Origin of the sequence: Streptomyces sp. NBC_01006 (genome assembly GCF_045162725.1) — a bacterium.
Lineage (GTDB): Bacteria > Actinomycetota > Actinomycetes > Streptomycetales > Streptomycetaceae > Streptomyces.
Genome location: NZ_CP108700.1, coordinates 6956856 through 7014526 on the forward strand (window position 1 = coordinate 6956856; position 57671 = coordinate 7014526).

A 57671-nucleotide genomic window follows, 5' to 3' on the forward strand; every position below is an offset into this window, starting at 1 on the left:
CGGCGCCTTCCACGACTGGGTACGCGAACGCCTCGGCACCCGGCAGCCGGAGTAACGGCGGGCCCGAGCGCCCAGGGTGCCAGGCGTGCGGTCAGCCCAGGTAGCCCATCCGGTGGCTGATCTCCTGTGCGCCCTTGACCAGTACCGGTGCGAGCTCGTGCATCCGCTCCTCGGTGAAGCGGTAGGAGGGTCCGGAGGCGCTGACCGCGGCGATCACCTCGCCGTCCCGGGAGCGGACCGGAGAGGCCATGGCATGCAGGCCGATCTCCAGCTCCTCCAACGTCCAGGCATAGCCGCGTTCCCTGGCCTCGGCGAGGTTCTTCTCGAGCTTCGTCTTCGAAGTCAGGGTGTGTGGCGTGAGCTTCTCCAGGCCCGCGTCCGCGAGGAGTTCGGCGCGCTGCTTCGCGGGGAGGTGGGCCAGCAGGATCTTGCCGCTGGAGGTGGCGTGCAACGGGGTGAGCTGGCCGACCCAGTTGTGCGCGGTGATGGCGCCGGGGCCGCGCACCTGGCAGAGGTTGATCGCGAACTGCTTCTCCATGATGGCGATGTTCACGGTCTCGCCGATTTCCTCGGCGAGTCGCTCGCAGACCGGGCGGCCCTGCTGTGTGATGTCGATACGACCGGTGACCGCACCGGCCAACCGTACGATGCCGAAGCCGAGGCAGTACTTGCCGCGCTCGCCCGCCTGTTCCACCAGCCCGCGTGCCTCCAGGGCGCCGAGCAGCCGGAAGGCGGTGGACTTGTGGACGTCGAGCTCCGCGGCCACTTCGCTGACGCCGGCCTCGCCGCGCTGGGCCAGGATCTCCAGCACACTGATGGCGCGGTCGACGGACTGCACGCCGCCGCCCTGCGGTCCCGCCGTCTCGCTATCTGCGGTGAAGTTGCTCATGGTGCAACTATACGCACGGTAAACAACGGCGCGGTCGGAGGTGAGAAGGAACTCAAGCGAATCAAGTTGCGCGGCTTGCAACCTAGTGCGTATAGCGCTACCCGTACTACCATGCCGCGCATATCGACGACGCGAGCGAGACGAGGCAGACCATGGCCCCCTTGCAGTATGACTTCGTCATCGTCGGCGGCGGTTCGGCCGGCAGTGCCCTGGCCAACCGGCTCTCCGCCGAGCCGGGCAACCGCGTGCTGGTGCTGGAGGCCGGCCGGTCCGACTACCCCTGGGATGTCTTCATACACATGCCCGCGGCGCTGACCTTCCCCATCGGCAGTCGCTTCTACGACTGGAAGTACGAATCCGAGCCCGAGCCCCACATGGGCGGTCGGCGCGTCTACCATGCCCGCGGCAAGGTGCTCGGCGGTTCCAGCAGCATCAACGGCATGATCTTCCAGCGCGGCAACCCGATGGACTACGAGCGGTGGGCGGCCGACCCGGGTATGGAAACCTGGGACTACGCCCACTGTCTGCCGTACTTCAAGCGGATGGAGAACTGCCTGGCGGCGGACCCCGACGACGAGTTCCGCGGCCACGAGGGCCCCCTCGTCCTCGAACGCGGCCCGGCCTCCAGCCCGCTCTTCCCCGCCTTCCTCCAGGCCGTCCAGGAGGCCGGCCACCCCCGCACCGACGACGTCAACGGCTATCGGCAGGAAGGCTTCGCGCCTTTCGACCGCAACGTCCACCGCGGCCGCCGCCTGTCGGCCTCGAAAGCGTACCTGGGGCCCGTCAAGCGGCGGCCGAACCTTGACGTCAGGACACGTGCCCTGGCCACTCGCGTGCTCTTCGAGGGCAAGCGCGCAGTCGGCGTCGAGTACCGGCGCGGCCGCGGCAAGGTCCAGCAGGTGCGCGGCCGCGAGGTCATCCTGTGCGGCGGTGCGATCAACTCCCCGCAGCTGCTGCAGCTCTCCGGCGTCGGAAACGCCGAGGAACTCGAGCCGCTCGGCATCGACGTCGTCCACCACCTGCCGGGGGTGGGTGAGAACCTGCAGGACCACCTGGAGGTCTATGTCCAGCACGCCTGCAAGCAGCCGGTGTCCATGCAGCCGTACCTCGCCAAGTGGCGCGCTCCTTTCATCGGCCTCCAGTGGCTCTTGCGCAAGGGCCCGGCCGCGACCAATCACTTCGAGGCGGGGGGCTTCGTCCGCAGCAACGAGGATGTGGACTACCCCAACCTGATGTTCCACTTCCTGCCCATCGCGGTCCGCTACGACGGGTCCTCGCCCGCCGGCGGGCACGGCTACCAGGTGCACGTCGGACCCATGTACTCAGACGCCCTCGGCTCCGTGAAGATCAAGAGCAAGGACCCGCGCGAGCATCCGGCGCTGCGCTTCAACTACTTGTCCACCGAACAGGACCGACGTGAGTGGGTCGAGGCGATCCGGGTGACCCGCAAGCTCCTCAACCAGCCCGCGCTCGCCCCGTACAACGACGGGGAGATCTCGCCCGGACCATCCGTGCAGAGCGACGAGGAGATCCTCGCCTGGGTCGCGAAGGAGGGTGAGACCGCCCTGCACCCCTCCTGTACCTGCAGGATGGGCACGGACGAGATGGCCGTCGTAGACCCGGAGAGCATGCGGGTGCACGGCGTGGAGGGGCTGCGCGTCGTGGATGCCTCCGTGATGCCGTACGTCACCAACGGCAACATCTACGCACCCGTGATGATGATCGCGGAGAAGGCCGCCGACCTCATCCTCGGCAAGGAGCCGCTGCCGCCCTCCAAGGCCTCGTACTACCGGCACCGCAACCCGCGGTGAGAGGGCTGCTGAAGAACGTCCGCTACGAGGTCCTGCCGGCGAAGTCCACGCAGGACAAGGTTCTCGCCCATGTGCCGCGCGATGTGGTGGTGACGGTCACGGCGTCGCCGGTGAAGGGCCTGGAGCCGACGCTGGATCTCGCGACCCGGCTGGCGGCGGAGGGGTACGGCGTCGTACCGCATGTGCCCGCCCGGCTCCTCAGGGACGGCGCCCATGTGGCGGAGGTCGTCGCACGGCTGCGGGAAGCGGGCGTGGACGACGTCTTCGTACCGGCAGGGGACGCGGATCCGCCCGCCGGACCGTACGAGGGGGCGCTGCCCGTGCTGCGGCGGCTGGGCGAGCTGGGCAGCCCCTTCAGCAGGGTCGGCATCACCGGCTACCCGGAGAGCCATCCGCTCATCGACGACGACACCACCATCCAGGCGATGTGGGACAAGCGTGCCCACGCCACGTACATCGTGAGCAACCTGTGCTTCGACCCCCGCGTGCTGGGCGAGTGGGTGACGCGGGTCCGCCGCCGGGATGTCACCCTCCCGGTTCACGTGGGCGTGGCCGGGCCCGTCGAACGTACGAAGCTCCTGGCGATGGCGGCGAAGATCGGTGTGGGGGAGTCGACGCGCTTCCTGGCCCGGCACGCTTCCTGGTTCGTGCGCTTCGCGGCGCCGGGCGGCTATACGCCGGAGCGGCTGCTGCGGCGCGGCGCGCCCGTGCTGACAGCGCCCTCGGCGGCGGTCGCGGGCCTGCACCTGTTCACCTTCAACCAGATCGCCGAGACCGAGCGCTGGCGACGCGGCATGCTGGAGCGCCTCGACGGTTGCTAGCACCTGCCGGACGGGCTCCCATGGAGCTCGTCCGGGCCGGACCCGGGGCGTAGCCCCAGTCGGGACAGGGGCGGGGTGGGGGAAACAATCCCGTCCGGCGATCGCGTACCGTTCAGCGGAAGACCACCGTGCGGTTTCCGTCCACCATGACGCGGCTCTCGCTGTGCCACTTGACCGCGTGCGCCAGCACCTGCGCCTCCACGTCCCGCCCGACCGTGACCAGCTCGTCCGGGTCGAGCGAATGATCCACACGGACCACGTCCTGCTCGATGATCTGCCCTTCGTCCAGGTCCGGCGTCACATAGTGCGCCGTGGCGCCGACCAGTTTCACGCCGCGCTCGTACGCCTGCTGATACGGGCGTGCGCCCTTGAAACTGGGCAGGAAGGAATGGTGGATGTTGATGGCCCGGCCCCCGAGTTGCTTGCACAGGTCGTCGGAGAGGATCTGCATGTAGCGGGCGAGCACCACCAGGTCGATGTCCAGATCGCGGACCAGCTCCATGAGGCGTGCCTCGGCGTCGGCCTTGGTGTCCTTGGCCACCGGGATGTGGTGGAACGGGATGCCGTAGGTCCCGGCCAGTTCCTCGAACTCCTGGTGGTTGGAGACGATGGCCGGGATTTCTATGTTGAGCGCGCCGGTGCGCCGGCGGAAGAGCAGGTCGTTCAGGCAGTGGCCGAACTTCGAGACCATGATGAGCGTACGGGTCGGGGTAGAGGCGTCCCGAAGAGTCCACGAGATCCGAAATGCCTCGGCGACGGGGCCGAATCGGTCACGCAGATTCTTCACGTCGGTGTCCGGGTCCGACACATCGAAGTGGACCCTCATGAAGAAACGGCCCTGAAGCCGCTCCTCGAACTGCTGGCTCTCCAGGATGTTGCCGGAGTTCCTGACCAGATAGCCGCTCACGGCGTGAACCAGTCCGGCCTGGTCCGGGCACGAGAGCGTGAGGACGTATTCACGGCCAGGTTGCGGTCGAGGGGACATGCACGGCCTCCGTTGGTGCGTATTGCACAACAGGGTGAGTGATGCGCAACATGGTCGGCCTGTCGTGGCCCTTGGTCAAGGGAGCCGGGGCAACGGGCCCAGGGGGCGGATCCGCCCGCCGCACCCTCTTGACGAAGGTCACACGTTCGGCCAGGGTGTTCCATCACAAGCAATGCGGTGCATCATGCGCAACGGAACTTCGCTCGAAGGGCTGCGCTCGTGGCAGATCTGTATCTGGACGGAGAATGGTGCGATCCGGTTGCCGGAGGCCACCGGGAGATCCGCTGCCCCGCAGACGGCACGCTGGCCGCGGTCGTGTCCGAAGGGACGCGGTCCGACAGCGGGGCCGCGATCGCCGCAGCCCGCCGGGCATTCGACGACGGCCCCTGGCCGCGCACCCCCGAGCGGGAGCGCGGTGCGCTGCTGCTGCGCACCGCCGATCTGATCGCGCGCGACGCCAAGGAGTTCGCCCGCGCCGAATCGCTGGACACCGGCAAGCGGCTGGTGGAGAGCGAGTACGACATCGCCGATGTGGTCTCCTGTTTCCGCTACTACGGCGGGATCGCGGGCACCAGCGCCGGCCGGGTGATCGACACCGGGCGCGACGACGCCGTCAGCCGCGTCACCTACGAGCCGGTCGGTGTCTGTGGGTTGATCACTCCGTGGAACTACCCGCTGCTCCAGGCGTCGTGGAAGGTCGCCCCCGCGCTTCTGGCCGGAAACACGATCGTTCTCAAGCCGAGTGAACTCACTCCCTCCACATCGATCCTGCTGATGCGGGTACTTGAGGAGGCCGGCCTGCCGGCCGGCGCCGCCAACCTCCTGCTGGGCACCGGCCCCGAGGTGGGCGCATCGCTGTCCGAAGACCCCGCCGTCGACATGATCTCCTTCACCGGCGGCCTGGACACCGGCCGAAGGATCATGGCCACGGCCGCCGCGACCGTAAAGAAGGTCGCCCTCGAACTGGGCGGCAAGAACCCCAATGTCGTCTTCGCCGACGCCGATTTCGATACCGCGGTGGACTTCGCTCTCACGGCCGTCTTTCTGCATTCCGGGCAGGTCTGCTCAGCCGGTGCCCGCCTGATCGTGGAGGACTCGCTGCACGACGCCTTCGTCGACGAGGTCGTGCGCCGCGCCGGGCGCATCCGTCTGGGCGGTCCCTTCGATCCCGAGGCCGATACGGGACCGCTGATCTCCGCACAGCACCGGGAGAGGGTCGAGGCGTATGTCGCGGCCGGCCTCGTCGAGGGCGCCGTACTGCGATGCGGCGGCAGCCGCCCGGAGGACCCCGCGCTCGCGGAAGGCTACTACTACCCGCCGACCGTGCTCGACGAGTGCCGGCAGGACATGCGCGTGGTGCACGAGGAGTCCTTCGGACCCGTGCTGACCGTGGAGCGCTTCAGCGGCGAGGACGACGCCGTACGCATCGCCAACGACACCGAGTACGGACTCGCCGGAGCCGTATGGACGCAGGACGCGGGCAAGGCCCAGCGGGTCGCGCGACGGCTGCGCCACGGCACGGTGTGGATCAACGACTACCACCCCTATGTGCCGCAAGCGGAATGGGGTGGCTTCGGGCACTCGGGCGTGGGCCGGGAACTGGGACCGACCGGTCTGGACGAATACCGCGAGCCCAAGCACATCTGGCAGAACATCCAACCCCGGCCGCAGCACTGGTTCCGCGGCTGAACGCCGAAGAGAGGTCGATCGTGGCCCCATCGCAGACTGAACTGCCACAGCGGCGCGGCACGTCCAAGGACCAGGACGCAGCCCCGGTCATTTCCGTGCGCGGGTTGTGGAAGGTGTTCGGGCCCAAAGCCGACCAGGTGCCGGATTCCGAGGAGCTGTGCGGGCTCACGCGCCGCGAGCTCATGGACCGTACGGGATGCACCGCCGCCGTACGGGATGTGAACTTCGAGGTGTCGCCCGGCGAGGTCTTCGTCGTCATGGGCCTGTCCGGCTCCGGCAAGTCCACGCTGGTGCGATGTCTCACCCGACTGATCGAACCCACCGCGGGGGAAGTCACCTTCGAGGGTGAGGACATTCGTGGCGCCGACGCCAGACGGCTGCGTGAGCTGCGACGCCGCAAGTTCTCCATGGTCTTCCAGCACTTCGGGCTGCTGCCCCACCGCCGGGTCCTCGACAACGTCGCGTACGGACTGGAGATACGCGGCATGGGCAGGGCCGAGCGCAACCGGCGCGCCCAAGAGGTGGTCGAACTCGTCGGCCTGGCCGGATATGAGAACTCCTACCCCGAGCAGCTCTCCGGCGGAATGCAGCAGCGAGTCGGTCTCGCCCGGGCGCTCGCCGGCGATCCGGACGTGCTCTTCTTCGACGAGCCGTTCTCGGCGCTCGACCCGCTGATCCGCCGCGACATGCAGAACGAGGTCATCCGGCTGCACCACGAGGTCGGCAAGACCATGGTGTTCATCACCCATGACCTGTCCGAGGCGCTCAAGCTCGGCGACCGCATCCTCATCATGCGCGACGGCAAGATGGTCCAGTGCGGCACGGGTGACGAACTGGTCGGCGCGCCCGCCGACGACTACGTCCGGGAATTCGTCCGGGACGTGCCCCGCGCCGAGGTCCTGACCTTGCGCTGGATCATGCGCGTCCCCGAGCCCGGCGACCCCCTCGACGGCCCGGAGCTGGGCCCGGACGTAGTGGTGCGCGAGGCGACGCGGGCGGTGCTCGCCGCCGACAAGCCGGTCAAGGTCGTCGAGGACGGGCGGCTGTTGGGCATCGTCGGTGACGAGGAGATCCTCGCGGTCGTGGCGGGGCAGGAAGGCGGCGCGTGATGGCCGTCATTGCCGAACCGGCCGTGCCGGTCGCGTCCGGACGCGGGGTCCGCCGCCGCACCGCGGTGGCCGCGATCCTGGTCGCCTGGCTGGTGCTGTTCGCCGTTCTGCGCGGGCGGCAGACCCTGGCGCTGGCGGCGGCCGACCTGACGGACCTGCACCGCTGGTTCAACTCGGTCAACGACACCATCGGGGCGAACCGCAACAGCAACCCGGTCTTCCTCTACTTCTTCAATGAGATCCGGCTGGTCATCGACACGCTCGTGACCTTCATCCAGTCACTGATCTCCCAGCCGTCGGGCGGGCGTCCGGTCCCTGCCATCGGCTGGCTGGGCGTCGTCGCCCTGGTCGGATACATCTCCTGGGCCTTCGGGAACATCCGCGTCGCTGCCCTGGCCGTGGCCGGGTTCGTCTTCTTCGGGCTGCAGGGACTGTGGCAGGAGAGCATGGACACCCTGGCCCTGACCCTGTCGGCGGTCGTCGTCTCCCTGCTCATCGGGATCCCGCTCGGTATCTGGGCGGGGATCTCCGACCGGGTGAACCGCGCCGTCACACCCTTCCTCGACTTCATGCAGACGATGCCGACCTTCGTCTACCTGGCCCCGCTGACGCTGTTCTTCCTCATCGGCCCGGCATCCGCCACGATCGCCACGCTCATCTACGCGGTGCCGCCCGCGATCCGCATCACCGCGCATGCCATCCGCGAGGTGCCCGCCACCACGGTCGAGGCCGCCGAGTCGCTGGGATCCACCCGGCGGCAGACGCTCACCAAGGTGCTGCTGCCCATGTCCAAGCGGACCGTCGTCATGGGTGTGAACCAGACCATCATGGCCGCGCTGTCCATGGTCACCATCGCCGCTCTGATCGACGCGCCCGGCCTGGGCAAGACCGTCGTCAAGGCGCTGCAGACCCTCGACGTGGGCGTCGCCTTCAACGCCGGCCTCGCCATCGTCGTCATGGCCATCGTGCTGGACCGGGTGACGACCGCGGCGGGCGACCGGGTGGAGGCCGCCAGGAAGCGCGGCGCCGGCCGCTTCGGGAAGTGGCGCCGGCCCCTGCTGCCGGCCGGCGGCGCGGCGACCGCGGTGTGCGTATGGCTGTCCCACACCTATGTGTGGGCGGCCGAGTTTCCCGGCGGCGCCGCGGCCGGCGGCGCCATCGCGCGTACGGCGGACTCGGTCAGCCTGTGGACGCAGGACACCTTCGGCGGACTGACCAACGGAGCCAGGGATCTGATCACCACGGGGCTGCTCAACCCTTTCGAGACGCTGCTCACCGAGTCCCCCTGGTGGCTGGTCGGCGCGGTCCTCGTCGCCGTCGGCGCCGTGCTCGGCGGGTGGCGCGCGGGTGTTACGGCCGTGGCCTGCGTAGCCCTGCTCGTCGCGACCGGCGTGTGGTCGGACAGCATGACGACGCTGGCCTCCACGGCGGTGGCGACCCTGATCGTCCTGCTGCTGGGTGTCGTAGTCGGCGTGTGGATGGGGCGCAGTTCCCTGGCCGACCGGCTGATCAGACCCAGCCTCGACGCGGGCCAGACCATGCCCTCGTTCGTGTATCTGGTGCCGTTCCTGGCGCTGTTCGGCGCCACGCGCTTCACGGCGATCACCGCCGCGGTCGTCTTCGCCGCCCCGGTGACGATCAAGATCATCGCAGACGGTGTGCGAGCGGTGCCGCAGACCACGGTGGAGGCCGCCACCGCAGCCGGCTCGAGTACCTGGCAGATCATCACCAAGGTCCAGCTCCCCATGTCACGCAGCGCCCTGACGCTCGCGACCAACCAGGGTCTGATCTATGTCCTGTCCATGGTGGTCGTGGGCGGACTGGTCGGTGCGGGCGCCCTGGGCTACGACGTCGTAGCCGGTTTCTCCCAGGGCGAGTTGTACGGCAAGGGCCTGGCGGCAGGCCTGGCCATCGTTCTGCTCGGGGTCATGTTCGACCGCATCACCCAGGCAGCGGCACGGCGGAGGGCGAGGACGCCCGGCGCCCGCTAGGCCGCCCACATCCCGGCGCTCACAGGAACAAGCACAGGAGGCAGCACAAGATGGGCAACTTCAGGACGCCATCGCGTCCCGCGGGACGGCGGGCCGCCATGGCCGGTCTCGCGGCGCTGGGCCTGGCCGTCGTCACCGGTTGCGGCGGCGCCAAGGTGGGCGAGTCGGGATCGGGTGCTTCGGGCGGTGTTTCCGGCAAGTGCGGCACGTTCAACCTCGCGGTCAACCCCTGGGTCGGATACGAGGCCAACGCGGCGGTCATCGCGTATGTCGCAGAGAAGGACCTCGGGTGCCAGGTCACCAAGAAGGACCTCAAGGAAGAGGTCGCCTGGCAGGGGTTCGGCACCGGCGAGGTGGACGCCGTCGTCGAGAACTGGGGCCACGACGATCTGAAGAAGAAGTACATCACCGACCAGAAGACCGCTGTGACGGCCGGCACGACCGGCAACAAGGGAGTCATCGGCTGGTTCGTGCCGCCGTGGCTGGCCAAGGAACACCCGGACATCACCGACTGGAAGAACCTCAACAAATACGCCGCCGACTTCAAGACGTCGGAGTCGGGCGACAAGGGCCAGTTCCTCGACGGCGACCCGTCGTTCGTCACGAACGACGCCGCACTGGTGAAGAACCTGGGGCTCGACTACAAGGTTGTCTACGGCGGCAGCGAGGCGGCGCTCATCCAGGCGTTCCGGCAGGCCGAGGCCAAGAAGACCTGGGTGATCGGGTACTTCTACGAACCGCAGTGGTTCCTCTCGGAGATCGATCTGGTCAAGGTGAATCTGCCGGAGTACACGGACGGCTGTGACGCCGTGGCGGAGAAGATCGCCTGCGACTATCCCGAATACCGGCTGGACAAGATTGTCGGCAAGAAGTTCGCCGACTCGGGGAGCCCCGCCTACGACCTCGTGAAGAACTTCACCTGGACCAACGAGGACCAGAACCTCGTGGCGAAGTACATCGCCGAGGACAAGATGTCGCCGGAGGCGGCGGCCAAGAAGTGGGTGGACGCCAACCGCGACAAGGTCGACGCCTGGCTCAAGAAGAGCTGATCCCCGGGACAGCCGACAAGCCCGTCTGCGGGACGGGCGAACAAGCACAGCCGTGCCCGGCGGGCTGCCATGGCAGCCCGCCGGGCACGGCTGTTTTCCGCCCCGGTCACGGCCGTTCAGGACCCCTTGACACCCATCTCGGCGACCGGCATCGTGAGTTGCGCAACCTGAAGCTTGTTGCGCTGAAAGCAACTGAACTGCTTGAAGGTGGAGGTGCGGCGATGGCGGGACCCCGAGTGGTCATCATCGGAGCGGGCGTCGTGGGAGCGGCGCTCGCCGACGAACTGTCCTTCGCGGGCTGGACCGACATCACGGTCGTCGACCAGGGGCCCCTCCCCGCCACCGGCGGGTCCTCGTCCCATGCGCCGGGGCTGGTCTTCCAGACGAACTCCTCGAAGACCATGACCGAGCTCGCCCGCTACACCGTCGAGAAGTTCCGCAGCCTCGACGTGGACGGGCAGCCCTGCTTCCTGCAGGTCGGGGGTCTTGAGGTGGCCACCACCCCCGAACGGCTGACCGAGCTGCGCCGCCGCCATGGCTGGGCCACCGCCTGGGGCATCGAAGGGCGGCTGCTCGGCCCCGAAGAGTGCGTCGAGCTGCACCCGCTGGTGGACCGCCAGCGCGTCCTCGGCGGACTGCTGGTCCCCACCGACGGCCTGGCCAAGGCGGTGCTCGCCGTCGAGGCTCAGATCCGGCGGGCCACCGAGCGCGGCGTCCGCTTCCTCGCCCGCCACGAAGTCCTCGACGTCGTACACAGCGAGGGCAAGGTCGGTGCAGTCGTCACGGACCAGGGAGAGATCCCCGCCGACATCGTCGTGTGCTGCGCCGGCATCTGGGGCCCGAAGATCGCCCGCATGGTCGGCATGAACCTGCCGCTGACCCCGCTCGCCCACCAGCTCGCCTGGACCGGCCCCGTCCCCGCGCTGGAAGGCCAGGCCGAGGAGGCCGTCCGTCCCATCCTGCGCCACCAGGATGGGGACCTCTACTACCGCGACCGTTTCGACCGCATCGGCATCGGCTACTACGGTCACCGGCCCATGCCCATCGCCCCGGAGGACATCACCCCGGTGGACGAGGCCGAACAGATGCCCTCCGTGCTGGAGTTCACCGAGGACGACTTCGCCGACGCCTGGGCCGAGACGCGGGCGCTGCTGCCCGCGACACGCGATGCCAAGATCGAAGAGGGCATCAACGGCCTCTTCTCCTTCACCACCGACGGACTGCCGCTGCTCGGCGAATCACCTGAGGTCAAGGGCTTCTGGGTCGCCGAGGCGGTATGGGTCACCCACTCCGCGGGCGTAGCCCGCGCGGTGGCCGAATGGCTCGTGGACGGTCACTGCTCGTCCTTCGATCTGCACGAGTGCGACGTGAACCGCTTCGAGCCGCACCAGCTCTCCGCGGAGTACGTCCTGGCCCGCGACTGCCAGAACTTCGTCGAGGTCTACGACATCCTCCATCCCCTCCAGCCGGCCGGCGCGCCACGGCCCCTGCGCACCAGCCCCTTCTACGCCCGCCAGCAGGAACTCGGCGCCTTCTTCCTGGAGGCCACCGGCTGGGAGCGGCCCCAGTGGTACGAGGCCAACGCCGCGCTCGTCGAAGGTCGTTCCGTCCCCGTCCCCAACGAGTGGGCGGCGCGCTACTGGTCGCCCGTCGTGGGCGCCGAGGCCCAGACCACCCGCGAGACCGTCGCGATGTACGACATGACGGCACTCAAGCGCCTGGAAGTGACCGGTCGCGGCGCCGCCGCCTTCCTCCAGCGGCTGTCCACCGGCAACGTCGACAAGTCGGTGGGCTCGGTGACATACACGCTGCTCCTCGACGAGGACGGCGGCATCCGCAGTGACATCACCGTCGCTCGTCTCGGCCGCGACCACTTCCAGGTCGGCGCCAACGGCAGCCTCGACCTCGACTGGTTCGGCCGACACCTGCCGGCGGACGGATCGGTCGCCGTACGTGACATCACGGCCGGCACCTGCTGCATCGGCCTGTGGGGCCCGCTGGCCCGCGAGGTCCTCCAGCCGCTCGCCGACGCGGACTTCTCCAACGGCGGTCTGAAGTACTTCCGCGCCAAGCGCGCTCACATCGGCTCCGTACCCGTCACCGCGATGCGCCTGTCGTACGTCGGCGAACGAGGCTGGGAGCTTTACACCACCGCCGACATGGGGCTGAAACTGTGGGACACCCTGTGGCAGGCCGCGCAACCCCTCGGCGGCGTCGCGGCCGGCCGCGGCGCCTTCAACAGCCTCCGCCTGGAGAAGGGATACCGTTCCTTCGGCACCGACATGACCTATGAGCACGACCCCTACGAGGCGGGGCTCGGCTTCGCCGTCAAACTCGACAAGGAAGACTTCATCGGCAAGGCCGCGCTGGTGCGGCGCAAGGCGGACGTACGGCGCCGACTGACCTGTCTGACCATCGACGACCCGCTGGCCGTGGTCATGGGCAAGGAGCCGGTCTACGACGGCGACCGCCCCGTCGGCTACGTCACCAGCGCCACGTACGGCTACACGATCGGCAAGGGCATCGCGTACGCCTGGCTGCCCGCCGAGCTCGCCACGACCGGCCGCACCGTGCACATCGGCTACTTCGACCAGCGCGTGGCAGCGGTCGTCGCCGAAGAGCCCCTGTTCGACCCCTCCATGTCCCGCCTGCGCGGCTAGCGGTTGCGGGCGAACGTTCCGCTGGGGCCCTCTCAGGAGGAGCTCCGGGGGAGTAACAGGGTGGGCACAACCGCCCACCGGGCCGCACCCGGACGACAACGCTACGAGAGGAGCACATCGTGAGCGTCCTGACCGGCGGTACCGACGTCCACCTGGTCCTGGTCGACCTGCGCAACTCCGAACTGGACGGCAAGCAGGCCGAGGACCTGCTCCACGAGATCGGCATCACCGTCAACCGCAACACCGTCCCCTTCGATCCCCGCCCGCCCGTGGTCACCTCGGGGCTGCGCATCGGCACCCCGGCTCTGGCCACCCGCGGCTTCACCGACGAGGACTTCGCCGAGGTCGCCGACGTGATCGCGCTCGCTCTCCAGCCTGTGCCAGCCGTCGCCGCGCTCCGCGCCCGTACGGAGGCGCCGGCCGCCAAGCACCCGCTGTACCCACACCTTTCAGGAGACGCCCGATGACCCCCCGCACCCCGGGCGCCGACCTCCCCGAGCACCCCGACCGGCTGTGGCGCACACCCGAGCCGAAGCGGTCGTACGACGTGGTGATCGTGGGTGGCGGCGGCCACGGTCTCGCGACCGCCCACTACCTGGCGAAGAACCACGGCATCACCAACGTGGCCGTCCTGGAGAAGGGCTGGCTCGCGGGCGGCAACATGGCCCGCAACACCACGATCATCCGTTCCAACTACCTATGGGACGAGAGCGCCGGAATCTACGAGCACGCCCTCAAACTGTGGGAGGGGATGGCGGACGAACTCGACTACCCGATCCTCTTCTCCCAGCGCGGTGTGCTCAACCTCGCCCACAGCCTGCAGGACGTCCGCGAAAGCGTGCGCCGCGTCGAGGCCAACCGGCTCAACGGCGTCGACGCCGAATGGCTGGACCCGGATCAGGTCAAGGACGTCTGCCCGATCGTCAACATCTCGCCCGACGTGCGGTATCCGGTGATGGGCGGCACCTACCAGCCGCGGGCCGGAATCGCCAAGCACGATCACGTCGCGTGGGGGCTGGCCCGCTCCGCCGACGCCGCCGGCGTCGACATCATCCAGAACTGCGAAGTCACCGGCATCGACATCCAGGGCGGACGGGTCGTCGGCGTACAGACCACGCTCGGCCCCATCGCCGCCGGCAAGGTCGCGCTCTGCTCGGCCGGACACACCTCGGTGCTCGCGGCCATGGCGGGCTTCGAGCTGCCGCTGCAGAGCCACCCGCTGCAGGCCCTGGTCTCCGAGCTGCTGGAGCCGGTGCACCCCACCGTGGTCATGTCCAACGCCGTGCATGTGTACGTCAGCCAGGCCCACAAGGGCGAGCTGGTGATGGGCGCGGGCATCGACTCGTACAACGCCTACACGCAGCGCGGCGCCTTCCACGTCATCGAGCACCAGATGTCCGCCGCCCTGGAACTCTTCCCGGTCTTCGCCCGCGCCCATGTGCTGCGCACCTGGGGCGGCATCGTCGACGTCAGCCCCGACGCCTCGCCGATCACCGGGCTCACCCCGGTCGACAACCTGTACCTCAACTGCGGCTGGGGCACCGGCGGCTTCAAGGCCACCCCCGGCGTCGGCTGGGTCTACGCCCACACCATCGCCCACGACACCCCCCACCCCCTCAACGCCCCCTTCTCGCTCGACCGATTCGCCACCGGAGCGCTCGTCGACGAGCACGGCGCGGCCGCGGTCGCCCACTGAGGAGCCGAATCGATGCTGCTCATCCCATGCCCCTGGTGCGGGCCCCGTGACGAGGCCGAGTTCCACTACGGCGGTCAGGCCCACGTGCCCTATCCCGAGAACCCCGCCGCCCTGACCGACCAGGAGTGGTCCCGCTACCTCTTCTTCCGCGCCAACCCCAAGGGCCCGTTCGCGGAGCGCTGGAGCCACACCACCGGCTGCCGCCGGTGGTTCAACGCGGTGCGCGACACGGCGACGAACGAGATCCTGGCGGTGTACCGAACGGACGAACCACGCCCGGACCTGGGTCGTGGGCCGTCGTTCCGCGAGGGCGAGCGCAGCGACATGGGGGTGCCCCCACGCGGAGCTGTGGGGGTGGGTGGGCACAACCCGCCCACCGTGCCGCACCCGGCGAGGGAGCCCGAGGGGTCCGGGGTCAAGCCCCCGGTCCCGGGAAGGGGCGGGGTGACGGAGAACCCTGCGGCCACCGAGCCGCAGACGAGCACGTACCCCGAGCCCCAGCGCGGCCCCCAGCCGTTCCGCCTGAGCACCGGCGGCCGCATCCGCCGCGATCAGCGGCTCAGCTTCGTCTTCGACGGCACCGCATACGAGGGCTTTCGTGGCGACACCCTCGCCTCCGCCCTCCTCGCCAACGGCGTCATCCAGACCGGCACCGGCATCAAGCTCGGCCGCCCGCGCGGCATCTTCTCCGCCGGAGTCGAGGAACCCAACGCCGTCGTACAGATCGAGGAGCCCTTCCCGGAGCCCATGCTGCCGGCGACGGTCGTGGAGCTGTACGACGGGCTCGTCGCGAGCAGCCTGCCCGGGCAGGGACGGCTTGCCAGCGCGCCCGACCCCGCGCGCTACGACGCCGTCCACGCCCACTGCGACCTGCTCGTCGTCGGCGCGGGACCGGCCGGACTCGCGGCCGCGTCCGCCGCCGCAGGCAGCGGGGCGCGCGTCATCCTCGCCGACGACCAGCCCGAACCGGGCGGCAGTCTCCTGGGGACAGGACAGCTCCTGGACTGGGCAGGCGAGACAGCCGCGCGGCTCGCTGCCGAGCTCGAGGTGCGTGTACTGCGCCGCACCACCGTCTTCGGCTACTACGACGACAACCACGTCCTCGCCGTCGAGCGCCGCACCAACCACCTCGGCGGCGCAGCCCCCGGGCATGTCTCCCGCGAGCGTGTCTGGCGCATCCGCGCCCGTCGAGTCGTCCTGGCCACCGGAGCCCACGAGCGCTCGCTGGCGTTCGCCGACAACGACCGCCCCGGCGTGATGCTGGCGGCCTCGGCCCGTACGTACGCCCACCGCTACGGCGTCCTGCCCGGCCGCCGCGCCGTCGTCTTCACCACCAACGACAGCGCCTACGCGGCCGCGCTCGACCTGGCGGCGGTGGGCGTGGACATCGCGGCGGTCGTCGACACCCGCCCCGAGCCCGGGGAGTGGGTGCGCCGCACCCAGGACGCCGGGATCGAGGTGCTGACCGGCCACGCAGTGGTGGGCACCGAGGGCGGCACGCGCCTCACGGCGGTGACTGTCGCCCCGTACGGAGAAGTGGCGGGGCGCCGCGAATTCGCTGCCGACCTGCTGCTTGTCTCGGGCGGCTGGAACCCGGTGGCGCACCTGTTCAGCCAGGCGGGCGGCAAGCTGCGATACGACGAGGCACTCGGCTCGTTCGTGCCCGACAGCTGCCGCCAGGCCGTCGAGGTCGCAGGCTCGGCGAACGGTGTCCTGGACCTGCCCGGCGTCCTCGCCGAGGGCGCCGCCGCCGGTGGCCGCGCGATCGAGGCCGAGGGCTACGAGGCCGGCACGCCCCGACTCCCTGCCGCCGCCGACGGACCGCACTCCCCGCCCATGCAGGTCTTCGTCGTCCCCGGCGTCCTCGGCGCGCCCCGCTTCGTCGACCTCCAGCGTGATGTCACCGTCGAAGACCTCGCCCGTGCGACCGGTGCCGGTATGCGCTCGGTCGAGCACACCAAGCGCTACACCACCGCCGGCACCGCCAGCGACCAGGGCAAGACCTCCGGGGTCCTGGCCAGCGGCACCGTCGCCCACCTGCTGGGCGTGGACATCTCCGCCCTCGGCACGACGACCTTCCGCCCTCCCTACACCCCCGTCTCCTTCGCCGCGCTCGCCGGTCGTGACCGCGGCGCGCTCCACGACCCCGTCCGCGTCACCGCGCTGCACGACTGGCACGCCGACCACGGCGCCTTTTTCGAGAACGTCGGTCAGTGGAAGCGACCCTGGTACTACCCCCAGGACGGCGAGGACATGAAGGCCGCCGTGCTCCGTGAGTGCCGCGCCGCCCGCGAGGGTGTCGCGTTCATGGACGCCTCCACCCTGGGCAAGATCGACGTGCAGGGGCCGGACGCCTCCGTCTTCATCGACCGGCTCTACACCAACATGATGAGCACCCTCAAAGTCGGCATGATCCGCTACGGCGTCATGTGCCGCCTCGACGGCATGGTCTTCGACGACGGTACCGTCATCCGCCTTGCCGAGGAGCGTTTCCTGGTCACGACCACGACCGGCAACGCGGCCGCCGTACTGGACTGGATGGAGGAATGGCTGCAGACCGAGTGGCCCGATCTGCGCGTCCACTGCACCTCCGTTACGGAGCAGTGGGCCACAGTGGCCCTCGTCGGCCCCCGCTCCCGCGAGCTTCTGGCCTTCCTTGCTCCTGAACTGGCCGTCGCGAACGACGGCTTCCCCTTCATGGCGTGGCGAGACACGACTGTCGCGGACGCCCCGGCCCGGGTCTGCCGGATCAGCTTCTCCGGCGAACTGGCCTACGAGATCAACGTGTCGCCGTGGGACGCCCGCGCGCTGTGGGAGGCGCTGTACGAGGCAGGGGGCCCGTTGGGCATCACCCCGTACGGCACCGAGACCATGCACGTCCTGCGCGCCGAGAAGGGCTATCCGATCATCGGCCAGGACACCGACGGCACGGTCACCCCGCAGGATCTCGGCATGAGCTGGGCGGTGTCCAAGAAGAAGCCCGATTTCGTGGGCAAGCGCTCCCACGCACGCGCCGACACGACACGTCCCGACCGCAAGCACCTCGTCGGCCTGCTCCCCGAAGACCCGGACGCCTTCCTCCCCGAGGGCACCCACCTGGTCGCCGACAGTGTGCTTCCCGCGCCGCCGGTGCCGATGCTCGGCCACGTCACCTCCAGCTACCACAGCGCGGCGCTCGGCCGGAGCTTCGCGCTCGCCCTGATCAAAGGGGGCCGGGACCGCATCGGCGAGCGCCTGTACGCGCCGGTGGGCGACCGTCTTGTTCCGGTGACGGTCGCGAGTCCCGTCCTCTACGACCCCGAGGGAGCCCGCCGCGATGGCTGACACCGCAATCCGCCACAGTCCCCTGGGGCACGCCGCCGACCGCTTCGCCGCTGCCACCCGCGCCTCGGGCGGCGACCTGCGCCTGGCAGAACTGCCCTTCCTCGCCCAGGTGAACGTCCGGCTCGACCCCAAGGGCCCGGCTGCCGACGCCGTCGAGCTTGCTCTGGGGCTCCGACTGCCCCTCGCGCCCAACACCGTCGTGCACGCCGGTGACCGCTCCGCCCTCTGGCTCGGCCCCGACGAATGGCTCGTCGTGGGCCCGCCCGGCAGCCGCGCCGACCTGGCTCACCGGATCCGCGACGCCGCGGGCGAGGGGCCCGCCGCCGTCACGGACGTCTCCGCACAGCGCACCACCGTGCTCGTTACGGGCCGCCGCGCTCGCGACCTGCTGGCGCACGGCTGCCCGTTGGACCTGCACCCGCGTGCCTTCGGCCCCGGGCGCTGCGCCCAGACCACCCTGGCCCGCGCGCAGGTGGTGCTGGTCCCACGGGGCGAGCCCAGAGCGGGGTTCTGGCTGCTGGTCCGGTCGTCCTTCGCCGGATACCTGGCGGACTGGTTGCTGGACGCAGCGTCGGAGTACGTGTGACACGTAGCGTCCACTCATGGCCCCCGGGCAGATGGACCTCTTCAGCGATGAGGTGGGGGTTCCGGTCAGCGCGCGTTCGCCGGGCGCTGCTGCGCCGGGCGAACGACGACGCTCGGGCAGTGCGGCTTGAGCCGCTGGACCGGGCTGAAGGTGCGTCAGAAGAGTCAGCGTTCGGTCAGCATGAGTCCTGAAAGACCTGGGGAAAGCTGACCGAACATGCGAATCGTTGTAGTCTCCTGAAACCGCCCTTGACCTGCGGGAAGCAGGCAGGGAGCGGACATATCGGGAGTATTCGCATGCTTCGTACCATGTTCAAGTCCAACATCTGACATCTGGAAGTTTCCGCAGGTCAGCGGTGTGGCATCGGGGTTTTGGTCAGCAATCGGTCAGCATCAGCCGCTTGGGTTGTTCGCGGAGGCACACCAGCTGGCGGTCGTGCATGTTGCTGGCGCGGGGGCTTGTCGGCGCGCCGTGACGGCCTGTGACACGTGTAGCCCGACGTCCTTGAGGCCGCCGCCCGGCCCGAGGGCCAGGCTCTGACAGCCTGGCTTTGGCGCCTGGTTCCGAGAGTGCCTGTCACGACTGTGACAGGCATCACGGCACCGTGAACCAGCAGATGTCACCGGAGTCGGGCAACCGGGAATACGCGTCGACCTCTGCTGTGATTCGCGCCAAAGCCCCGGCCTTGTCCGAATTCCATGGCAGGAAGGGGTCCTGTTCCGACTCCGTCAGGTCTCCCGGTCGCGCCCCGGCGTCGTACAGATCGGCGACGATCCGCAGGAGCAACCCCAGCTGTTCCTCGAACGTGGCGCCCCGTCCGAGCAAACTCCCCACGGCTCCGCTGACGACCGAGAAACCGAGCCAGTCGTCGTGTGCGTACTGGCAGAGATAGTCCAGCTCTCGGCGGTACGCCTCGTCATTCACCATCGCTCAGTCCCCATGCTGTGGGATGTGGAATCGTTTCATGTCCAGCCCGTCCACGTCGTTGTAGTCAATGGTCGCTCCGCCGGACTTGCTGAACGGCCGATAGGTCACGGTCGATTTAGGGTCGTCCGACAACTGCCACACCTCGATATTGCCCTTCGGCGTGGGCTTGACCTCGGGATCGCCGAGTTTCGCGTGCAGGTCCAGGCGGATCCTCTCCAGCTCCACGTCGTCGACCATCCTGACGCCAGGGCTGTCCTCCTCACCCCTCATCTTGCCGTCGCTGTCGACGGCGGTCTCGCGTGCGGAATCATGCCGGACCTGGTCATCGGGGTCGAGGCACTTCAGTCCCAGCGGGTCCAACCAGACGAAGGGGTTGGGCACGAAGGTGTGGTGGTTGGGCGCGGCGCTCAAACCGAGTGGGTCGGGTGAGGCATAGCCGGCGAACTGGGGGTCGTAGTAGCGGAAGCAGTTGTAGTCGAGGCCTGTTTCCTGGTCGCGATACTGGCCCGGGAATCGAAGCGGGCAGACGACCGGTGTCGCGTCTGACGGCATTGGGAGGTCTGCGCCCCATACCGTCGTGCGGAACTGCCAGCCGATGCGGCCGTCGGGGGTCACCAGCTCCATCGGGGTGCCGACGAGGTCCGTGACGATCGCGTGGAAGCGGGCGTCGAACTCCTCCTGGGTGTGGTGGTCGGCCTGCGCCAGGGGACGGTGCGTGCCCGGTGCGTAGTCCCAGGTGGTGGTGTGACCGTCCAAAGTGGCCTGCTCGACCAGGCGGGTGCCGTCCCACGTGAAGGTGGTGCGTTCCACGACCGCGCCGCCGGGATCGAGGCGCGCCTTGGCGGTGCGCCGGCCGAGCGGATCGTAGGTGTACTGCCAGCGGTCACCGTCCGGAGTGGTCGCGTCGGTGAGACGGTCTTCCGCGTTCCAGGTGAAGGTCCACGTGCGTCGCTGTCCACTCAGGAGTTTGCGGACGCGGCGGACGAGCCGCCCCTGGCCGTCGTGCTCGTACAGCGTCCGGCCGACGCGCCGGATCAGGGTTCCGCTGAGCTCGTGGTCGCCGTTTGCGGGATGGTCTGGCACGGAGGTGTGCGCGAGGTTGCCGAGGTCGTCGTAGGCGTACCGCTCGGTCCAGCCGTACGCATGGACGGCCGTGACCCGGCCGATGGGATCGAGGTCGAAGCGCCGGGTCCCGTTGGTCAGCTCGCGGATCTCGGTGACGTGGTCGTCCGCCCGATAGGCGTACGAGCGGTGCTGGAGGAGGGTCTGGCCGGCGTCCGGGCGGCTGGTGAGCGACTGAGTCGTCAGACGGTCGACCGCATCCCAGGTCTGCGTGAGGACGACGTCGTCGCCGAAGGTGCGGGAGATCTCGCGCCCCACCGCGTTGTACCGGAAGTCCAGCTGGCTGCCGGCGGTCCTGAGGGCCATGGGCCGGCCTTCGGCGTCGTACGTCCATTCGGACAGCGCGCCGGCGGGCGTACGGCGCGAGGTACGGCGGCCCCGAACGTCGTGGGTGTAGGTGCTGGTGGCGCCGTTGGCCGACTCGCTGACGAGCCGCCCGAGGACGTCGTACGTCCTGTGGATCTCGACATCCGGGTTGGTAGCCATGACCAGGCGGCCCGCTGCATCGTAGGCGTGCACCGTCTCGGTGCCGTCGTCCGCGCGCCGGACCGTTGCCCGGCCGAGGGCGTCGCGGGTGAAGCGGAGTGTCTCGCCTGCCCCGTTGGTACGGGAGACGAGCCGTCCAGCTGGATCGTAGGCGTAGCTGAGGCTCCGGCCGTTGAAATCCGTCTCGGAGATCAGGCGGCCGGCGGCATCGTAGTCGTAGTTCCAGGTCAGGCCCTGGGGATTGGTGACCTGCTTCAGCCGTAGCTCAGTGTCGTAGGTGAAGGCGTACCGCGTGCCGTCCGGTTCGGTGCGGGTGGCGGGTAGGTCGAAGTGCGTGTGGGTGTGGCGCGTGGTGTTGCCGGCGAAGTCCGTGTGTTCGACGAGGTTGCCCTCGCCGTCCCATTGCCAGGTCTCGCGGGTACCGTCCGCCCGCTCCCTCCATGCGGGCTTGCCGTCGATGGTCCAGCCCTGCCTCGTGGTACGCCGCAGGGGATCGGTCACGGCGGTGACGCGCCCGTGGGGGCCGCGGCGGACGGACGTGGTGTAGCCGAGCGGATCTGTGACCGCCATGGGAAGACCGGCATCGTTGGTGGCGATGGCGGTGGTGTGGCCCAGCTCGTCCGTGACGCGGTTCAGGTGGCCGTGGACGTCGTACGCGTACTCGGTCCGGGCGCCCGCCGGGTCGACGGTAGACGTACGGTTGCCGCGCGCGTCGTAGGTGTGACGCCACAGCGCGCCGTCGGGCTCCCGTACTTCCACAGGCAGGCCCAGCTCGTTGTACGCGGCTGCTCCGGTTGTGCCGTCCGGGCGCTGCACACTCAACAGGCGTCCGCAGTCGTCGTACGTGTAGCGGGTGACGTGGCCGAGGGGGTCCGTCACGGCGAGCCGAAGCCGGTTGGTCTCGTCCCACTCGGTGCGCGTGGTGTTGCCCAGGGGGTCCGTCTCGGCGACGACCTTGTGCGCCTCGTTGTAGACGTAGGTGGTCCGGTTGCCGATGGAGTCGGTGTAGACCGTGGTGCGGGCCGCGTCGTCGTAGTGGAGGCGGCCGGTCATCATGCCGTCCGAGCCGACGGTCCGCAGCACACGCCCGTGCCGGTCGTAGACGTAGCCGAACTTCGTGCCGTTGCGGTCGGTCCAAGAGGTAATGCGGTGGTCGGCGTCGTACGCGTAGCGCAGCGACTCGCCCGTGGAGTTGACGACCTCGGTGAGGTCACCGGCCGCGCTGTAGCCGAAGGAAGCCAGGGTCACGCTGCGCTCGTCCGTGCCGGGGCTGAGCAGGCGCAGGGAGGTGACGCGCAGCTTGGCAGGGTCGGTGTCCACGGCGATGCGGTAGCCGCCGGAGTGGACGATGTGCTCGGGGTGGCCCTCCGCGGTGTACCCGATGGTGATGCGATGGTCGTTGCGGTCCGTGATGGCGTGGAGGGCGAGTTCGGTCGCGTCGGCCGCCGGCAGGGGCGCGAAATGCAGGGTCCGTCCGCGCTCCGGCAAATGGATGGTCATGACGCCGCCGGGCTTCCCGTCCCAGCGCAGTGGCCAGCGCGGGCCACTGACGGGCAGGGTGTCCGCTTCGGGGCGCGGAACCGGGTACCGCAGCAGCATCCCGTCGTCGGCGACGTAGACGATGCCCTTGGCGTCCATTTCCAGGCGTTGGTCGAGGGTTGCGGCCCACGTTCGGCCGAACCAGCCGCCGCAGGTGTGCCCGGAGACGAAGCTGCGTGCAAGGACGAGGGGGAGGGCTGCGGGAAGGGAGACGTCGGTGGCGGACGTGACCATCTCGCCCGTGGCCACGTCGATCGGTTCGCCGGTGGTGCACTTGTCGTCGCCGCACTTGTCGTACTTACCCGGCTGCCCGTCCACTCGGCCGCCGGCGCTGCCGTCGCGACGCAGGGCGCTGCCGCGGTCGGTCAGGCGCTTGAGAGCGGCCTTGGCCGCGCTGCCGCCGCGCACCAGTGCGCCGCCGCCCCCGGTGGCGAGGGCGAGCAGGAGGTCGGGGCTCAGCTGTCCGGCGGCACGCGCCGGGTTGCGCGACCATTCGTCCCAGTTGAGGACGGCCTTGGCGAACTCCGTCGGATGCTGTGCACCGTAGGCGACCCCGTCGGCCATTCCCGCGAGCTGCATGGCGAAGCCGTTCAGGTCCTTGTCGGCGAGCGGTTCGACGAGGTCCACGAGGCCGTCCACGCCGTCCTTGAAGCCACCCCAGTAGTCGCCGGCGGCGGCCTTCACCGCCGCCCAGCCCTTAGGTTTGTCCGGGGCCTCCTTGGCGCCGTTGTTGAGCTTGCGCTCGGAGGCGTCCACGACGGCCTGGAGCTCTTCGATGAGTTTGTCGAGCCGTCCGATGCAGCCGGTCATGGCGGCCGTGCCCGGGTCGCTTTCCGAGGGGCGTTCGGGGAGGGGGTCGTCGTGGCGCTCCACGGCGTCGTTGTACGTCTTGACGTCCTGCCAGTACTTCTTGGAGGCCGCCCTGGCCTCGTCCGCGTCTTCGATGATCGGCAGGCACAGCTTGTGCACCGCGCGGAGCTTGTCCGCGTAAGCGTCGAGGGCATCCGCGGCATCGAGGAAGTGCTTGTTGGCCGAGGTTAGCTCTTTGGGAAGTCGTTCGGTCGCCTGCTTGAAGGCGCTCGCACCCTCACCGGACCATTCCTCGAACTCCAGGACCTGGAGCTGACTGACGCCGTCGTGGAACGCCCCGGCGTATGCACGCAGTTCGATGACCAGATCGTCGACCTTGTCCGGATCGCCGTAGATGAGGTCCTTGGGCGTGCTGCCCGCGGGTATCCGCTCCGGGGCGGGCCTGTCGTCCAGCACTATGCACTCACCTCGGTGGGGTCCGGCGGCCACTCCTCCTGCAGGAGTGCCTTAGGCGGGTCGAACGTGGGCTTGCCGACGTGCTCCCAGGTCCACTTGCCGACGCTGCCGGCGGGCAGCTTGGCGATGTTGTCCGGGGTCGGGGAGAAGTTTTCGACGGCCAGCAGGTCGGCAAGGATGTAAGCGGCGATCACCTCTTGGAGGCGTGCCACCACCTCGTCGGCATGCTCGGCGACCTGGCCCATGCCGAAACCCCAGGCCGAAAGAAAGCCCTTTCCGGAGTTGAGGATTTCGAAGGTCGCATTCCCTTGGAGATGCGCCGCGAGTCTGTCCTTGTGGTCCTTCACCATGCGCGCGGCAACGACCGACTCCTCCAAGGGGTCGATCATCTTCCGCACGGCAGTGAACTGGATCGAGTAGCCGCCGCCGGGTGCTGTGCCGTCACCGCTCTGGCGTCCGTACATGGCGTCATGACTGGTCAACGCCCTGATCCTCCGTCGTCCCGCAGGTTCCTGCCCTCCGTGGTCTCCACTTCGCGCAGCGCCTCCACATTCAGCAGAAAGGGGCGCTCGCCGAGCGGGTCGACCAGGGCCCGCACCCCATCAGGCAGGAGTTCGACGATGTCTCCGACCGTGGTCGACGCCCAGGCGCACGCTCCTGCGAAGAGAGCCAATCCCTCCACCGAGGTGAACAGGGGTACCAGTGGCCCGGCCTCGGTCTCGGAGACCAGGAAGCCCGGCTGCTCGGGCCGTTGGAAGTACAGGCGCATCTCACGAGCGGCAGCGAGCTTCTCCGCTTCCGACATGCGCGCGACCGTTTCCTGGCGCACAAGGTCGGCCAAGGTCATCCGGCCACCGGGCTGTTCGACACCGCCCCCGTTCATGCTCATGTCATGCATGATCACATATTCGTGAGCTTTGTTCGGTGGGGGTCCGCCTGCCGGTCAGCTGATGGAATCGCAGACGCCATAGCGGCTATCGAAAACGTGTCAGAGATGCAGTCTGCCCCCGGTGAGCCCGCGTCGTAACGTCGACTAGAAGGCTTATGAAGATCTTGTTGAGGGGCTGCCCGGCCGGAGGCCGGGCAGCCCCTCGTGGTCATGTGCCGACTGGGGCGAGGCGCCAGGTGCCGTTCGTGTGGGTGAGTCCGAGGTTGATTAGTAGGCGGAGGTTGAGGGCGGCTGCTCGGGTGTGGAGCCAGGTGTCGTTCTTGAGGGTGCCGATGTAGCGGAGTCGGCGGTTGCCTCGGTGGACGATCCAGGCGACGGCGCGTTCGACGGGTGGTCTCCAGCGGCGGTAGTCGGCTTGCCAGTCGGGATCGGTGGCGGCCTGGTGGCGGGCGGCCGCCTGCTGGTCATGGTGGGGGCGGATGGTCAGGATCCGGCCTGCTTTGGCTTTGGTGCACCGCTCGCGCAGGGGACATCCGGTGCACAGGTCCTTGAAGGCTGCTTTGCGCTGGTGGTGCTGTCCGCCGGGGTCCGACAGCGGGACGGTGTGCCCTTGGGGGCAGGTCACGGTGGCGTTGGTCGTGTCGAGGGTGAAGCCGCTGGGAACGGCCGCCCGCAGCGGGGCGGGTTTGAGGAACAGCCGGTGCCCGGCCTGCTCCAGAACCTGGCGGGCCTCACCGGTGGAGTAGGCGGTGTCGCCGAAGGCGTGCACCGGCTGTTCTTCTCGGCGAGCAGGTCCAGGCCGACGGCTGCCTCGTGGTGCTCGGCCCCGGCGCCGGGACGCAGGGCGACGGCGGTGAACAGGCCGGTCTCGGGCTCGATGGCGAGGTGGGCCTTGTATCCGTCCTGCTGGTGGCTGCGGGTCTTGTGGACGTGGCGGGACTCAGGATCGGCGGTGGAGACCATGCGGCCCGGGACGGTGCCCTGGGTGATGCGCCAACGCCCGTCGCGGCCGTCGGAGCCGTCGGCGGGCTCGACGTCCTGGCCCGCGACCAGGGCAAGCAGGCCGACCGCGCCGGCTGCCTTCTCGCCGAGCTGCTGCTCGGGCAGGTGGCCCAGCAGTCGCAGTGCATCGCGGACGACGGCGTCCACCAGGTCGGCCCTCGCCTGGACGTCGTTCCATGCGATGCGGGGCTTGCCCGGGTCGGTGTAGTCGTGGGCCGTGCACTGCACGGCCGCGATCTGGTCGGCTCCCGGAACCTCCCGGATCACCGCCCGGATCGCGGAGATGATCTGGGTGACGGTGTCCTGGGTGGCGACCGCGTCGTCCAAAACGGTGGAGTCCAGCGCCCGGCGGTGCTTGCCCTTGAGTACTCCGGTGGCCTTCACGACCTCGCGGACCGCTTCGAAGACCCGGTTCGGGCAGGCTGAGCGAGCCAGCCGACGGCGGAAGTAGGCCAGCAGCGACGGATCGAACGCCATGTCATGCAGACCGAGCCCACATGCCGCTTTCCACCGCAGGTCACAGCTTCCCGGCCGGGCAAAGCGGCGCACGGCGTCCTGCGCGAGTACGAGGAATTCAATTTCGAGCGCCGCAGGGGGATCCCTCCGGTGCTGTGGCCGTTCTTCGCGCCGGACCCGGACCGGTACTACCGATGGCGGGTTCAGCTGGATTGCGCTTGCATCAAGGAGCTGCTGGCACCGGGTGACTGCCTCCCGCCGAGCGAGAGGCAGTGGCGTGGCGTCAGGGACGGTGAAGCATTGCCGCCGGGACAGGTGTACTGCCGGCACGATGATTCCGCTGATGCCCCCTACCGCGACATCATTGAGTGGGGAGACCGGCAAGAGGTGAGCTTTCCCGCGGACCCGGTGGAACCCCCCGAATGGGCCGATGGCGACGTGTGGGCCGTGATCCGCCACGATGAAGCACACACGTCGGCCTTCTGGAAGGTGACGCTGGCCTGCGGACGCGTCGAAGAGGTCGTAGGGCCAGCCCTCGACTGGAAGCCCGATGATGGGCCGCGCCTGGCCGAGGCCACGAAGGTGAAACAGATGATCGAGGAATTCGAGCAGGTCTGGGATTCAGACCCGATGCTTCAATCCGAACACCAACGTGAGCACACCCGGCGGATGCTGGCGGCAGGCTGGCCGCGTCCGAGACCGGAACGGTCTTGCCATACCTGTCCCCACGCTCGCGCGATTGTCGCGTATCAGCGCGTGGGCTGGCTCATTCCGTGCAATGAGGCGCCGAAGCCCGAAAACCCGCCGCTGGCTCGCGCTGTCTTGGAGCGCCGACTGCGCCGGGCCGAGACCGAGGCGGAGCGGCTACGTGTGCAGCTGGCCGGGCACGAGGAGCGACGGGACGTCTGACAGACGGGCCCTGTGAGCTGCCAGCACTCTTCCGGATCGGAGCCCTTCCGCTTCCACTCACACCGGCGGCGATGGATGGGTGTCGCGCCCGAGTGCACCCGGGCGCGACACCATCACCCCTTCCTGGGCAGGTTCAGGTCAGTACGCGCATCGCGAGTACGGAGCCGTCTTGATGGATAGAGACGGGGCCGTCCCACTTCGAGTCCCATCCGAGAAGGGGCCACGTCTTCCGTTGGGCGTGGACCTCGGTGCGGTACCGCTCCAATTGACCGTTCTCGAGATGGTGGAAGAGGTCCTTCGTAACTCCGGAGAACGCCTCGACCCGGGTCCTGTTGAGACGGAAGACGTGATCGGTGCCGACGAAGTCGATGCCGTGGAGCTGTACGTACGCGTCTTGGACGCTGTCGGTGGCGGCATGGATCAGGCCCGTGAAGTGGCGCTGCCCTTGCCTCTTGGTCAGGTACTGCGCGGTGGCCGTGTCATCTCCTGCGAAGGCCGTCAGGCCGGCGGCGGCGGTTCGGGTGAGGACGCGCCGAAACCACGGATAGTGCTCGGGCTGGACGTGGAACCCCGGCTCGGGCGCTGGCGGTTCGTCGCCCTCGTGGAGCCGTTGGATTCCCGGGTAGATGTTCTCGTCTTCGACGGGTTGATCGAGGTGGTTGTCGGGGGCGTCCTGTGCGCCGCTCAGCCGGCCGCCGGTTCCGTGCGCATGCAAGGCGTGCACCGTGAGCGGACCCTCGGTCGGAAGCTCCGTGCTGAACACCAAGGCCGGCGTCTGGTTCCATGCGCCGATGTGGACTGCCTCGACATGGGCGGAGGCGGACGCCAGCTGGGTGTGCGACGTGGCGGCGTTGCTGTGGTTGACTGTGGAAACTGCTTGTCACGGCCTTCTGCAAGGCTTAGTTCGTGCGCGCTCGGCCGTTCCACCGTGCGAGGCCCTCGAAGGCGTCCAGTGTCCGGACGTCGTAGGAGCCGAAGAAGTCCTGGCAGTCACGGGCGAGTCGGTCGTAAAGGGCTGCTGCTCCTCGGGTGTCGCCTGACTCTGCGCCTCACCTTCGCCGACGACGCCCCGCTGCCCTTCGATCTCGACCCCGATGCCTGGCAGGCCACTGCACTCGACGTGCCGCTCCCCAGGAAGGTGACCTGCACGGACCCGCCGGCGGTCTCGGTCGGCCGCAGCGCCCCGACCCCGATGCCCTCAGGCAGACGACCCTGGAAGCCGTACGGCACTTCGCCCCCAGACCCTGCCCGCTGTCGGGGGAACTGGCCGACTGCCAGGAGAGACCTTCCCGCACGCCTCGAACTCGCCGTACCGCTCTCCCACCGCAAGACCGCAGCCATCGCCTGGCTGGCAGTGGCTGCGGGCTGTGCATGGTGGATCCACCTCCAAACGCAGGGTGACAGGCCACAGGACGGCTGGGACGCCATCCTCGTCATCGCGCCCGGGCTCGGCGCGATCACATGCCTGATGCGGCTGGTACAGGCGCTGTTCTTCGCCCAGACCGCCGACTTCGACGCGGACGGCATCACCGTCCACAGCCTCGGTACGGGTGCCTCGTTCACAGCAGGCCCCCAGGTCCTTCCCTGGGGCGACGTCTCCGCCCTGAGCTCAGTGGGCCCCGGGACCTGGACCATCCGTGTGCACCTCAAGCAGGGGCGGCCCTTACCACGGGCGGCAACGCGGCCTGGCACAGCACACCGCGACCCGGGTCGACCTGACCCTACCGGCGGCGGCGTTCGAGGCTCCTTGGAGCGGCAGCGCCTCATCACTGCGGTGCGCCACTTCGCCCCCCACGTCGACACCGGCCTCTTGTGAACGTTCGTAAGGTGCGAGGGACGCCATCGGGCTGGCCCTGCGACCTTCACCGAGCGCTCGACGGAGGTCGTCAGCCGTAATCGGCGTCGGCGGAGCCGACCTCGAAGGGCTTCTCACCGCTCGGAGGGTCATCGTTCTCGCCAACCTTGACGCCGTTGCCGTACAGCGTCGACGTGGCCGAGGTCGGGGAGGTTGAGGAGGGTTCTCGTGATTTCAGTCGGGGTGGCGGGGGCGACCGTGGCGTGCCAGAGACGTTCTCCGACCCCGATATCGCCTGACCGCGATCGGCGCCCGTCACACGCCCAACTCCTTTATTCAGGCACGAACATCCGCCGCGAGAGACAGAATTGCGAGCATGTTGAATCAAGGTGATCTGGAACAGGGCATCCGCACCCTCGCCGACGACGAGGCCGTCCGCGCGCTGACGGCGCTGGCGGAGGAGCACGGGTTGCTCCCCGCCGCACGGCAGCTGTCCGAGGGCGGCGATGAGCTGCGGGCGGAGGTGGCCGCCGTGGAGCTGGAGCGGTACGTGGGGGCGGACCAACCTGAGTTTTCCGACGGTGAGTTGGCGCGCCGCTTACTGGAGTATGTGGCGGCGCTGCGCGAGGACCTGGCGGACACGGTCGGCGAGGCCGTCGCCTACGCATGCTCGCCCATGGAACGGCTCGACCCCGTCACTCTGCCGGTCGCGGCGCTCGCCGTCACGCTCCTGCAGACCGAGGTGGTCCTGAAGCGGGATCCGCGCGGGAGGTGGAGCCTGACCATCCACAAGCGGGCCCTGCGGGATTCCTCTCTCGGCCGGGTCCTGACGGCCCTGCTCTCGCAGATCACCAGCGGCAAGTAGCCGGCGGACCGGGAGGGGGTTCGCGATGACGGTCTCGGTGAGGGCGCCCTACGCGTGGCACTGCGAGCAATGTGTCCAGGAGCGGGGGGCTCCGGTCTGGCGCGTCATCGACGCGCGGGAGCGGGCCGACGTGCTGGCGGCACCCGTCCCCGACGTCCCGGGCGTCTCCTGGGTGGACTGCCCCGTCTGCGGGACCAGGACGCACATCGAGGCGCCGCTGCTGGTCCTGCGCCCGGGTGCGGCAGCGCCCCTGCTGCTAGCGGTCTCCGTCGCGGAGCTCGGGGGCGGTCCGCCGCCCTCCGGGGAGCCCCTGCTGGCGGAGGCCGCGCGGGCCGGGGCCTTCCTCGGCGGCGCCTTCCTCGGGGAGGCGATCCCGCTGCCGCGCAGGCTGCTCCCCCACGTCCTGGCCCGCGACCTCGAACGGGACCTGGCGGATCCCGAGTCGGCATGCCGGGAGCTGGAGCCCGAGGGGGCGCCGACGGTCGCGAACTACCGGATCTTCCTGGAGTACCTGGGGGAGGCACGCGCCGACTCCCTGGTCGGGGAGCTGCTGACCGCGATGCTACTCGGCCTGCCGGACGCCCTCGCGGAACTCGTCCGTACGTACCCGGAGCTGACGGACGGCACCCGGGTGCGCGACGCGGGCCGCGAGGAGCTGCGCAGGGCGGCCGAGACCCCCCTCAAAGAGGTGCTGCGCATACGGCAGCGGCTCCTGGACGAACTGTGCGACGGCCGGACCACTCCGGCCACCGCCATGCGCCGCTACTTCGAGTCCCTGGGGCGCTTCGACGCCGGTCTGCGGACCCGGCTGCACGCGATGTACCTGGAGGCCCGCGACACCGACGGGCCCGAAGGCATCCCGCTCGCCCGCGAGGCGCTGGAGCTCGCCGCCGGCCTGGGCGAGGAGGGCATGGAGACCGAGCTGGCCGCGAGGCTCGGCGAACGCCTGGTGCTCGCTGTGCACGCCGGGCTCGACGCCGATCCGTCCGAGGCCGTCCGGGTCCTCGAACGCGCCCTGAGCCGGCTGCGCGAGGGGACTCTCCAGTGGGTGGAGGTGGCGAACAACCTGGCCAGCGCCCACCACCTGCGGGACGACGGCGACCGGTTGGAGATCTGGGAAGCCGCCCGCGACCTGCTGGCGCGCGCGACCGCGCTGGACCGGGGCGAGTATCCCGAGTACTGGGCGCGGGTCCAGACCAACTACGGCCTGCTCCTCTCGGAGCGGCCCGGCGGTGGCCCCGAGGACCTCACGCTCGGCATCGAGCACATCAGGGCGGGGCTGGAGGAGCGGGCCCCCAAGCGGGACAGGGTCGCCTGGGCCTACTCGATGGTCAACCTCGGCCTGCTGCTGTATCGGCGCGCCGGGGTGTCAGACCTCAGGGAGGCGGAGCAGTGCTACCGGGACGCCCTGAGCCACCTCGGCGCCGGTGACGACCCGGCTCTGTGGTCCCGGATCCAGTGCAATCTGGGCGACCTGCTGCTGTCCCGGGATCCCGTCGACGCGCGCGGCGCCCGGGAGGCGGCGACGGCAGCGCTCGCCCTGTCCACCGCGCGCCCCGGCCTCCTGGACACGGGCCGCATCGTCTGGCTGCTGGCCCGGGCCATGGACCACATCGACGGCCCAGGCAGCGCAGACGGCCTCCGGCTGCGCCACGCGGCCCTGGGGGCCACACCGGCCACGGTGTCGCCATCCCTGCACCTCAACATCGGCCGGGAACTGCTCAGCGCGCACGCCTCGGCGGAACGCTGGAGCGAGGCGGCCGAGGTCGCGTCCGGCATGCTGACCGCTGTGACCGCGCTCTACGACGCCCAGGTCACCGGGACCGGCCGCCAGAGCGTCCTCGCCCAGGTGAACCGGATCGCCCGCTGGGCCGCCTTCCTGCTGGCCCGGGCGGGGCGTCCGGAGCGTGCAGTCGAGGCGATCGAGGGCGGAGTGGCCTGTGAGCTCTCGGTGGCGGCCGGGCGAGGGGCGGCCGACCTGGAGGCCTTGGGACGGATCGACCCCGCCGCCGCCCACCGCTACCGGCTGGCACAGGCCCGGTACCGGGCCTCGGTCGGCGAGGCGTTCGCGGCGGCGTCCGGCGGCCCCACCGTCGCTGGCTCTACGGCGAGCGGGGAGGCCGCCGCCGAACGCGGCGTGCGTGCGGCGATCGCGGAGATCCGCGCGATCCCGGGCTTCGAGCGCTTCCTACGCACCGACGGGCTGGCGGACATCGTCCGCGCGGCGGGCGGGCGTCCGCTCGTCTACCTGGTGAACGCGCCCTGGGGCAGCTACGCCCTCGTGCTCGCCCGCAGCTCGGGCGAGTCGCCCGCTGTACGGGCCGTTCCCGTTCCGGGGGTGAGCAGCGAGACTGTCACAGGCCTCTTGGTGCTGGACCCGGCCGACGGCGCCCTGGGCCTGCTCCTCGCCCAGGAGGCCGGAGCGCTCCGGCGCAGGCGTCTGCTCCCGCAGGCCCTGGACCGGCTCGCCGCCCTTGGACCGCTCCTGCGCCCGGTCGCGAGAGTCCTCGCGGAGGACCCGGAGCAGGAGGCCGTCGTCGTCCCGACCGGTCTGCTGGGCCTGGTCCCCCTGCACGCCGTGCCGCTCGGGCCGGGGGCGGGAGAAGTGCTCGACGACATCGGCACCGTGATCGTCTGCCCCTCCGCGGCCGTGTACGCGATCTCCCGCGTCGCGGCCGCCCGGCCGCCGGAGCCTGTGCCACGTCTGGTGGGGGTCACCGACCCTGACGGTTCGCTCCCCGGTGGACGCGGTGAACTCGCCCATATCCGGGAGCTGTTCGAGCCGCACGGTGAGGCCCGCTGCGCGGTGGGGCCCGAAGCCACCGTGGACTGGCTGCTCGGCCAGCTCGCCGAAACCTCGTACCTCCACATCATCTGCCACGGCAGCGGCGAGTTCAACGGTCGGGGCGGCTCCCTGGCCCTGGCCGACGGCCGCCTCGACATGGACACCCTGGTCCAACACCAGCTCCACGCCTGCCGACTCGCGGTGCTCAGCGCCTGCCAGTCCGGCCACTACGAGGTCGTCCGGGCTCCGGACGAGTTCCGCGGGCTCGCGGCGGGATTCCTCCAGGCTGGGGCGGCGTGCGCGGTGGCCGGACTGTGGCTGGTGGACGACATGGTGACCGCAGTGCTGATGGCGCGGTTCTACGAGCTGCTCGCTCCCGCTCACGGGCCCGGCGGGCTGCCCCCGGTGGCCGCCCTGCGCCGGGCCCGTATCTGGTTGCGCCGGCTCACCTGGGAGGAGCTCGCCCGGTATACCGCCTCCCGGCCCCACTTGGCGGCCCTGACCGAGCGATACATATCCCGGGCGACGACCGGCGAGCGTCCCTTCGCCTCGCCGGTCCACTGGGCCGCGTTCACCGCGTGGGGAGTGTGAGCGCCCGCCCGGCTCCGGGCCCCGTCAGTCCGTTTGCGTCGGCCCGTTCGAGTCGAGCCTGTAGCGGGAGACGGGGCCGTGGGGCGATTGCGGGGTTCTGATCTGCATCGTCGTGTAGCGCCCGCCGACCAGACCCGTGAGAGTCACGGTGGCCGGGTAGTGGACCTCGCTGCCATTCGCGCAGCTGGGGCGGCAGATTACCATCCACTCCTGCCCGCTGGCGTGGGCGGTGGACAGACCCCAGTCCGACCAGGTCAGGCCCCTGAGCATGCCATTCCCGTCTCCGCAGTGGAGCAGGACCGATTCGGGTTCCTCCAGGTAGTCCCCGAAGCAGCTCACGATCGAGGCGGGCCTCGTGCTCGACCGTGTGGTGACCGTCGTCGGCGCCTGCTCCGAGGGCTCCGGTGCGGCTGAGGGCTCGGGCGCGGGCGGGGTCGGCTCCACGGTCGGCGTGGGGGGCGCCTCGGTGGTGGGGTCGGGGGTCGGCTGCGCGGACCCCGGAGCGGTCGGGTCTCCGGTCGACTGTCTGGACGCCGTGACGGTCGCCTCGGGGTCGGCGACGGTGCCGGTGCCGCCGTCGCGGCCGGGCACCAGGGCGAGCACGGTCGCGGCGATCGCGAGGCCGGCGGCGATGCCCGCGCCGACGGCGAAGCCGCGCCGGGCCGAAGCGGGCGGGGAACCTGGGTACGGCGCTGCGGGCTTGTCGAGGACCGGTGCCACGGACTCCGGGACGGCAGGCCGTTTCCTCAGCTCGACCCGGAGCCGCTCGATCTCGGCCTGCTGCTCCGCGATCAACTCGTGAATCTCCTGCGGCCAGGGACGCGGCGAGGGCGCCAGGCTCCCGAGGGACTCTCGCAGTTGGGCCGCGCTCGGCCGGGCGGCGGGGTCCTTGGCGAGGCAGCGGGCCACGATCGGGCGGATCTTCGCCGGCAGGCCGCTGAGGTCGGGTTCGGTGTGCACGACGTTGTACAGGGTCTGCGGCAGGGAGGGCCCGGTGAACGGGCACGCGCCGGTGCACGCCATGACCAGCACCGTCCCGAGGGAGAAGATGTCGCTGGCCGAGTCGAGTGGCGCGCCCTGGGCCTGCTCCGGGGACATGAACCCGGGTGAGCCGACCAGCCAGCCCGTGGTCGTCAGCTCGCTGCCCTCCTCGCTGTCGGCGGCTCGGGCGATGCCGAAGTCGATCACGCGGGGCCCGTCGTCGGCGAGGAGCACGTTGGACGGTTTCAGGTCCCGGTGCACTAGGCCGACCCGGTGGATGTCGCTCAGGGCCGAGGCCAGTCCCGCGGTCATGCGCAGTACCGACTCCTCGGGCAGCGCCCCGACGGTCGCCACGGCGTGCTGGAGCGACGGTCCGGGGACGAACTCCGAAGTCAGCCATGGTTCGGGGGCATCGGCGTCCGCGTCGATGATCGCGGACGTATACGCTCCGGAGACCTTGCGGGAGGCTTCCACCTCCCGGCGGAACCGGGCCCGGAACCCGTCGTCTTCGACGAACTGCGAGCGCACCTGCTTCAGCGCGACCAACCGGCCGTCCGGGGCGCTGCTCAGCAGGACTCGGCCCATCCCACCCCGGCCAAGTTCCGCGATGGTCCGGTACTTGCCGACCGCCACCGGGTCGGCGCCTTCTAACTGTTTCATCCTGTCCCCCTACAGCGGACGATCCGTCAGGACCGAGTCTCCGCGCCCGACTGGCCCCGGACAAGACGATCGGGCCTTCTGCACGGATCGCCCGCCACGGAGTTCGGGGTTCGCCCAACGGGCCTGCCCGCATACCGGATACTCCCGCCGGGCGGAAAGGTTGGGCCACAAGCGTTTCCGCAGCGCTCGTACGTCACACCGGTAGTGGCCATGAACGGACTGCGCCGGGGTGCTTTCCTGACTGCGACGGGGGCCGTCGGCGTGCGCGCCGTCACCGGCACCGCGGCCATGCAGGCGGAGCGCAGGGCCGCCCGTACGACGGGGAGGGGCGCACCAACTCCTCCCCCGACCCGCGGGGACTGCGCTTCCGCGGTGCCGACTTCCGCTACTACAGCGCCAGCGTCACGCCCAGATCAGTGGCCAACCCAAAGAAGCCCATTGCTCCTCAGATTGTTCCCATCCTGCAGCCGACGCCCGGGCTGGCTGGCATCGCGCCAGTTTGCATTGGTGGAACCTCCTGCTGTCCCGTATCTCCGGATATGACCAGGCCCTTTCTTCACCTTGGAGAGGAACCATGAGTCCGGTATGCCAATCGAGGCACCCTTGATTTGTCACGGCCGAGGACCTCCACACGTCGACCTAGGAGCGCGAACCGTACGCTTCTTGAAAGTGGAAGCTGAAGGCGCCCATGCGTCGCAGTTTGTCGAGTCCGAGCCGCGGTTCTTCAGGGGCAATCCGGCCGATGTTTTCCCCCGAGCACGTCTCCACCGGTCGTGTCGTCGCGGCAGGGAGTCGGAGGACGCGAAATAGCTGGCGCAGCCGTCTGACGGTGCGTCGGAAAAGTCAGCAGTCGGTCAGTATGAGTCCTGGAAAATCCTGGGGAAGCTGACCGAACATGCGAATGGTTGTAATCTGCGGAGACCGCCCTTGACCTGCGATGAGCAGGCAGGGAGCAGACAAAACGGGAGTTTCCTCATGCTTCGGACCATGTTCAAGTCCAAGATCCATCGGGCCACGGTCACCCAGGCCGACCTGCACTACGTCGGCTCCGTGACCATCGACGCCGATCTGCTCGACGCGGCGGATCTGCTGCCCGGGGAGCTCGTCCACATCGTGGACATCACCAACGGGGCGCGGCTGGAGACGTACGTCATCGAAGGCGAGCGCGGTTCCGGGGTCATCGGGATCAACGGCGCGGCCGCACACCTCGTGCACCCCGGGGACCTCGTCATCCTCATCAGCTACGCACAGGTCGAGGACGCCGAGGCAAGGGTGTTGAAGCCGCGCGTCGTGCACGTCGACGCGGACAATCGGATCATCGAACTGGGTGCGGATCCGTCCGCCCCGGTGCCGGGAACGGACCAGGAGCGCAGCCCCCACGCGGTGGCTGTCTGAGGGGAGTCGGGGACCATGTCGCAGACCGGTGCCATCGCATTCAAGGACGACCGCAAGGCAGGACGGCTGCTCGCCGTCGAGGACGGTGAGGTGGTCGGCCTCATCGCGTACTTCGTGCTCGACGCTGCGCCCCACGCCCTCGTGGCGGTGCACACCATCGTCGAGCCGGGGCACGAGGGGCGGGGCATCGCCGGGGACCTGGTGAAGGCCTTCTACGGGATCGCCGCCGCCGAAGGGGTGCCCGTGGTCCCGCTGTGCCCGTACGCGGCCAGCTGGGCCGGCCGGCACCCCGACCAGGCGCCCGAGGCGCCGGCCGAGGTCGTCGCGGCGGCGAAGGCGCAGCTGGACGCGAGCCCCGACCTGTGGTGACACCCCTGACCCTGCTGCACACCTCGCCGGTCCACGTGCCGGTCTTCGACGCCCTGCGGGACCGGGACCACCCCGGCGCCGCACTGCGCCACCTCGTGGTGCCGGAGCTGCTGGACCGGGCCCGTACGGAGGGCCCGGACTCGGTGGCTCCGGCCCTGCGGGCCCTGCTGGCCGGCTCCGGCGGCCCGGTCCTGGTGACCTGCTCGACCATCGGCGCGGTCGCGGAGGCCCTGGAACCGGAGCTCGGCGTCCCGGTCCTCCGGGTCGACCGCCCGATGGCCGCGGAAGCCGTCCGTACGGGCCCGCGCGTCGCGGTGCTGGCCACCGTGGAGTCGACGCTGGTCCCGACGCTTGCCCTGCTGACGGAGGAGGCCGAGCGGGCCGGCCGCCCCGTGTCGATCACCACGCACCTGATCGCGGAAGCCTGGCCCCGCTTCGAAGCCGGCGACACCGCCGGCTACCTCGCCCTGGTGGCCCAGGCGGCCGACGCCGTCTCGGACGCGGACAGCATCGTCCTGGCCCAGGCCTCGATGGCGGCCGCATCATCCCTGGCCACGACCGCCACCCCGATCCTCGCCAGCCCCACCCCCGGCCTTGCCGCGGGCCTCCACGCCGCCCGTTGATCCGTCGCGTACGGGCTTCGGCGGGCGTACGGGGGCGGATCCGGGGAAGGTGGGGCTTATGGTGCGAAACGTAGAGATGACGGAGCCGCCTCTGCCCGGGCCGGGTCCTGTGCCGCCCGGGCCCGGGCCGAATCCCTTCCCGGATCCCGAGCCGATTCCGCAGCCCGTGCCGCCCGTGCCGGCGCCGGTGCCCGAGCCGGATCCGATCCCGCCGCCGCCCGGGCCCGCGCCGATCCCGCAGCCCGGGCCGCTGAGCGGGGAGCCGGTCTAGGCCGTACGGACCTCGGAGCGGTCGCCGCTCCAGAGGGTGTGGAACGAGCCCTCGCGGTCGGTGCGCCGGTAGGTGTGCGCCCCGAAGAAGTCCCGCTGGCCCTGGGTGAGGGCCGCCGGGAGCCGCTCCGCGCGCAGCGCGTCGTAGTACGCGAGGGAGGCGGAGAAGGCGGGTACCGGGATGCCCTGTGACACGGCGGCCACCAGGGCGGCCCGCCAGTCCTCCTGGGCCGCGCCGATCTCCTGCGCGAAGCCCGGGTCCGCCAGCAGGCTCGGCAGGTCCGGCTGCGCGTCGTACGCCGTACGGATCCGGTCCAGGAAGGCCGCCCGGATGATGCAGCCGCCCCGCCACAGCGAGGACACCGCGCCCAGGTCCACGCCCCAGCCGTACTCCTCGCTGCCCGCCTGGATCTGGTGGAAACCCTGCGTGTACGAGACGATCTTCGAGGCGTACAGGGCCTGCTCCACCTGGGCGGCGAAGGCGTCGGCCGCCTCCGCCGACAGCGGCGCGGCCACCGGGCCCGCGAGTCCCCGGGCGGCCTTACGCAGGTCCGCGTGGCCCGAAACCGCACGGGCGAAGACCGCCTCGGCGATCCCCGACACCGGAACGCCCAGGTCCAGCGCGATCTGCACGGTCCAGCGGCCGGTGCCCTTCTGCTCGGCCGCGTCGGCCACGACGTCGACGAACGGACGCCCGGTCTCGGCGTCCGTGTGCGCGAGCACCTCCGCCGTGATCTCGATCAGGTACGAGTCCAGCCGGCCCTGGTTCCACTCGCGGAAGGTCTCCGCGATCCGCGCGGGGGAGTAGCCGGCGACGTCGCGCAGCAGGTGGTAGGCCTCGGCGATGAGCTGCATGTCGGCGTACTCGATGCCGTTGTGCACCATCTTGACGAAGTGTCCGGCGCCGTCGGGGCCGACGTGCGAGACGCACGGCGTACCGTCCTTGGCCTTCGCCGCGATCTTCTCCAGCATCGGACCGAGCGACTCGTACGACTCGGCGGAGCCGCCCGGCATGATGCTCGGGCCGAGCAGCGCACCCTCCTCGCCGCCCGAGATGCCCGCGCCCACGAAGTGGATGCCCTGCTCGCGCAGCTCCTTCTCGCGCCGCCGGGTGTCCTCGAAGTGGGCGTTGCCGCCGTCGATGATGACGTCGCCGGGCTCCAGCAGCGGGGCGAACTCGTGGATCACGGCGTCGGTCGGCTCACCGGCCTTCACCATGATGATGAGACGGCGCGGCCGTTCCAGCGCGTCCACGAACTCCTTCGCGGACTCGGCGGCGACGAAGGCCCCCTCGTGCCCGAACTCCTCCACCAGGGCGGTGGTCTTCGCGGCCGTGCGGTTGTGGACGGCGACCGTGAAGCCGTTGCGGGCGAAGTTCCGGGCGAGGTTGCTCCCCATCACCGCGAGCCCGGTGACGCCGATCTGGGCCGTGCTGCTCATACGTGCGCTCCTGAGTGCTTCGATGTGCGGGTGGGAGCGACGCTACATGGGCGGGCGCGCCGCGAGCCGTCCCGCCATGCGAATCATTGTCAACTTCCGTGAACATGCGCCCTGTTGCGCCCCTTGTCATGCCCTGATCGCGCCGTTAGGTTGTGCGGTTCCTGATGTCTTCAATGGGGGCTCCCATGGGTGTACGGGGTCGGCACCGCCGGTACCAGCCGAGCAGCATCAACCGCGCCTCGCTCGCCGTCACCGCCGGTGGGGCAGGGCTCGCGCTCCCTCTGATCGGCGGCGGAACCGCCCACGCCGCCTCGGTGGACACCTGGAGCAAGGTCGCGGACTGCGAGTCCACCAACAACTGGCACGTCAACACCGGCAACGGCTACTACGGTGGGCTCCAGTTCAGCCAGAGCACGTGGCGCGCCTTCGGCGGCGCCGCGTACGCGGCCCGCGCCGACCTGGCCACCAAGGACCAGCAGATCGCGGTCGCCGAGAAGGTGCTGAAGGGGCAGGGCCCGCAGGCCTGGCCGGTGTGCGGGAAGCAGGCCGGGCTCTCGCGCAGCGGCCCCGCGCCGGCCGTCTCTCCACAGGGGCAGGGCCAGGGCGTGAAGGTCCAGGTCCAGGTCAAGGAGGCGAAGCCCGCCGCCCCACCGGCCGCCACGCCCCGCCCGACGGCCACGTCCGTCCTGCCCAACCCGTACGTGGTCGCGCCCGGCGACTCCCTCTCGGCGATCGCCACCACCCAGCACGTCGAGGGCGGCTGGCAGGCGCTGTACGAGACCAACCGGGCCACCGTGGGCAGCAACCCGAACCTGATCTTCCCCGGTCAGCGGCTCACCCTGCGCGTCACCGCCGCGCCGGCCGCCCCGCCCGCGCAGAACCCCGAGAAGCCTCCGCGGACCGCGGAGCCGGTCAAGCCGGCGGAGCCGAACGCGCAGAAGGAGGCGCAGAAGCCCGCCGAGAAACCGGCCGAGAAGCCAGCCGCGAAACCCGCGGAGAAGCCCGCCCCCGCTCCCGCCTCAGCGCAGCAGCAGCCGGCCTCGGGCGGCTTCGTCACCCCCGTGGACGCCTCCATCGGCACCGCGTACCACGTGGCCGGATCGTCCTGGTCCAGCGGCTACCACACGGGCGTCGACTTCCCCGTCGCCACCGGAACCTCCGTCAAGGCCGTCGGCCCCGGCTCCGTCGTCTCCGCCGGCTGGGCGGGCGCGTACGGCTACCAGGTCGTCATCCGGCACTCCGACGGCCGGTACTCCCAGTACGCCCACCTCTCGGCGCTCGGGGTCAAGGCCGGGCAGCAGGTCTCCGGCGGGCAGCGGATCGGCCGCTCCGGTTCCACCGGCAACACCAGCGGACCCCACCTCCACTTCGAGATGCGCACGTCCCCCGGCTACGGCTCCGACATCGACCCGCTGAAGTACCTCCGCGGCCGCGGCGTCAGCATCTGACCCCCGTGCGTGCGGCGCCACGACCGTGAGCAGGATCAGGCCGGTCGCCGTCAGCACGGCGCTGGCCAGGGCCGCCGCCGTGCCCGCCGCCCCGAACCGGAAGCCCTCGCCGAACAGCGATATGCCGACCGCCGCCGCGACGACCGGGTTGACCACGGTCAGCGTGGCCAGCGGCGCGTTCAGCCCCGCGCCCCGGTAGGCCGCCTGGGAGAGCAGCAGCCCGCCCGCGGCCAGGACGGCGATCGCCGCCAGATCGGGCCACACGGAGCCGAGCGCGCCCGGTGCGAGGGCCGATTCCCCGGCATTCTCGGCCACCGACTTGGTGAACACGGAGGCCATGCCGAAGGCCGTACCGGCCGCGACCGCCAGCAGCACACTGCGCAGCACCGGCCGGTGCATCCGCTGCGCCGCCAGGAACAGGGCGGCGACCCCGGCCCCGGTGGCGATCAGCAGCAGGCCCCGCTCCCCGCCCGCCAGCGGCTGGTCCGCATCCCCGTCCCCGCCGGTCAGCGCCAGCAGCCCGGCCAGCCCCACCGTGGCCAGCAGCGCGCCGCGCCAGGCCGCCGCACCCGCCCGGCGGTGTACGAAGAGGGCCGCCATCGGCAGCGCGAACACGATGGTCAGCGCACCGAGCGGCTGCACCAGGCTCAGCGGCCCGTACGCGAGGGCCACCACGTGCAGCAGGGCGCCCAGGCCGTTCAGCCCGACCGCACACCACCAGCCGGCCCGGCGCAGCGGCGCGTACGGGCGGCCGGGGGTGCTCGCCGCGACCCGTTCCTGCACGATCGCGCCGCCCGCGTACGCGACGGCGGACACCAGGCAGAGCAGGACCGACAGCGCAAGGGCACTCATGATTTCCACAATGCCCGACCCCAGCGGCCTATTCCTCCCCCTACAGGTGGTCACCAGTGGTACCCCAGGCATACTCCGGAAGGAGTACGGGACGAGTGCAGGACCCCGCGGCAGTCCCCGCCGGCCCCTGCCCACGGTGACTGCCCCGTCGCGGTGCGTGAGGCGTCGGGTGACGGGTTTGGTTCCGGGCGCGTCGGATCCGTACAGTGGCGGTTTTGGGGACTTCCGCAGAGGCGGATGCGGACGAGTGAGCAAGGAACGGCAGCGGCCATGACGGTGACCGAAGACAACCACGTGAGCGCGGACGACCACGCCTACGGGCCGGGCATCGACCCCGACCGGCTGGCGCTCTGCCTCAGCGTGCTCGACGAACTCGACAAGATCGACGTCGACCACCCCGACGCCATCACCGTACGCCGCGCCACCGCCGGCCTCTACCGCACGGTCAAGCAGCGCCGCCGCCAGGAGCGCCGCGCCGCCAAGACCGCCAACGACAAGGCCGTCACCGAGGCGACCGCGACCGGCTCCGCCGAGCGCATCGACGACGAGACCGAGGGCATCCTGCCTTCCTCGGTCACGGAGGCCGGCCGGATCGCCGGGATACTCCAGCGTCCGCGCTCCTGCTACATCTGCAAGACGCGGTACGTCGAGGTCGACTACTTCTACCACCAGCTCTGCCAGCCGTGCGCCGGCCAGAACCGTGCCAAGCGCGAGGTCCGCGCCGACCTCGCCGGCAAGCGCGCGCTGCTCACCGGCGGCCGGGCCAAGATCGGCATGTACATCGCGCTGCGGCTGCTGCGCGACGGCGCCCACACGACGATCACCACCCGCTTCCCCAAGGACGCCATCCGCCGTTTCAAGGCGATGGAGGACTCGGCGGAGTGGATGCACCGCCTGGAGGTCGTCGGACTCGACCTGCGCGACCCGGGCCAGGCCGTGGCGCTGGCCGACCAGATCGCCAAGGCCGGTCCGCTCGACATCCTGATCAACAACGCGACGCAGACCGTGCGCCGCCTGCCCAGCGCGTACGCCGCGCTGGTCGAGGGGGAGAGCGCCCCGCTCCCGGCCGGCGAGCTCCCCGCCCACCACGTCATCGGCGCGTTCAACTCCGGTGCGGTCGACGGCCTGGCGGCGCTGCCCGTCGGCGTGAGCGGGCTCGACGCGCAGAAGGTCGCCGACCTCGCCCTGGTCGCGGGCAACGCCAGCATCGAACGGCACCTCGACGGCACCGCCATCGACGCCGGCGGCCTGCTGCCCGACGTCGTCGACACCAACACCTGGGTGCAGACCATCGACCAGATCTCCCCGGTGGAGCTGCTGGAGACCCAGCTGTGCAACTACACGTCGCCGTTCATCCTGATCAGCGCGCTCCGGCCGGCGATGGCGGAGGCCGCCCGCAGGGCGTCCAGCGGGCGTGCGTACGTGGTCAACGTCTCGGCGATGGAGGGCGTGTTCAGCCGCGGCTACAAGGGCGCGGGGCACCCGAACACCAATGCCGCCAAGGCCGCGATGAACATGGTGACGCGGACCAGCGGCCAGGAGATGTTCGAGACCGACCGCATCCTGATGACCTCGGTCGACACCGGCTGGATCACCGACGAACGCCCGCACTTCGACAAGCTGCGCCTGGCCGAGGAGGGCTTCCACGCCCCCCTCGACCTGGTCGACGGCGCGGCCCGGGTCTATGACCCCGTCGTCCGCGGCGAGGCCGGCGAGGACCTGTACGGCGTCTTCCTCAAGGACTACGCGCCCGCCAACTGGTAGGCCGCCCGGTCAACCGTTCGTGCCCCGGTCCCCTTTCCAGGGGGCCGGGGCACGGCCGTGTCACTGCGTGCGCTCGTACGCCCTCGCCGCCACCAGCTCCAGGACCGGACGCCAGTCCTCCATCACGCCCGCGTCGAGCCCGACGACCTTGCCCGCGTCATCCGCTTGGCGCAATGTCACCGCCGCTTCCGCGTCGGGGTCGGCCGCGAAGGCCCGGACCTCCGCCTCGTCCATCAGCCCGCCCTGCGCCCGCAGGGTCAGCGCGCTCTGCGGGGACAGCGCCCGGTCGGGCTCCACGGCCGCCAGGTAGCGCTTGGCCGGCACGTGCAGCCGTACCAGCCGGGCCACCCGGTCGCCGAGCAGCGGACGGACCGCTTCCGCCGCGTGGTCGGCGTGTCCCGCGTCGTCCCCGGGGAAGAGCAGGTGGCCCAGGTCGTGGACGAGTCCGGCGACTTGGAGCTCCTTGTCGAACGGATGCGAACGGCGCAGCAGTGCCGCAGTCTGGAGCCCATGATCGTGCAGATCGACCGGGTCTCCGCTGCGGTCGGGCGTGTCCCACGCCCCGCGGCACGCGAGCAGCAGCTCCATCAGCTCCTCGATGCTGTCGACCCTCGGTACCCCCGGCACTCCGGACCTCGCCGCCACCGTCGCTCCCTCCGCTGCCTGTACTCCAGTCGTGCTACCGGCGTCGAGCACACCACCCGACCCGGTCACATCGGCGTACGACTTCCTGAACTCGCGGCGAAATCCAGCCGTCGAGCGGATTTTGCCAATCCATCGAGCGGGGGCGCGCTCATATGTGTACTCTGAGTGGCACAAGACGGCCGTATCCAGGCCACGCTCCACCAAGGCGCCACCGCGTCCGGAAACCCTTTATCCCTTGTGCCCGGCGCGCGGCTCGCCCGCCGGGTTACGCGACACAAAGGAGTGCGCGGTGACAGACACGACGACGAAGTCCGACGAGACGCTGAGGAAGCACACGGCCGGGCGGTACCGTCCGCACGCCGACGAGCTCGGAAGCCTCGAAGTCTGGGCCCGGTCCGCCCCGATCCGACTGGCCGGCTACGAGGACGACCTGGCGGAGCCCCACATCCTGCCCGGCATCGACTAGTCCGCAGTCCGACAGTCCGGCGTCACGCGGCGCCCCCGAGCCGACCGGCGACGGGGGCGCGGTGCTGCGCCGACCGTGTGGGCACCCGGAGAGGTTCCCGTCGGCCGTACGCCGTGAGCGTCATCGCTGTGGGCGATCAAGGCTTCCGGCCGGGCCCCGGCTCCGCCACGCTGGCCTGCATGAAGCTACTCATGCTGGGCGGTACCGAATTCGTCGGACGCGCGATCACCGAAGACGCCCTGGCCCGGGGCTGGGACGTCACCGTCTTCCACCGTGGGCACCACGCGCCCCCGCCGGGCACCTGCGCCCTGCGCGGCGACCGCACCGCGCCCGGGGGCCTGGCCGCCCTCGCCGCGGGGGAGTGGGACCTCGTCGTCGACACCTGGAGCGGCGCCCCGACCGCCGTGCGCGACAGCGCCCGGCTGCTGGCCGGCCGCGCCGGGCGGTACGTGTACATCTCCAGCCGCTCGGTCTACGCCTACCCCGCTCCCGCCGGCCTGACCGAGGACGGCCCGGTGGTCGACGGCTCGGCCGACGCCGGGGCCACGGCCTACGCCGAGGACAAGCGGGGCGGCGAGCTCGCCGCCGTCGACGCCTTCGGGGACCGGGCCCTGCTGGTACGCGCCGGGCTGATCATAGGCCCGTACGAGAACGTGGGCCGGCTGCCCTGGTGGCTGGACCGGACCGCCCGCGGCGGCCCCACGCCGGCTCCCGGCCGGCCCGGACTGCCGCTCCAGTACATCGACGTGCGCGACCTCGCGCACTGGACCCTGGACGCGGCCGAGGCCGGGCTCGGCGGACCGTACGACGTGGTCTCGCCGGTCGGGCACGCCACGATGGGCGCACTCCTCGACGCCTGCGCGGCCGTGACCGGCGGACGCGCCGAGTTCCGCTGGATCGACCAGGACCGGATGGCGGAGGCGGGCGTGGAGCCCTGGACCGAACTGCCGATCTGGCTCCCCGAGGGCGAACTGCACGACTACATGTTCGGTTCCGACACCACCAAGGCGCGGGCGGCGGGCCTGAAGTGCCGCCCGGTCGAGGAGACCGTGGCCGACACCTGGGCCTGGCTCCAGTCCCTCGGGGGCCCCGCCCCCCTCCGCGGCGACCGCTCGACCAAGGGCATGTCGGCGGAGCGCGAAGCCGCGCTATTCGGGCTCTGACCAGGAGGCTTCGGCGAGGCGGGTCGGGGGGAGGTACTCGCGCAGCAGCGTGCGGTGCCACCACGCGCCCGTCTCGCGCAGCTCCCGCCAGGTGGTGAACCGGTAGCGGTACAGCCTGGCCCGTACGTAGAGCGGCGGGGCGTCCGGGAACGGGTTGTGGCGGAGCAGTCGCAGCGTGTCCCGGTCGCCCGCCAGCAGCCGCTCCACGAACGGCCCGAACCAGTCCCGCGCATAGTCGGGGGAGAGCGCCGCGAACCACATCAGCCAGTCCAGCCGCAGATGGTACGGGGCGAACTGGCGCGGAAGCCTGCGCAGATCACCCGGCTTGCCCTTGAAGTCGTACTCCCGCCACACCCCGTCCTCCCGCGGCGCCCGGTCCGCGGTCCCCTCCACCACCACCTCGTCCCGGATCCGGCCCACCGTGCCGAAGGCCCCGTACGTGTTGACCAGGTGCAGGGAGTCGAAGGAGCGGTTCATCACCTGGCGCCGCGAGATCATGTTGAGCACGGGATGCCGGCTCAGCACCAGCACCAGCACGGTCACCGCGCACACCAGGACCGCGAACCAGACGGGTGCCGCGCGCGAGGCCGCGGCCGGCGGCGGCCCCGCGAGCCCCGTGAAGTCGATCGCCGACAGGGCCACCGTGATGGTGATCCAGTTCAGCCAGGCGAAGTTGCCCGACAGCACCAGCCACAGCTGCGTCGCCACGATGATCCCGGCCGCGTACGAGGCCACCGGCTGCGGAGTGAACAGCAGCACCGGGACCACCAGTTGGGTCACGTGGTTGGCCGCGCACTCCACCCGGTGCAGCGGCTTCGGCAGATGGTGGAAGAACCAGCTCAGCGGTCCCGGCATCGGCTGTGTCTGGTGGTGGTAGTAGAGGCAGGTCAGCTTGCGCCAGCAGGGGTCCCCGCGCATCTTGATCAGCCCCGCGCCGAACTCCACCCGGAAGACCACCCAGCGCAGCAGCCACAGCACCAGCACCGGCGGCCCCACCCGCTCATTGCCGAGGAAGACCGCGAGGAAGCCCACCTCCAGCAGCAGTGACTCCCACCCGAAGGAGTACCAGGTCTGTCCCACGTTCACGATCGACAGGTACAGCAGCCACAGCAGCGCCCACATCCCCATCGCCGCGCCCAGCGGAACGAGGTCCCCCGCCCCCGCCGCGAGGGCCGCGGCCACCACCGCCCCCGCCCAGGCGCAGCAGGCGAAGAGCCGGTCCGAATAGCGCAGTTGGAACAGGCTCGGGGCACGCCGGAACGGCACGTACCGCACGTAGCGCGGCACGGGCAGCATGCCGTGCGCCCCGATCAGGGCCCGGAACTGAAGGGCGGCCGCGACGAAGGCGAAGAGGTAGACGCCGGCCAGGGCCCGCTGGAAGACCAGCCGGCCGAGCCAGTAGCCGGGCGCCGTGAACCAGTCCATCCCCTCCAGTATCGGGCGGATCAGGCCGCGGCGGCCAGCTTGCGCACGGTGCGGCCCAGCCATCGGGCGTAACGCAGCTGCAGGAAGGGGATCACCGGGCCCGCGAGCCGGGTGTACCAGGCGGCCGGGCGGCTGAAGGCGGTCACCTCGAACCAGACCGTGCCGTCCGGGTCCCGGAACACCATGAAGGACTCCTCCCCGCACTCCGGGTGGCCGGCCAGAGTCCCGTACGCGAATCCGATGCGCGCGGGCTCGTACGCCGTCCAGACCACCTCGCACGGCGCGCTGATCCGCAGCGGCCCGAAGCCGATCCCGACCACCACGCGGCTCCCGGGCCGGACCGCGCCGTGGCCGGCCCGCACCAGCATGCCCGAGGCGCGGTGGGCGCCGAAGGTGGTGACGGCGGTCCCGGCGGCCTCGAAGGCGGCCTGCCCGTGGCCGACCCGTGTGCGGTGGTGCAGGTGGTGGTATCCGGCGGGCAGCGGCCGCTGCCGCGTCGCACCCCGGTCGCGGTAGTTGACGGTGTCACGGCCGGCGCTGATGAGGCGGGTCATGGCGTGGTCTCCATTCGGTCTACGGCCAGCCTGCGCCAGGCCAGCAGCGAGCACAGGGCGAAGCCGAGCGCGTTGCCGAGACCATGGGTCGCGGCCATCCAGGTCAAAGTGGGGTGCACGAGGTCGGTGGCCTCACCGAGCGCCCACCACAGGGCGAGCAGCATGGTGGCCACCAGGACCGCGGCCGAGGTCGCCAGCAGCGCGCCGGTCGTGCGGCCCCGGGCGCCCGGCCGTATGTCCCGCCAGGTCAGCAGCGCCACCGCCCACATCCCGCCGGTCAGCACCACCGCGCCCGCGAGCTCCGCCCAGTCGTCCACGAAGTAGCCGAGGAGGACGAGCAGGGTCCCGCCGGGAACGCTGTACGCGGCCCAGCGCGACAGCGTCGTACTGCCCGACGCGCCGGGCGCGGCCGGGGCGGCCCGGCAGACCAGCCCGGCGACCAGGGCGGCGGTGAATCCCGCGAAGTGGAAATGCGGCACGGTCAGCGCCAGGATGTCCAGGTCGAAGCCGAACAGCCGGTATCCGGCGCGCTCGGCGACGAGGGCGGTCCCGGCGACCGACGGCGAGACCAGTGCGGTGAGCACGGCGATCTCGGCCGGTGCGAGGGGTCCGGCTCCGGCGGTCGGCGTCCGGAAGGACCGCAGCAGCCGGGCCGGGGCCCGGGCCGCGAGCGCCAGGGTGGCCGCGGCGTACAGCGCGGCGAGCGCCGTGGCGGTCGCGCCGCGCGGCAGCCAGAGGCACACGGCCCCCGGGGCGGCGAGCAGCGGCCAGATCCGGGCGATCGTGCCCAGCCGGACGGGGTCGATCAGGCGGAGGCCGGCGGGGATCACGTAGAGCATGCCCAGGGTGACGATCAGATGCACCAGTACCGTCACCGTGGACTCCCCTCCGCGCGCGGCCGAACGCCTTGAACGCGTTCAACTCACGGTCGTGACCTTACGAGGTTCCTTGAACATGTTCAAGACGTGATCCCGGCTTCGGCCCGCTCCGTCGCGCCGCTCCGGTTGCGGCCCTGCCGCGAATGCGGCAGACAGGAGAGAGCAACCGGGGCGAAAGGGAGATTCACGTGCACGCACCGACACACCGTCAGGCTCCACGCCGTCATACACCGGTCCGCGCAGCCCTCTTCACGCTCCTCGGTCTGCTCGCCGCGGCCTGCGGCGTTCCCGAGGAACCGAAGAGCGCGGCCGGCCCGGAGAGCCAGGAGGTCCTGCTCCAGCCCGTGGGGACGGCCGGCCCCGACCCCTTCACCGCCACCTCGGCCACCGGCGAGTCCGCGCCCGCGCAGCCGCCGCTGCCCAACCCGACCGGCCAGGGCATCCGGACCGTCAACGCGGCCACCCCCGGTCTCTACGCCGGCACCAAGCGGCTCGGCAGCTGCGACGTGGAACAGCAGCTGCGCGCCCTCACCGAGGATGAAGCCAAGGCCAAGGCCTTCGCCCAGGCCGTCTCCGTCGACAGGGCGAAGCTCCCCGAGTTCCTGCGCGGACTGACTCCGGTCGTGCTTCGCGCCGACACCCGCGTCACCAACCACGCCCTCCGCGAGGGCCGCGGGGACGCCTTCCAGTCCGTCCTGCAGGCCGGCACCGCCGTCCTCGTCGACGACCACGGCATGCCCCGGGTCCGCTGTGCCTGCGGAAATCCGCTCCAGGCACCGCGCGCCCCCAAGGGCTCCCCGGCGCTCAAGGGCGACCAGTGGAACGGCTACCAGCCCCACCAGGTCGTCGTCATCGAACCGACCCCGCACCCGATCAAGAGCCTGGTCATGGTCAACATCGCCGACAACACCTGGATGGAGCGCAAGACGGGCGACGACGGCGCACAGGACGGCACCCCGCAGCCGGTCCCCGCGTACGACCCGGCGCAAGGCATCCCCTCCGGTCCCGTGACCCCGCCCGCGGCGGCCCCGGCCGAGCCGTGCGCCCCGCCCGAGACGGGCAACGACGCCGGCGCCGGGACGAACAGCCTGGCCAGGACCGCCCCGCCGGCCCCGCCGAAGCCGCCGGGCGGTCCCGCCGGGGTCCCGGCCCCCGAGGCCACGGACTGCGTACCGGCCCAGAGCGAGCAGGCCGGTCCGGACCGGCAGGCCCAGCCCGACCGGCCCGGTCCGGCCACGCCGCAGACCCCGCAGAAGCAGAGCCCCGGGCAGCCCCCGGCCGCTCCGCGGTCCGACGTACCCCCGAACCAGCCGGGCGACGTACCCCCGGACGCCTTCGCGGACCCGGGGCTCCCGCCGGAGGCAGACGGCTCGATGCCGCGCCAGCCCGACCCGGGGGACCCGTTCGCCCAGGGCGACCCCTCCGGCCGGGGCGACGACCCCTTCGGCCGCGGGGACGACCCCTTCGCCCCGTCCGGCCAGGACGCGCCGAACGACCCCTTCGGCGGCCCGGACCGGCAAAAACCGCTCGCGAACCCGGCCCGCTCCTTGGAGAGCGCCTGACCGGCCCGTGTGTCATGGTGGATCGGTGCCGACCACCGTATCGCTGCCGGACGACTGGCCCGCACACCCGGACCGGTCGCTCTCGCTGAACCGCATGGGCAGTTTCGACTGGGACCTGGAGACCGGTCTCCTGCACATGGACGCAGCGGCCCTCGAGGTGTACGACATGACGCCCGGGGAATACGACGGTCGGCCCGAATCCCTCGCCCCGCGCGTCCCGCCCACCGAGGCGACCCGGCTGGACGCCCTGGTCTCCAGCGTCCTCAAGAGCGGCGACGACAGCTACGGCGCCTACTTCCGGATCCGCACCCAGGACGGGCAGCTGCGCTGGACCCACACCCAGGGTCGCGTCATGCGCGGCTCCGACGGCCGTCCGTTCCGGATCATCGGCATCGTCCGCGACGCCACCGAGGAGCTCAGCCACTCGGCGGAGCGCCTCGGCCTCGACGAGGAGCGGCGCCGCCAGACCTCGGTGGTCGAGAGCACCACCGCCGCCCTCGCGCACGCCCGGACCGTACGGGACGTCATCGACGTCATCGGCGACGCGCACGGCCTGGAGCGGCTCGGCTCGATGGGCATGGTGATGGGCCTGGTCGAGGCCGGGCGGATCCACCTCGTGGCCGAGGGGCCCGCCGACAGTTTCGTACCCGGCACCCGGTACACCCGGATCGACGAGCAGTACCCGATGAGCGAGGTCGTCCGCTCGCTGCAACCGTGCTTCCTCGACTCGGCGCAGGAGTTCGCCGAGGGATATCCCGACCTCTGGTCGAAGATCTCGTCCATGGACATCTCGGCGGCCGCGTACCTGCCGCTGATCGCCCAGGCCCGCCCGATCGGCGCGATCGGACTGCTCTACCAGGACAAGGACGGCTTCACGCAGGACGAGCGGAACCTGCTGATCGCACTGGGCAGCAGCATCGCGCAGAGCCTCCAGCGGGCGATGCTGCTGGAGCAGGAGCACGACCTGGCGGAAGGCCTTCAGCAGGCGATGCTCCCGCGCCGGATCCCGTCGGTGCCGGGCGCGGAGATCGCCGTACGGTACCGCTCCGCCCGGATGGGCCAGGACATCGGCGGCGACTGGTACGACGTCATCCCGCTGCCCGGCGGCCGGGTCGGGGCCGTCATCGGCGACGTCCAGGGCCACGACACGCACGCGGCGGCGGTCATGGGCCAGCTGCGGATCGTGCTGCGCGCGTACGCCGCCGAAGGGCACGCGCCGGGCACGGTCATGGCCCGGGCCTCCGTCTTCCTGCACGAGCTGGACACCGACCGGTTCGCGACCTGCACGTACGTCGAGGCCGACCTCTCGACGGGCGTCCTGCAAGTGGTCCGCGCCGGGCACATCGACCCGCTGCTGCGCACCCGGGACGGGGACTGCCTGCGGCTGCCGGTGGAGGGCGGGATGCCGCTGGGCCTGTCGGCGGAGTTCGGCCGCCTGGAGTACCCGGTGACCACCGTGGAACTGGACCCCGGGGAGACGCTCGTCCTGTGCACGGACGGCCTCGTGGAACACCCCGGCGCGGACCTCGACGACGGGATCCAGCTGCTCACCGCGCTGGTCCGGAGCGGGCCGGCGGACCTCGCGCGGCTGGCGGACCGGCTGTGCGGGGTGATCGACGAGCGCGGCGGCGACGACGACATGGCGCTGCTCTTGCTGCGCCGCCAGGTGGAGGACACCCCGCAGGGCGGCGGCCGCCTCCAGCAGCACGTCGCCCCGGGAGACCCGGAAGCCCTGGTCGCGGCCCGCCACATGATCGGCGCGGCGGTGCGGGCGTGGGGCGCGCGGGAACGGGCCGACGAGATCGAGCTCGTCGCGGACGAGCTCATCGTGAACGCGCTGATGCACACGGACGGCCCGGCCATCGTGACCCTCCGGGTCCTGACGGGCCACGAACGCCGCCTCCGCGTCGAGGTCGAGGACCGCTCCAGCGCCCTCCCGCGCCGCCGCGAAGCGGGCGACTCCGGCGTCTCGGGACGCGGCCTGATGCTGGTGGACCGCCTGGCGGACGTCTGGGGAGTGGAACCCCGGGGCAGCGGCAAATGCATCTGGTGCGAGTTCGTGATGCCCTGACCCGCACCGTCGGGTCCCGGCCGGCTTCGACGACTCCCGGTTCGGGTAGCCGGGGCGGGGGTTGCGGGGGAGGGTGGGGGTATGCCCGAGCTGCCCGAGGTCGAGGCCCTGCGGGAGTTCCTCGACGAGCACCTCGCCGGGCGGGTGGTGGAGCGTGTCCTCCCGCTCGCCGTCAGCGTGCTCAAGACGTACGACCCGCCGCTCAGCGCCCTCGAAGGGCAGCCGGCCGGGGCCACCGCCCGCCACGGGAAGTTCCTGGCGATCCGGATCGGCGAGCTCCACCTCGTAACCCATCTGGCCCGGGCCGGCTGGCTCCGCTGGCAGGACACCCTGCCCGATCGGCCGCCGCGCCCCGGCAAGGGGCCGCTCGCCCTCCGCGTCGCCCTGGAGGGCGGCGGCGGCTTCGACCTCACCGAGGCCGGGACGCAGAAGCGCCTCGCGGTGTACGTCGTCCGCGGCCCCGAGGAGGTGCCCGGCATCGCGCGCCTCGGCCCCGACCCGCTCGCCGTCGGGTTCGACCGGGACGCGTTCGCCGCGCTCCTGGCGGGGGAGCGGCGGCAGATCAAGGGCGTGCTGCGCGACCAGAGCGTCATCGCCGGGATCGGGAACGCGTACAGCGACGAGATCCTGCACGCCGCGAAGGTCTCGCCCTTCAAACTGGCGGCTTCCTTCGACGAGGAGCAGGTCACCCACCTGTACGAGGCCGTCCGCGGGACCCTGCGGGAGGCCGTCGAACGCGCGCACGGCGTGGCCGCCGGGAACCTCAAGGCCGAGAAGAAGAGCGGGCTGCGGGTGCACGGCCGGGACGGGGAGCCCTGCCCGGTGTGCGGGGACACCGTGCGCTCGGTGTCGTTCGCCGACTCCTCGCTCCAGTACTGCCCCACCTGCCAGACCGGCGGCAAGCCGCTCGCCGACCGCAGGCTCTCCCGTCTCCTCAAATGACGTCCGCCTGCGTAGACTCCGGCCCCATGGCCGACCAGCAGCAGCCGCATGCGCGCCCGCAGCAGCAGCCGCCTCCGCCCCGGCGCGAGATCGTCACGGGTGTGCCCCGCGGCACCCGACGCCGCCCGCCCGCGCACACCCCGGCCCGTTCGGAGATCTCCGAGCAGACCACCCTGGGCGCCACGTACGTCCGGGCCCTGATGCGCAGCCAGCTCCGAGCCGGGCTCGGAGCGCTGGGTGTCCTCGCGCTGCTCGTCGGGACGCTGCCGGTGCTGTTCGCGCTGTCGCGCTCGGCGTCGGGGCCGCTGGTCTGGGTGACGCTCGGCCTGGTGGCGTACCCGGTGATGTGGCTGATCGCCCGGTGGTACGTCACCCGGGCCGAGCGCAACGAGGCCGATTTCACCGGCCTGGTGATGGACCCGGCCGAGGCGCCGGGCCCGTACCGACGGCCCGGCTGACCGTCCTCGGTCCTCGGAGCGCCCGCGTAACGACGCCCGCCCTCAGAACAGGTGCATCGCCAAGTGGCCCAGCGGCAGGCCGAGCTGCCACGCCGGGGTCCACACCCGCGCGTTCTCGTCCAGGCCCGGCGGGGTGTCGGCGTGGCCGTGCCGTCCCGGGTCGAGGTTGGTGGCGAACAGTTCGGTGCGGTCCAGCCAGCGCCAGGCCGCCCGGGCCAGTTCCAGGTCCGGGTCCTCGCCGCTGCCGCGCTCCCTGGCCTCCTCGCCCAGCGCGAGGAACCGGGTGTCCACCCAGTCGCGCCAGGGGTGTCCGTACGCCGTCAGCGACATCCACTCGTCGAGCTGCGAGACCACCCGGATCCCGGAGAGCTCGCCGGCCGCGTCGGAGAGGTAGATCGTCAGCGCGAGCGTGTCCCGCCCGGCGCGGAACTCCAGGGTACTGACCGGGATCAGCCGGCCCGTGCGCAGCAGTTCGTCGGCGATGTACTCCGCGTAGAGCCATGCCATGGGCACCGCGAGCCCGCCGTCACTGGTGCCGTTCGTACCCTCGGGCTGCACCGTTCCACCTTCTCCCGCGCGTCGAGCTTCCCGTCGTCAGCCATGAGCCTTCACCGAGCGACTCGCGGAACGGGGCATGTTTACCCAACTTGAACGCTCTGAGGCCGATTTCGATGCGTTTTGTGTCCGATCCGCATGCATTCGGTTCGTTCAGGCCCCGAGGCCGTACCCGTAGCCCTGGAGGCCCTTCTTCAGTGCGCGCAGGGCGTAGTACGTACGGGACTTGACCGTTCCGGTCGGAATCCCGAGCTCCGCCGCCGCCTCGGCCACCGAGCGGTCCTGGAAGTAGACCTGCATCAGCACGTCGCGGTGCTCCGGCCCGAGCGAGCCCACGGCCCGCCGGACGTCGATCGCGGTGACCGAGCCGGCCACCGCGTCCACGGGCGCGGGGGCCTGCTCCAGCCCCTCCGGGTCCACCTCCTGCGGGCGGGACAGCCGCGCCCGCCGGGCGTCGATCGCGAGCCGCCGCGCCACCGTGAACAGCCAGGGCCGCATGGATTCGTGAGCGCTCTCAAGCACCTCGGGGTGCTGCCAGGCGCGGACCAGCGTCTCCTGTACGAGGTCCTCGGCGCGCTGGGAGTCCCCGGCCGTGAGCCCGAGCAGGAAGCCGAACAGGGCCCGCCCGTGGTCGCGCTGGAGTTCGGCCAGCGCCTCGGGGTCCGTGCGCAGGAGGGTGGGGGAGAGGGGCACGAGGGCCTCCTTCCTGGGTCCGTTCGGCTCCGACGCACCCACCCTCACCTGCACGGAGCGCCCCGGGAACCGTCCGGCCCCGCCGTTGCGCCCAAGCGCCCAGGTCATCCGGTGGGCGGCCGCGACCGGCGGTGAACGGTCGAACGGCGCGGCGAACGGCCACCCGGGTGAGGGCGGGTGTCGCCCGGGCCCCGCGGATCCGCCGCCCGACTGGTGACGTCCACCCCCATGGATTACAGATGGTCGGATAGTCCTACTAATGAGAGCTGGCTCATATGACCAAGCACACCCGGCGGGCCCTCGCGCTCCTGTCGGCTGCCTTGCTGGCCGCGGCCGCCGCCGGCTGCTCCTCCGCCAAGGACCCCGCGCCGGCCCGCCTCGGCAACTCCCGCGCCCCGGCGCCGTCCACCGGCTCCGGGGCGAACTCGGCCCCGGCCGAAGGCGCCGCGAAGGGCTTCACCCTGGTCGCGACCGGCGACGTACTGCCGCACGATTCGGTCATCAAGCGGGCGGCGGCGGACGCGGACGGCGACGGCCACGACTTCAGGCCGATGTTCTCCCTGGTCAAGCCGGTGGTCTCGGCGGCGGATCTGGCCCTCTGCCACATGGAGACCGTGTACGGGGAGGACGGCGGGCCGTTCACCGGCTACCCGGCGTTCCAGTCCCCGCCGGAGGTGGCCGACGGACTGAAGGACGCCGGGTACGACGGCTGTTCCACGGCCTCGAACCACACCCTGGACGCCGGGGCCGAGGGTCTGAAGCGCACCCTCGACAAGTTCGACAAGGCCGGGCTGAAGCACGCCGGTTCGGCCCGTACGGCGGCCGAGGCGGCCACGCCCACCACGTACACGGCGGGCTCCGCGAAGGTGGCGCACCTCGCGTACACGTACGACACGAACGGCTACCCGCTGCCCGAGGGCCAGCCGTGGGCCGTCAACCTGATGGAGAAGGACAAGATCATCGCGGATGCGCGAGCCGCTCGGAAGGCGGGCGCGGACGTGGTCCTGGTCAGCGTGCACTGGGGCACCGAATGGCAGACCGAGCCGGACGAGAAGCAGCTCGCGCTCGGCAGGGAGCTGACGGCCTCGCAGAGCGGCGGGCGCCCCGACATCGACATGATCCTGGGCACGCACGCGCACATCCCGCAGGCCTACGAGAAGGTCAACGGGACGTGGATCATCTACGGCATGGGCGACCAGGTCGCCGGTGAGATGTTCAACTACTCCGGCGCGCGGGACATGCGCGGCAACTACGGCTCCATCGGCCGCTTCACCTTCGCCCCGCCGGCCGCCGCGGGCCTGCGCTGGCAGGTCACCAAGGCCGAGTTCATCCCGCAGATGATGGACCTGTCCGCCGGGAAGGTCGTCAACCTGCCCGCCGCCCTCGCACAGGACCCCGACGACGACGAGTACGAGCGCGCGCAGGACGCCGTCAGCGAGGCCGTCCTCAGCCGCGGCGCGGCCAAGGACGGCCTGACGATGGCGAAGTAGCCCGTGCCCTTTGGCCGGGGAGCGCCGGTCACGGAACCACCGTGACCGGCCAGCGGCCCGCCTTGACCAGGCGGACCGCCACCGATCCGATGATCCGGTGCCCGGCCTGCTCCGAGGCACCGACCACCACCGCGTCCGCCTTGAGCTCGTCCGCCGCGCTCACCAGCCCCGCGTACGGGTCGCCGCGGAAGGTGTGGAACTGCCAGCGCACCTCGTAGACGCCCTTGACCCGCTCTGCCGCGTCCCGGATCTCGGCCGCCAGCCCCTCCGCGATCTCCCCGGTGGTGTCGGCCACCGGCGCGCCCAGCGAGGCCCCGGCCGGCATCACCGGCTGGACGTACACCAGCGCCAGCAGCGCGTGCTGCCGCCGGGCCAGCCCCGCCGCGTACGCCGCGGCCCGCAGGGAGGACTCCGACCCGTCCACCCCGGCGAGGATCACCTTCGGACCGTCCGTACCGCGTTCGAATCCCGTGTTCACGTGCTCAGTCACCCTCCCGAGGTTATGCGCTTCGCCGCGCGCGGCGGCGCGGGCCTCCCTAGAGTGCCAATCATGAGTGCCACCGCGGAGGAGACCCGGGGCACCCGGAACCGCTTCCTGAACCGGGTGCCCGACGCGTTCGCGGCGTTCTTCGGAACGCTCGGGCTCCTGTGCGCCGTACTGGCACTCTCCCCGACACTGCGGCACCTGCTGCGGCACATCGTGCGCTTCCTCGACGAGATCGTGGTGCCGGTCAGCGCCAACCTGGCCTACGCCGTCTTCCTCTTCCTGCTCGCCGCCGCCCTCGGCACCCGCAAGAAGGTCGCCTGGTGGATCGTCGTCACCTATCTGGCCCTGCTCCTGCTGGTCGACGTCCTGATCATCGCCGACGAGTACTACTGGATCGGCGGCCCCTCGATGGCCATCGCCGTCGCCGCCCTCGTGGTCCTGATCGCCGCCCGCTCGGAGTTCTACGCCGCCTCCCGGCCCGGCGCCTTCTGGCGCGCGATGCTCGTCCTTGGCCTCGGCCTGCTCGTCGCCGTCCTCGCCGGCTGGGGGCTGGTCGCCCTGTTCCCCGGCACCCTGCCCGAGGGGCAGTGGCTGGACTGGGCCGCCCGGCAGGTCTTCGGCGGTCTCGTCTCGCCCCGCCAGTTCGACGGCCACCCGCCCCGCCCGCTGTACTTCTTCCTCGGCCTCTTCGGCGCCCTCGCCCTGCTGAACGCCGCCTCGACCCTGTTCCGCTCCCAGCGGCTGACCGCCGCCCTGCACGGGGACGAGGAGCCCCGTATCCGGGCCCTGCTCGGCGCCTACGGCCGGAGCGACTCCCTCGGCTACTTCGCCACCCGCCGCGACAAGGCCGTGGTGTTCGCCCCCAACGGCCGGGCCGGCGTCACCTACCGCGTCGAGGCCGGCGTCTGCCTCGCCAGCGGCGACCCGGTCGGCGACCCCGCCGCCTGGACCGGCGCCGTCGACGCCTGGCTCACCGTCGCCCGCCGCCACGGCTGGCAGCCCGCCGTCATGGGCGCCTCCGAGGAGGGGGCGACCGCGTACGCCCGCTCCGGGCTCAGCGCCCTCCAGCTCGGCGACGAGGCGATCCTGCACGTCGCCCACTTCGACCTCGACGGCCGCGACATGCGCGTCACCCGCCAGGCCGTCAACCGCGTCAAGCGCACCGGGGCCACCACCCTCATCCGCCGCCACTCCGCCCTCAGCGAGGAGGAGATGCAGCGGATCATCGAGCGCGCCGA

Annotated in this window: 43 protein-coding genes and 3 pseudogenes (2 of these 46 cut by a window edge); 28 read left to right on the top strand and 18 right to left on the bottom strand. The window is 70.9% G+C overall.

Annotated elements, in window-relative coordinates:
• A protein-coding gene (locus tag OG509_RS31555; protein ID WP_406186024.1) for an aromatic ring-hydroxylating dioxygenase subunit alpha crosses the window boundary here: on the top strand, positions 1 to 55 show its 3' end. Its footprint begins 1079 nt before the window's first position; the window shows 55 of its 1134 coding nt (coding positions 1080-1134); the start codon falls outside the window, past its left edge; it ends in the stop codon at positions 53 to 55.
• A gap of 36 nt (positions 56 to 91) precedes the next feature.
• Here the strand turns inward: OG509_RS31555 and OG509_RS31560 are convergent, their stop codons facing one another.
• Positions 92 to 889: an IclR family transcriptional regulator gene (locus OG509_RS31560; protein WP_406186025.1), complete on the bottom strand. Its 798-nt coding sequence runs from the start codon at positions 887 to 889 to the stop codon at positions 92 to 94.
• 152 nt (positions 890 to 1041) lie between these two features.
• Here OG509_RS31560 and betA point away from each other — a divergent pair, with 152 nt between their 5' ends.
• Positions 1042 to 2700: a choline dehydrogenase gene (betA, locus tag OG509_RS31565; RefSeq protein ID WP_406186026.1), complete on the top strand. Its 1659-nt coding sequence runs from the start codon at positions 1042 to 1044 to the stop codon at positions 2698 to 2700.
• On the top strand, positions 2697 to 3521 hold the full coding sequence (locus tag OG509_RS31570; protein ID WP_406186027.1) for a 5,10-methylenetetrahydrofolate reductase: 825 nt from the start codon (positions 2697 to 2699) through the stop codon (positions 3519 to 3521). The genes betA and OG509_RS31570 overlap by 4 nt, the downstream gene beginning before the upstream one ends.
• A 112-nt stretch (positions 3522 to 3633) precedes the next feature.
• On the opposite strand, the gene purU is transcribed toward OG509_RS31570, so the two are convergent.
• A complete protein-coding gene (gene purU, locus OG509_RS31575; RefSeq protein ID WP_406186028.1) occupies positions 3634 to 4506 on the bottom strand; it encodes a formyltetrahydrofolate deformylase in 873 nt (290 codons plus the stop codon).
• A gap of 219 nt (positions 4507 to 4725) precedes the next feature.
• Between purU and OG509_RS31580 the strand changes: the two genes are divergently transcribed.
• The 9 genes and pseudogenes from OG509_RS31580 (at position 4726) to OG509_RS31620 (ending at position 18610) form a co-directional block, all read left to right on the top strand.
• Entirely contained in the window at positions 4726 to 6195 is a 1470-nt protein-coding gene (locus OG509_RS31580; RefSeq protein WP_406186029.1) for an aldehyde dehydrogenase family protein, read from the top strand.
• A gap of 20 nt (positions 6196 to 6215) precedes the next feature.
• Positions 6216 to 7304 (top strand): glycine betaine/L-proline ABC transporter ATP-binding protein, encoded by a 1089-nt coding sequence (locus OG509_RS31585; protein WP_406186030.1) that lies wholly within the window; start codon positions 6216 to 6218, stop codon positions 7302 to 7304.
• On the top strand, positions 7304 to 9295 hold the full coding sequence (locus OG509_RS31590; protein ID WP_406186031.1) for an ABC transporter permease: 1992 nt from the start codon (positions 7304 to 7306) through the stop codon (positions 9293 to 9295). Before OG509_RS31585 ends, OG509_RS31590 begins: the two co-directional genes overlap by 1 nt.
• A gap of 50 nt (positions 9296 to 9345) precedes the next feature.
• Positions 9346 to 10344, top strand: coding sequence for an ABC transporter substrate-binding protein (locus OG509_RS31595; RefSeq protein WP_406186032.1), 999 nt, complete (start codon positions 9346 to 9348; stop codon positions 10342 to 10344).
• A 221-nt stretch (positions 10345 to 10565) separates the two neighbouring features.
• Complete coding sequence (locus tag OG509_RS31600; protein WP_406186033.1) at positions 10566 to 13004, top strand: FAD-dependent oxidoreductase; 2439 nt, start codon at positions 10566 to 10568, stop codon at positions 13002 to 13004.
• Between the two features lie 110 nt (positions 13005 to 13114).
• A pseudogene (locus OG509_RS31605) lies at positions 13115 to 13471 on the top strand (serine hydroxymethyltransferase); the annotation flags it as partial.
• Positions 13468 to 14700: a sarcosine oxidase subunit beta family protein gene (locus OG509_RS31610; RefSeq protein WP_406186034.1), complete on the top strand. Its 1233-nt coding sequence runs from the start codon at positions 13468 to 13470 to the stop codon at positions 14698 to 14700. The pseudogene OG509_RS31605 and the gene OG509_RS31610, both read left to right, overlap by 4 nt.
• 12 nt (positions 14701 to 14712) lie before the next feature.
• Positions 14713 to 18024, top strand: coding sequence for a sarcosine oxidase subunit delta family protein (locus tag OG509_RS31615; protein WP_406186035.1), 3312 nt, complete (start codon positions 14713 to 14715; stop codon positions 18022 to 18024).
• Complete coding sequence (locus OG509_RS31620; RefSeq protein ID WP_406186036.1) at positions 18017 to 18610, top strand: sarcosine oxidase subunit gamma; 594 nt, start codon at positions 18017 to 18019, stop codon at positions 18608 to 18610. Before OG509_RS31615 ends, OG509_RS31620 begins: the two co-directional genes overlap by 8 nt.
• 594 nt (positions 18611 to 19204) lie before the next feature.
• Here the strand turns inward: OG509_RS31620 and OG509_RS31625 are convergent.
• From OG509_RS31625 to OG509_RS31645, 5 genes and pseudogenes are all read right to left on the bottom strand, one after another.
• The gene (locus OG509_RS31625; protein WP_328619681.1) at positions 19205 to 19537 is read right to left on the bottom strand and encodes a hypothetical protein; all 333 of its coding nucleotides are present in this window, start codon (positions 19535 to 19537) and stop codon (positions 19205 to 19207) included.
• Positions 19538 to 19540: 3 nt separating this feature from the next.
• Complete coding sequence (locus OG509_RS31630) at positions 19541 to 23950, bottom strand: putative T7SS-secreted protein (RefSeq protein WP_406186037.1); 4410 nt, start codon at positions 23948 to 23950, stop codon at positions 19541 to 19543.
• Positions 23950 to 24432, bottom strand: coding sequence for a hypothetical protein (locus OG509_RS31635; RefSeq protein WP_406186038.1), 483 nt, complete (start codon positions 24430 to 24432; stop codon positions 23950 to 23952). The genes OG509_RS31630 and OG509_RS31635 overlap by 1 nt, the downstream gene beginning before the upstream one ends.
• Positions 24429 to 24839, bottom strand: a complete 411-nt coding sequence (locus OG509_RS31640) for an SseB family protein (protein WP_406186039.1) — start codon at positions 24837 to 24839, stop codon at positions 24429 to 24431. The genes OG509_RS31635 and OG509_RS31640 overlap by 4 nt, the downstream gene beginning before the upstream one ends.
• 208 nt (positions 24840 to 25047) lie before the next feature.
• Positions 25048 to 26360 (bottom strand): annotated as a pseudogene (locus tag OG509_RS31645) (transposase); the annotation flags it as partial.
• Here OG509_RS31645 and OG509_RS31650 point away from each other — a divergent pair.
• Complete coding sequence (locus tag OG509_RS31650) at positions 26322 to 27206, top strand: hypothetical protein (protein ID WP_406187853.1); 885 nt, start codon at positions 26322 to 26324, stop codon at positions 27204 to 27206. The pseudogene OG509_RS31645 and the gene OG509_RS31650 overlap by 39 nt on opposite strands.
• A 133-nt stretch (positions 27207 to 27339) precedes the next feature.
• Here the strand turns inward: OG509_RS31650 and OG509_RS31655 are convergent, their stop codons facing one another.
• The gene (locus tag OG509_RS31655; protein ID WP_406186040.1) at positions 27340 to 27921 is read right to left on the bottom strand and encodes a hypothetical protein; all 582 of its coding nucleotides are present in this window, start codon (positions 27919 to 27921) and stop codon (positions 27340 to 27342) included.
• Between the two features lie 1456 nt (positions 27922 to 29377).
• Between OG509_RS31655 and OG509_RS31660 the strand changes: the two genes are divergently transcribed.
• Together OG509_RS31660 and OG509_RS31665 are read left to right on the top strand one after the other, a co-directional pair.
• Positions 29378 to 29866: a hypothetical protein gene (locus OG509_RS31660; RefSeq protein ID WP_406186041.1), complete on the top strand. Its 489-nt coding sequence runs from the start codon at positions 29378 to 29380 to the stop codon at positions 29864 to 29866.
• Positions 29867 to 29891: 25 nt separating this feature from the next.
• Positions 29892 to 33242: a CHAT domain-containing protein gene (locus OG509_RS31665; protein ID WP_406186042.1), complete on the top strand. Its 3351-nt coding sequence runs from the start codon at positions 29892 to 29894 to the stop codon at positions 33240 to 33242.
• 24 nt (positions 33243 to 33266) lie between these two features.
• Here OG509_RS31665 and OG509_RS31670 read toward each other — a convergent pair whose 3' ends face one another.
• Entirely contained in the window at positions 33267 to 34883 is a 1617-nt protein-coding gene (locus tag OG509_RS31670; RefSeq protein ID WP_406186043.1) for a protein kinase domain-containing protein, read from the bottom strand.
• Between the two features lie 975 nt (positions 34884 to 35858).
• Between OG509_RS31670 and panD the strand changes: the two genes are divergently transcribed.
• Genes panD through OG509_RS31685 form a run of 3 tightly spaced genes read left to right on the top strand, consistent with a single transcriptional unit; the run spans position 35859 to position 37270 of the window.
• A complete protein-coding gene (gene panD / locus OG509_RS31675) occupies positions 35859 to 36278 on the top strand; it encodes an aspartate 1-decarboxylase (protein ID WP_053788764.1) in 420 nt (139 codons plus the stop codon).
• 15 nt (positions 36279 to 36293) lie between these two features.
• Positions 36294 to 36647: a GNAT family N-acetyltransferase gene (locus tag OG509_RS31680; protein ID WP_406186044.1), complete on the top strand. Its 354-nt coding sequence runs from the start codon at positions 36294 to 36296 to the stop codon at positions 36645 to 36647.
• Complete coding sequence (locus OG509_RS31685; RefSeq protein ID WP_406186045.1) at positions 36641 to 37270, top strand: aspartate/glutamate racemase family protein; 630 nt, start codon at positions 36641 to 36643, stop codon at positions 37268 to 37270. Before OG509_RS31680 ends, OG509_RS31685 begins: the two co-directional genes overlap by 7 nt.
• 267 nt (positions 37271 to 37537) lie before the next feature.
• Here the strand turns inward: OG509_RS31685 and gndA are convergent, their stop codons facing one another.
• On the bottom strand, positions 37538 to 38980 hold the full coding sequence (gene gndA / locus OG509_RS31690) for an NADP-dependent phosphogluconate dehydrogenase (protein WP_406186046.1): 1443 nt from the start codon (positions 38978 to 38980) through the stop codon (positions 37538 to 37540).
• 185 nt (positions 38981 to 39165) lie between these two features.
• Here gndA and OG509_RS31695 point away from each other — a divergent pair, with 185 nt between their 5' ends.
• Positions 39166 to 40428: a transglycosylase family protein gene (locus OG509_RS31695; protein WP_406186047.1), complete on the top strand. Its 1263-nt coding sequence runs from the start codon at positions 39166 to 39168 to the stop codon at positions 40426 to 40428.
• Positions 40429 to 40536: 108 nt separating this feature from the next.
• On the opposite strand, the pseudogene OG509_RS31700 reads toward OG509_RS31695, so the two are convergent.
• Positions 40537 to 41352 (bottom strand): annotated as a pseudogene (locus OG509_RS31700) (DMT family transporter); the annotation flags it as partial.
• A 198-nt stretch (positions 41353 to 41550) separates the two neighbouring features.
• Here OG509_RS31700 and OG509_RS31705 point away from each other — a divergent pair.
• The gene (locus tag OG509_RS31705; protein WP_406186048.1) at positions 41551 to 43044 is read left to right on the top strand and encodes an SDR family NAD(P)-dependent oxidoreductase; all 1494 of its coding nucleotides are present in this window, start codon (positions 41551 to 41553) and stop codon (positions 43042 to 43044) included.
• 60 nt (positions 43045 to 43104) lie between these two features.
• On the opposite strand, the gene OG509_RS31710 is transcribed toward OG509_RS31705, so the two are convergent.
• Positions 43105 to 43632: an HD domain-containing protein gene (locus tag OG509_RS31710; protein WP_406187736.1), complete on the bottom strand. Its 528-nt coding sequence runs from the start codon at positions 43630 to 43632 to the stop codon at positions 43105 to 43107.
• 346 nt (positions 43633 to 43978) lie between these two features.
• On the opposite strand from OG509_RS31710, the gene OG509_RS31715 reads away from it, so the two are divergent.
• A complete protein-coding gene (locus tag OG509_RS31715) occupies positions 43979 to 44155 on the top strand; it encodes a hypothetical protein (protein WP_385585375.1) in 177 nt (58 codons plus the stop codon).
• A 179-nt stretch (positions 44156 to 44334) separates the two neighbouring features.
• Positions 44335 to 45318, top strand: coding sequence for an NAD-dependent epimerase/dehydratase family protein (locus tag OG509_RS31720; RefSeq protein ID WP_406186049.1), 984 nt, complete (start codon positions 44335 to 44337; stop codon positions 45316 to 45318).
• Here OG509_RS31720 and OG509_RS31725 read toward each other — a convergent pair.
• From OG509_RS31725 to OG509_RS31735, 3 genes are read right to left on the bottom strand one after another with little or no spacing between them, the layout of a single operon-like run.
• Entirely contained in the window at positions 45304 to 46743 is a 1440-nt protein-coding gene (locus OG509_RS31725) for a lipase maturation factor family protein (RefSeq protein ID WP_406186050.1), read from the bottom strand. The two genes, OG509_RS31720 and OG509_RS31725, sit on opposite strands and share 15 nt — an antisense overlap.
• Positions 46744 to 46763: 20 nt before the next feature.
• Positions 46764 to 47297: a DUF1990 family protein gene (locus OG509_RS31730; protein WP_406186051.1), complete on the bottom strand. Its 534-nt coding sequence runs from the start codon at positions 47295 to 47297 to the stop codon at positions 46764 to 46766.
• The gene (locus tag OG509_RS31735; RefSeq protein ID WP_406186052.1) at positions 47294 to 48172 is read right to left on the bottom strand and encodes a YndJ family protein; all 879 of its coding nucleotides are present in this window, start codon (positions 48170 to 48172) and stop codon (positions 47294 to 47296) included. Before OG509_RS31735 ends, OG509_RS31730 begins: the two co-directional genes overlap by 4 nt.
• Positions 48173 to 48363: 191 nt before the next feature.
• On the opposite strand from OG509_RS31735, the gene OG509_RS31740 reads away from it, so the two are divergent.
• The 4 genes from OG509_RS31740 (at position 48364) to OG509_RS31755 (ending at position 53208) form a co-directional block, all read left to right on the top strand.
• A complete protein-coding gene (locus OG509_RS31740; RefSeq protein WP_406186053.1) occupies positions 48364 to 49737 on the top strand; it encodes a DUF6777 domain-containing protein in 1374 nt (457 codons plus the stop codon).
• A gap of 7 nt (positions 49738 to 49744) precedes the next feature.
• Positions 49745 to 51808 carry a SpoIIE family protein phosphatase gene (locus tag OG509_RS31745; protein ID WP_406186054.1) on the top strand — a complete coding sequence of 688 codons (2064 nt, stop codon included), beginning with the start codon at positions 49745 to 49747 and terminating at the stop codon, positions 51806 to 51808.
• Between the two features lie 81 nt (positions 51809 to 51889).
• Entirely contained in the window at positions 51890 to 52750 is an 861-nt protein-coding gene (locus OG509_RS31750; protein WP_406186055.1) for an Fpg/Nei family DNA glycosylase, read from the top strand.
• A gap of 26 nt (positions 52751 to 52776) precedes the next feature.
• Positions 52777 to 53208: a hypothetical protein gene (locus tag OG509_RS31755; protein WP_406186056.1), complete on the top strand. Its 432-nt coding sequence runs from the start codon at positions 52777 to 52779 to the stop codon at positions 53206 to 53208.
• Positions 53209 to 53250: 42 nt separating this feature from the next.
• Here the strand turns inward: OG509_RS31755 and OG509_RS31760 are convergent, their stop codons facing one another.
• Positions 53251 to 53715: a hypothetical protein gene (locus OG509_RS31760; protein WP_406187738.1), complete on the bottom strand. Its 465-nt coding sequence runs from the start codon at positions 53713 to 53715 to the stop codon at positions 53251 to 53253.
• 201 nt (positions 53716 to 53916) lie between these two features.
• Positions 53917 to 54456, bottom strand: coding sequence for a sigma-70 family RNA polymerase sigma factor (locus tag OG509_RS31765; RefSeq protein WP_385585230.1), 540 nt, complete (start codon positions 54454 to 54456; stop codon positions 53917 to 53919).
• A gap of 275 nt (positions 54457 to 54731) precedes the next feature.
• Between OG509_RS31765 and OG509_RS31770 the strand changes: the two genes are divergently transcribed.
• Complete coding sequence (locus tag OG509_RS31770) at positions 54732 to 55946, top strand: CapA family protein (protein ID WP_406186057.1); 1215 nt, start codon at positions 54732 to 54734, stop codon at positions 55944 to 55946.
• 28 nt (positions 55947 to 55974) lie between these two features.
• Here OG509_RS31770 and OG509_RS31775 read toward each other — a convergent pair whose 3' ends face one another.
• Positions 55975 to 56436: a universal stress protein gene (locus OG509_RS31775; RefSeq protein ID WP_406186058.1), complete on the bottom strand. Its 462-nt coding sequence runs from the start codon at positions 56434 to 56436 to the stop codon at positions 55975 to 55977.
• A gap of 60 nt (positions 56437 to 56496) precedes the next feature.
• Here OG509_RS31775 and lysX point away from each other — a divergent pair, with 60 nt between their 5' ends.
• Positions 56497 to 57671: the beginning of a bifunctional lysylphosphatidylglycerol synthetase/lysine--tRNA ligase LysX gene (lysX, locus tag OG509_RS31780; RefSeq protein ID WP_406186059.1), read on the top strand. Its footprint extends 2131 nt past the window's final position; the window shows 1175 of its 3306 coding nt (coding positions 1-1175); the start codon lies at positions 56497 to 56499; its stop codon lies off the right edge, out of view.

What these genes read in the sequence shown, in the direction of transcription:
- OG509_RS31560 (WP_406186025.1), bottom strand. Translation starts at nt 889, where the DNA reads ATGAGCAACTTCACCGCAGATAGCGAGACGGCGGGACCGCAGGGCGGC.
- OG509_RS31725 (WP_406186050.1), bottom strand. Translation starts at nt 46,743, where the DNA reads ATGGACTGGTTCACGGCGCCCGGCTACTGGCTCGGCCGGCTGGTCTTC.
- OG509_RS31760 (WP_406187738.1), bottom strand. Translation starts at nt 53,715, where the DNA reads ATGGCATGGCTCTACGCGGAGTACATCGCCGACGAACTGCTGCGCACG.
- OG509_RS31610 (WP_406186034.1), top strand. Translation starts at nt 13,468, where the DNA reads ATGACCCCCCGCACCCCGGGCGCCGACCTCCCCGAGCACCCCGACCGG.
- OG509_RS31620 (WP_406186036.1), top strand. Translation starts at nt 18,017, where the DNA reads ATGGCTGACACCGCAATCCGCCACAGTCCCCTGGGGCACGCCGCCGAC.
- OG509_RS31755 (WP_406186056.1), top strand. Translation starts at nt 52,777, where the DNA reads ATGGCCGACCAGCAGCAGCCGCATGCGCGCCCGCAGCAGCAGCCGCCT.
- gndA (WP_406186046.1), bottom strand. Translation starts at nt 38,980, where the DNA reads ATGAGCAGCACGGCCCAGATCGGCGTCACCGGGCTCGCGGTGATGGGG.
- OG509_RS31710 (WP_406187736.1), bottom strand. Translation starts at nt 43,632, where the DNA reads ATGGAGCTGCTGCTCGCGTGCCGCGGGGCGTGGGACACGCCCGACCGC.
- OG509_RS31590 (WP_406186031.1), top strand. Translation starts at nt 7,304, where the DNA reads ATGGCCGTCATTGCCGAACCGGCCGTGCCGGTCGCGTCCGGACGCGGG.
- betA (WP_406186026.1), top strand. Translation starts at nt 1,042, where the DNA reads ATGGCCCCCTTGCAGTATGACTTCGTCATCGTCGGCGGCGGTTCGGCC.
- OG509_RS31640 (WP_406186039.1), bottom strand. Translation starts at nt 24,839, where the DNA reads ATGAGCATGAACGGGGGCGGTGTCGAACAGCCCGGTGGCCGGATGACC.
- OG509_RS31670 (WP_406186043.1), bottom strand. Translation starts at nt 34,883, where the DNA reads ATGAAACAGTTAGAAGGCGCCGACCCGGTGGCGGTCGGCAAGTACCGG.
- OG509_RS31625 (WP_328619681.1), bottom strand. Translation starts at nt 19,537, where the DNA reads ATGGTGAATGACGAGGCGTACCGCCGAGAGCTGGACTATCTCTGCCAG.
- purU (WP_406186028.1), bottom strand. Translation starts at nt 4,506, where the DNA reads ATGTCCCCTCGACCGCAACCTGGCCGTGAATACGTCCTCACGCTCTCG.
- OG509_RS31680 (WP_406186044.1), top strand. Translation starts at nt 36,294, where the DNA reads ATGTCGCAGACCGGTGCCATCGCATTCAAGGACGACCGCAAGGCAGGA.
- panD (WP_053788764.1), top strand. Translation starts at nt 35,859, where the DNA reads ATGCTTCGGACCATGTTCAAGTCCAAGATCCATCGGGCCACGGTCACC.
- OG509_RS31615 (WP_406186035.1), top strand. Translation starts at nt 14,713, where the DNA reads ATGCTGCTCATCCCATGCCCCTGGTGCGGGCCCCGTGACGAGGCCGAG.
- OG509_RS31665 (WP_406186042.1), top strand. Translation starts at nt 29,892, where the DNA reads ATGACGGTCTCGGTGAGGGCGCCCTACGCGTGGCACTGCGAGCAATGT.
- OG509_RS31720 (WP_406186049.1), top strand. Translation starts at nt 44,335, where the DNA reads ATGAAGCTACTCATGCTGGGCGGTACCGAATTCGTCGGACGCGCGATC.
- OG509_RS31695 (WP_406186047.1), top strand. Translation starts at nt 39,166, where the DNA reads ATGGGTGTACGGGGTCGGCACCGCCGGTACCAGCCGAGCAGCATCAAC.
- OG509_RS31600 (WP_406186033.1), top strand. Translation starts at nt 10,566, where the DNA reads ATGGCGGGACCCCGAGTGGTCATCATCGGAGCGGGCGTCGTGGGAGCG.
- OG509_RS31750 (WP_406186055.1), top strand. Translation starts at nt 51,890, where the DNA reads ATGCCCGAGCTGCCCGAGGTCGAGGCCCTGCGGGAGTTCCTCGACGAG.
- OG509_RS31595 (WP_406186032.1), top strand. Translation starts at nt 9,346, where the DNA reads ATGGGCAACTTCAGGACGCCATCGCGTCCCGCGGGACGGCGGGCCGCC.
- OG509_RS31650 (WP_406187853.1), top strand. Translation starts at nt 26,322, where the DNA reads ATGCAGACCGAGCCCACATGCCGCTTTCCACCGCAGGTCACAGCTTCC.
- OG509_RS31705 (WP_406186048.1), top strand. Translation starts at nt 41,551, where the DNA reads ATGACGGTGACCGAAGACAACCACGTGAGCGCGGACGACCACGCCTAC.
- OG509_RS31730 (WP_406186051.1), bottom strand. Translation starts at nt 47,297, where the DNA reads ATGACCCGCCTCATCAGCGCCGGCCGTGACACCGTCAACTACCGCGAC.
- OG509_RS31770 (WP_406186057.1), top strand. Translation starts at nt 54,732, where the DNA reads ATGACCAAGCACACCCGGCGGGCCCTCGCGCTCCTGTCGGCTGCCTTG.
- OG509_RS31660 (WP_406186041.1), top strand. Translation starts at nt 29,378, where the DNA reads ATGTTGAATCAAGGTGATCTGGAACAGGGCATCCGCACCCTCGCCGAC.